Origin of the sequence: Streptomyces sp. NPDC058326 (genome assembly GCF_042879855.1) — a bacterium.
Lineage (GTDB): Bacteria > Actinomycetota > Actinomycetes > Streptomycetales > Streptomycetaceae > Streptomyces.
Window position 1 is genome coordinate 1 of sequence record NZ_JBHVZO010000009.1, and the last position, 56651, is coordinate 56651.

A 56651-nucleotide genomic window follows, 5' to 3' on the forward strand; every position below is an offset into this window, starting at 1 on the left:
CGCCCGGTTACATTCCGAACCCGGAAGCTAAGCCTTTCAGCGCCGATGGTACTGCAGGGGGGACCCTGTGGGAGAGTAGGACGCCGCCGAACAATTCTTCAGGACCCCTGGTCCCAGCGTTCACGCTGGGACCAGGGGTCCTTTTGTTTTTTGCTTGACTTTTTCCGATGCGCGGCAGAGTGCCGGCTGCGCGAGAATGACTGCAGTACCCGAAGACAGGAGTCACGCCGATGTCCACCAACTCTCCCGATGACCGTCCGGAGCGCGAACCGCGACGCAGGGACGGTGCCGGCGGTGACCGGGGCGGCTTCCGTGGACCGCGCCGGGACGACAACCGTGGTGACAACCGTGGCGGCGGTGGTTTCCGTCGTGATGACCGTGGCGGTGACAACCGCGGTGGTGGCTTTCGTCGCGATGACAACCGTGGCGGCGACAGCCGCGGTGGTGACACGCGTGGCGGTGGCGGTTTCCGTCGCGATGACAACCGTGGCGGCGACAGCCGCGGTGGTGACACGCGCGGTGGTGGCGGTTTCCGTCGCGATGACCGTGGTGGCGACAATCGCGGCGGTGGTGGCTTCCGTCGTGACGACCGTGGCGGCGACAACCGCGGCGGCGGGTTCCGCCGTGACGAGCGGCCTTCGTTCCCGCGTGATGATCGCGGTGGTGACAACCGTGGTGGTGGCTTCCGCCGTGATGATCGTGGTGGCGACAGCCGCGGCGGTGGCGGGTTCCGTCGTGACGACCGTGGTGGCGACAGCCGTGGTGGTGGCTTCCGTCGCGATGAGCGTCGCGATGAGCGGCCCTCGTCGTTCCGTCGCGACGACCGTCCCTCCTTCCCGCGTGATGATCGCGGCGGTGACAACCGTGGTGGTGGCTTCCGTCGCGATGACCGTGGTGGCGACAGCCGCGGTGGTGGTTTCCGTCGCGATGACCGTGGTGGCGACAGCCGCGGTGGTGGTGGCTTCCGTCGTGACGACCGTGGTGGTGACAACCGTGGCGGCGGCTTCCGCCGTGACGAGCGGCCTTCGTTCCCGCGTGACGACCGTGGCGGTGACAACCGTGGCGGCGGCTTCCGCCGTGACGAGCGGCCTTCGTTCCCGCGTGACGACCGCGGCGGCGACAACCGTGGTGGTGGCTTCCGCCGTGACGACCGTGGTGGTGACAACCGCGGTGGTGGTTTCCGTCGTGACGACCGTGGCGGCGACAGCCGTGGCGGTGGTGGCGGGTTCCGCCGCGATGACCGTGGTGGCGACAACCGTGGCGGCGGTGGCTTCCGTCGCGATGAGCGTCGTGACGAGCGGCCCTCGTCGTTCCGTCGTGACGACCGGCCTTCGTTCCCCCGTGACGACCGCAGCGGCGGATTCCGTCGCGACGAGCGTCGTGACGACCGTCCCTCCTTCCCGCGTGACGACCGTGGCGGCAGCGGGTTCCGCCGGGACGACCGTGGTGGCGACAGCCGTGGTGGTGGGTTCCGTCGTGACGACCGTGGCGGCGAGCGCGGTGGGTACCGGGGCAGGGACGACCGCGGTGGCTTCGGGCGCCGTGACGACCGTGGGGAGCGGGATCGGAGCGACCGCGCGCCCATCAAGCGGCTGCCGATCCCGCCGGAGGTCACCGGTGAGGAGATCGACCCGGATGTGCGCCAGGAGCTGATGAGCCTGCCCAAGGGGCTGGCCGAGGACGTCTCGCGCAACCTCGTCATGGTCGCCCAGCTGATCGACGAGGACCCGGAGAAGGCCTATGGGTACTCCAGGGTCGCCCTGCGGCTCGCGTCCCGTGTCGCCGCCGTGCGCGAGGCCGCCGGCTTCGCCGCGTACGCGACGCAGAAGTACTCCGAGGCGCTGGCCGAGTTCCGTGCCGCCCGCCGGATGAGCGGTGGCGTCGAGCTGTGGCCCGTCATGGCCGACTGCGAGCGCGGTCTCGGCCGCCCCGAGCGCGCGCTGGCGATGGCCGGTGAGGCCGAGGTGCAGAAGCTGGACAAGGCCGGGCAGGTCGAGATGCGGCTCGTGGCCGCCGGCGCCCGCCGGGACCTGGGGCAGCTCGACGCGGCCATCGTGACGCTCCAGAGCCCCGAGCTGGCCTCCAGTGCCGTTCACCCGTGGACCGCGCGCCTGCGGTACGCGTACGCCGACGCGCTGCTCGCCGCCGGCCGTGAGCGCGAGGCGCGGGAGTGGTTCGCCAAGGCTCTGGAGGCCGACAAGGACGGGGCCACGGACGCCTCGGACCGGCTGGCCGAGATGGACGGTGTCGAGTTCGTCGACGCGTTCGACGACACGGACGAGGAGCCGGACGTCGTCGTCGACGTCGAGGACGACCTTGACGACGACGAGGACGACGACCTCGACGAGGACGACAGTGACGACAGCGTCGGCGACAAGAGCTGACACGGTTGATGTGTGAGTGAGAAGGGCGGCACCCTCCGGGGTGCCGCCCTTCTTTCGTTCTCCGTGGTTCTCAGTCCAGCGCCAGGCTGCGCAGGACCAGGCCAGTCGCCGGCTTCGGGCCGAAGGAGGTCGACTTCCGGGGCATCGTGACCCCCTGCCGGGCGAGGTCCCGTACGACCTCCTCGCGCACCGGGTGCATGAGGACCGCCGTAGCGCCGCGGCGTTCCGCCTGTTCGACCGCCGCCTCCGTGTCGTGGATGTAGCTGATGTCCTCGGAGGCGTCCGGGATGTGCCAGACGTGCTCCAGGAGGGTGGAGTGCAGGACCGTCGCGTCCAGGGTGCGCCAGGCCTCGGGGCGGTCCGTGCGGACCGTGCGGTCGAGCAGGGCGGGGTCCGGCCGGTCGACGAGGTGGAATCCGCCGTCACCGGCCAGGAGGAAGGCGTTTCCCTCCGTCGTGGCGGTCGCGAGGGCTTCCATGGCAGTCGGGAGGGGGCCGTCGATCCGGCGTACCCGGAAGTGGCCGTCGAGGGCCGCCAGGGCGTCGGACAGCGGCAGACGGTTGAGGAGACGGTGGATCGCGCGGACCCGGAGGGGGTAGCGGGCGCTGTCGATGAGGAGGACCAGGCCGTAGTTCCACGGGCCGGGCGAGGGGTGCTCCTCGCGGAGACGGAGGTACGTCGCCCAGCGGTGGTGACCGTCGGCGATGAGGGCCTGGTGGGTGGAGAGGCCGCCCGCGATCGTGGCGAGCTCGGCGGGGTCGGTGACCGACCAGAGGCGGTGGTGGAAGCCGTCCTCCGTGGTGGTGGAGAGCAGCGGTGCGCGCTGGACGGTGCGCTCGATGACCGCGTTCGCGCCGTCCTCCTCCCCGTCCACGTATGTGAGGAGCAGGGGTTCCAGGTTCGCGGCGGTGGTGCGCATCAGGGCGGCGCGGTCCTCGACCACGTGCGGCATGACGTCCTCGTGGGGGAGGACGACTCCCTCCGCCGGGGTGGAGAGCTCCAGGGCGCCGATGATGCCGCGCTGGAGGATGCCGTCTCCGTGCTGCTCGTACACGTAGAGCGCGGGTTCCGGGTCCGGGGCGAGGACGCCGTCCGCGAGCCAGCGGTCGAGGGTGACGGCGGCCTTGCGGTGGCGGGTGCCGGCGGTGATGGCCTGGGGAAGGATCAACCGGACGATGTTGTGCGGATCGGCCGATTCCAGATGGAGCAGTCCGTCAGGTCGTACGACGACGTCGTAGGGCGGAGACGTCACCGCGGCGAGGCTGCCGACCCGTTCGGGGACGTAACGGAGTCCGCGGAACGGGGCCAGGCGCAGCCCGGCGGCGTCGTCGCGGACGTCAGCGGCCGCGTGACCTGAGGTGTTCATCTCGTCATCGTAAGTGGGCGGTGGTCATGAGCGATGATCGGGGGAGCGGGGGAATTTCCACTCGGTGATGCGAGGAGTGTGCGGTGACGGTGCGTAGTGGCCAGGGACAGCAGGGCGGCGGCAGGACGCGGCCGGGCGGGAGCGCGGTGCCGCTGAGCGAGGCGTACGACACGGCGCTCCTGGACCTGGACGGTGTCGTGTACGCGGGCGGGGTGGCCGTTCCGCATGCCGTGGAGGCGCTGGGGACGGCGCGGGCCGGCGGGATGCACCTGGCGTACGTCACCAACAACGCGCTGCGGACGCCCGATGCGGTGGCGGAGCACCTCACGGAGCTCGGGGTGCCGGCGGAGGCCGGGGACGTGGTCACCTCGGCCCAGGCGGTGGCCCGGCTGATCGCCGACGAGGTGCCGGGCGGGTCCCGGGTGCTGGTCATCGGCGGCGAGGGTCTGCGGGTGGCGCTGCGCGAGCGGGGTCTGGTGCCGGTGGAGTCGGCGGAGGACGAGCCGGCGGCGGTCGTGCAGGGGTACGGGGGGCCGGAGCTCCCGTGGGGGCGGTTCGCGGAGGCTGCCTACGCGGTGGCGCGCGGGGTGCCGTGGTACGCGTCGAACACGGACCTGACCATCCCCGGGGAGCGGGGGATCGGGCCGGGGAACGGGGCGGCGGTCGAGGTCGTTCGGATCGCCACGGGCGGCCGGGCGGAGCCGAAGGTCGCGGGGAAGCCGCTGCCGCCGATGCACCGGGAGACGGTGCTGCGAACGGGGGCGCGGCGGCCGCTCGTGGTCGGGGACCGGCTGGACACGGACATCGAGGGCGCGTTCAACGGCGGGGTGGACTCGTTGCTCGTCCTGACCGGGGTGGCCGATGTGGCGCAGCTGCTGGCGGCGGTGCCGGAGCACCGGCCGACGTATGTGGCGGCTGATCTGCGGGGGATGCTCGTGGGGCAGCCGGAGGTCGTCGCCGATGAGGACGGCTTCGTGTGCCGGGGCTGGAGGGCGTCGGTGAGTGGCGGCGCGCTGGTGCTCGACGGGCCGGAGGCGCGTGAGGGTGCGGAGGACGTGATGGACGGGGTGCGGGCCCTGTGCGGGGCGGCCTGGACGGCGGCGGATGCCGTCGGGGCCGTACCGGACGCGGGGAAGGCCCTCGCACGGCTCGGAATGTGAATTGGGTAGGCTAACCTAACTTCATTTGGGCTGAGGTACGGGAGTACGGGCATGGACGGTCGGCAGCAGCGGCTGAGCGCGGAATCGGTCACCCTGGCGTACGAGCAGCGGGTCATCGCCCGCGGGCTGTCCGTCCAGATCCCCGACAACTCCTTCACCGTCATCGTCGGGCCCAACGCCTGTGGCAAGTCCACCCTGCTCCGTGCGCTCTCGCGGATGCTGAAGCCCAGCGAGGGGCGCGTGCTGCTCGACGGGCAGTCGATCCACTCCCTGCCCGCCAAGAAGGTCGCCAGGACCCTCGGCCTGCTGCCCCAGACCTCCGTGGCGCCCGACGGCATCACCGTCGCCGACCTCGTCGCCCGTGGCCGCTACCCCCACCAGGGGCTGCTGCGCCAGTGGTCGCCCGAGGACGAGCGCGTCACACGGGAGTCCATGGAGGCGACCGGCGTCGCCGAGCTGGCCGAGCGGTACGTGGACGAGCTCTCGGGCGGTCAGCGCCAGCGCGTCTGGATCGCCATGGCGCTCGCCCAGCAGACCCCGCTGCTCCTGCTCGACGAGCCGACCACGTACCTCGACATCCAGCACCAGATCGACGTCCTCGACCTCTGTGCCGAGCTGCACGAGACCCAGGGGCGGACCCTTGTCGCGGTGCTGCACGACCTCAACCACGCGGCCCGGTACGCGACCCACCTCATCGCCGTCCGGGACGGCGAGGTGGTCGCCGAGGGCCCGCCGTCCGAGGTCGTGACCGCCGGTCTCGTGGAGCGGGTCTTCGGGCTGCGCTGCCAGGTCATCGACGACCCGGAGACGGGAACGCCGCTCGTCGTACCCGCGGGGCGCAAGGCCCGCGCCCCGCGGCCCGTGGCGTCGCCGGAGGCCGCCTCCCAGGAGCCCGCGCTACAGAAGTGACCGCAGCCGCAGCAGGTCGCGGAAGCCCGCCTCCAGCCTGACCCGGCCCGATGCCCAGGCCTTCGCGAAGTTCAGCCGCCCGTCCACCATCGCCAGCAGGTCGTCGCCGGTCATCGCGAGCCGGATCTGCGCCTTGGCCGGCGGGGGGCCGTCCGCCGTGGACTCCACCAGGATCCGGCCGTCCGCGAGACGGCCGGTGAACGTGGCGTCCAGGTCGGTGATGTGGCAGCTGAGGGTGCGGTCGAGCGCGGCGGCCCCGCGCACGTCGCCGTCCGCCCGCGCGAGGCTGTCCGAGAGTCTGTCCAGTGCCGTGCGGCACTCCGTGATCGTCGCCATCGCCGTCGACCGTACCCCAGGCGTTTCGCGGTAGCGTCGGGAGCATGAACGACGCGCTTCCCGAACCGGAGCCCGCGGCCCCTGCGGCTCCGGCCGATGCCCACGAACCCGCCGCGCCGGCGCCGCTCGGGGTCGGGCGGGAGCTCACCGGGCACCTCGGCGTCGACGCCCACCTGGAGCGTCTCGCCGAGGTGGACCACCTCCCGGCGGACGGACACCTGGAGGTGTACGAGGATGTACACCGGGGACTGCGCGCGGAGCTGACCTCGCTCGACGCGCACCCCGCCCCTCGTCCGTACGACAACAGGAGCTGAACCCACCGTGGCAGGAGTGGCACGCCGACGTCTCGACGCCGAGCTGGTCCGGCGCAAGCTCGCGCGCTCGCGCGAGCACGCCGGCCAGCTGATCGCCGCGGGCCGGGTGACCGTCGGCAAGACCGTCGCCACCAAGTCCGCCACCCAGGTCGAGACCGCCGCGGCCATCGTCGTCGTCCAGGACGACTCCGACCCCGACTACGTCTCGCGCGGCGGCCACAAGCTCGCCGGGGCCCTCGCCGCCTTCGTCCCCCTGGGGCTGCGGGTGGAGGGCCGGCGCGCCCTGGACGCCGGAGCCTCCACCGGCGGCTTCACCGACGTCCTGCTGCGCGCGGGCGCAGCCCACGTCATGGCCGTCGACGTCGGCTACGGACAGCTCGCCTGGTCACTGCAGAGCGACGAGCGCGTGACCGTGAAGGACCGCACGAACGTGCGAGAGTTGACACTCGACGCGATCGACGGCGTCCCGGTCGACCTCGTCGTCGGCGACCTCTCCTTCATCCCGCTCGGCCTCGTCCTGCCTGCCCTGGTCGCGTGCACGGCGCCCGGCGCGGACCTCGTGCTGATGGTGAAGCCGCAGTTCGAGGTGGGCAAGGAGCGGCTAGGCGCGGGCGGAGTCGTCCGCTCCGCCGAACTCCGCGCGGACGCCGTGAAGAACGTGGCCCGGCGGGCCGCCGAACTCGGGCTCGGTGTCCTGGGCGTCACCGCCAGCCCGCTGCCCGGCCCCTCGGGCAACGTCGAGTACTTTCTGTGGCTGCGGGCAGGCGCGCCCGCGCTGGATCCGGCGGATGTCGAACGCGCCGTGGCGGAAGGACCTCGTTGAGCTCAACGGCAGCAGCACCAGAGACAGCACCACGTACCGTCTTCCTGCTCGCGCACACCGGCCGGCCGGCCGCCGTGCGCAGCGCCGAACTGGTCGTACTCGGCCTGCTGCGCTGTGGCATCGGCGTCCGGGTCCTGGAGGCCGAGGCCGCCGACCTGCCGCTGCCGCCGTCCGTCGAGAAGGTCCCCGAGGCCTGCTCCGACGCCCTCGAGGGCTGTGAACTCCTCGTCGTCCTCGGCGGCGACGGCACCCTGCTGCGCGGTGCCGAGTTCTCCCGCGCCTCCGGCGTCCCGATGCTCGGGGTCAACCTGGGCCGTGTCGGCTTCCTCGCGGAGGCCGAGCGCGACGACCTCGACAAGGTCGTCGACCGGGTGGTGACGAAGGCGTACGAGGTCGAGGAGCGGATGACCCTCGACGTCGCCGTCTACGAGAACGGCGACGTCCTGTACCGCGACTGGGCCCTCAACGAGGCCGCCGTGCAGAAGGTCTCCCCGGAGCGGATGCTGGAGGTCGTCCTCGCGATCGACGGGCGTCCGGTGACCGGCTTCGGCTGCGACGGGGTGATCTGCGCGACACCCACGGGATCCACCGCGTACGCCTTCTCGGCCGGCGGGCCCGTGGTGTGGCCGGAGGTCGAGGCGCTCCTCATGGTCCCGATCGGCGCCCACGCACTCTTCGCCAAGCCGCTGATCACCACCCCCCAGTCGGTTCTCGCCGTCGAGGTCGAGCCGCACACCCCGCACGGCGTGCTGTGGTGCGACGGGCGGCGGACGGTGGAACTCCCGGCGGGGGCGCGGGTCGAGGTGCGACGGGGCGCCGTGCCGGTCCGGCTCGCCCGGCTCCACCACGCCTCCTTCACGGACCGGCTCGTCGCCAAGTTCGCCCTCCCCGTCTCCGGCTGGCGCGGCGCCCCGCACTGACCCCGGCCGGGACGGGACGCCGTCAACGATCGGCGCGCCGGAGGGTGACGTCCGGGGGCGATGTCGCGTCGCGGCAGGGAAACCTCGTATGGTCTGGGGCGTGCTGGAGGAGATGCGGATACGGTCGCTCGGGGTCATCGACGACGCGGTGGTCGAGCTGTCGCCCGGCTTCACCGCGGTGACCGGTGAGACCGGTGCGGGCAAGACCATGGTGGTGACCAGCCTCGGGCTGCTGCTCGGTGGCCGGGCCGACCCGGCCCTGGTGCGGATCGGCGCGGCCTCGGCCGTCGTCGAGGGGCGGATCAGCGTGCCCGCGGGCGCGCCCGCCGCCGTGCGCGCCGTGGAGGCCGGGGCGGAGCTCGACGACGGCGTCCTGCTCGTCAGCCGTACCGTCTCGGCCGAGGGACGCTCTCGGGCCCACCTGGGCGGGCGCTCCGTGCCCGTCGGGCTGCTCGCCGAGCTCGCCGACGAACTCGTCGCCGTCCACGGCCAGACCGACCAGCAGGGGCTGCTCAAGCCCGCCCGGCAGCGCGGCGCGCTCGACCGGTACGCGGGCGAGGCCGTCTCCGTACCGCTCGCCGCCTACGGCGAGGCGTACCGGCGGCTGCGCGCCGTCACCGGAGAACTGGACGAGATCACCACCCGGGCCCGGGAGCGGGCCCAGGAGGCCGATCTGCTGCGGTTCGGGCTCGGCGAGATCGAGGCCGTCGCCCCGCGCGCCGGGGAGGACATCGAACTCGCCGCCGAGGCGGAGCGGCTCGGGCACGCCGAGGCGCTCGCCTCCGCCGCCGCGCTCGCGCACGCCGCGCTCGCGGGCGTGCCCGAGGACCCCGAGTCCGTCGACGCCACGACCCTGGTCGCGGGCGCGGGCCGGGCCCTGGAGGGCGTACGGTCGCACGACCCGGCGCTCGCCGCACTCGCCGACCGGATGGGGGAGATCTCCATCCTGCTCGGCGACGTGGCCACCGAGCTCGCCGGATACGCCGACGACCTGGACGCCGATCCGCTGCGGCTCGCCGCCGTCGAGGAGCGGCGCGCGGCGCTGACGCAGCTCACCCGGAAGTACGGCGAGGACATCGCGGCGGTCCTGGCGTGGGCCGAGGAGAGCGCGGGCCGGCTCGGCGAGCTGGACAGCGACGACGACCGCATCGAGGAACTCACCGCAGAGCGGGACCGGCTGCGCGACGACCTGTCGGTGCTCGCGCGGCGGCTCACCGACGCCCGTACGGAGGCGGCCGACCGGTTCGCCGACGCGGTCACCGCCGAACTGGCCTCGCTCGCCATGCCTCACGCGCGCGTGTCCTTCGACATCCGGCAGACCGAGGACGCGGAAGGCGTCGAGGTCGGCGGCCGCCGGGTCGCGTACGGCCCGTCCGGGGCCGACGAGGTCGAGCTGCTGCTCGCCCCGCACCCCGGTGCCCCGCCGCGGCCCATCGCGAAGGGCGCGTCCGGCGGTGAGCTGTCCCGGGTGATGCTGGCGGTCGAGGTCGTCTTCGCCGGGGTGGATCCCGTGCCGACGTACCTCTTCGACGAGGTCGACGCCGGTGTCGGCGGCAAGGCGGCCGTGGAGATCGGCCGCCGGCTCGCGAAGCTCGCCAGGACCGCTCAGGTCGTGGTCGTCACCCACCTCCCGCAGGTCGCGGCCTTCGCCGACCGCCAGCTGCTCGTCGAGAAGACCAACGACGGGTCCGTGACCCGGTCCGGCGTCACCGTCCTTGAGGGTGAGGAACGGGTACGGGAACTGTCCCGGATGCTCGCCGGCCAGGAGGACTCCGAGACGGCCAGGGCGCATGCGGAGGAGCTGCTCGCGACGGCGCGGGCGGACGGATGACCTGAGGAGCCGGGAACTCGCAGGGCCGGTCTCGGTGGGGCGCCTGCGGGGCCGCGTAGGTCGGACCTCGCGGGATCAGGGGGTGGGCAGGTGTGCCGCCACTCCCTGACCCGGACCCGCTGCGCCGGCGACCCGGCGGCGCGCCACGTCGTACGCCCACGCGTATGTCGAGACCTTCTTCTCCACCGCGAAATGGCGGCCGGTCGCGGAGTCGAGGACGGCGTGGAACTCCTCCATGAGCTCCTCCCAGGCCACGGAGCCGAAGTCCTCCTCGCCCCAGCCGTACAGGGACTTCAGTTCACGCTTCACCGCCGAGAAGAAGGACTGCTCCTCCCGAGGGGGCGAGCCGATGCGCACGCCCTGCTGGCGCAACCACTCCTGAAGCTCCTCCGGCGCGTCCCGCCACTTGTCCGGACTGTCCCGCAGCTCCGCGTAGTCGACCCAGGCCCAGAAGCTCTCCGCGTCGGCCACGTCCGGGGCCTCGGCGTGATGGGCGGGGCACAGAAGGGCGAAGTTTCGCACGTCCAGCGAACCACCGAGCTTCTCCGGGACCACATGCGCCCGCTCGACCTTCTTCCCCCAGCACACCAGACAGGCGGGCTCGTCCATGCCCAGGTACGCGGTGATGGCCTTGAGCGTCGGCTTGGACCTGCGGTCCGCAGGGTTCTTCTCGCGCGGTCGCAGGCCCAGCTTCGCTGCGTCGTAGCCGTACTCGCTGCCGTCGTCCGGATAGCCGATGGTGAGGGCGTCAGGCAGATCGTTGCGCTGCCGGCCGTTGTTGCGGACCCGGATCAGAGGGGTGCTGAGTTCCGTCAGGAACTGCAGCAGGAAGCCCACGCCGAACTCCTTCATCAGCTCCAGGGCGTCGCGGTCGTACCCACCGACCGAGTTCCGGTGACCCTGGATGTCCAGAAACAGCGTGCGGGGCGCCCCGGGCGACCGCTGCTGCGCCATGCGCACGCACTCGAAGATCCGTTGGGCGCAACGCTCGAAGTTCTCGTACACCTTCATGTCGTGGTAGATCGCCACGCCCTTGGGCGCCTTGGACGCCCCTTTGCGGGCCTGCTGCCGTGGCCTCTTCGCCATATCCCCTCCCCTGGTGGTCCGTTGTGGACCCCTCCGGACAGCAGCCTCGCAGAGGGCACTGACAGCGCGGTGAGGCTCGGTGAGCGCACCATGCTCGGCGACACGGGCGCGCACGCGCTCGGCTTCGCCGTCGGCAGTGCCGTCGCCGTCGGGAACGGGCGGCTCGGACTCGCCGCGCACGCGGCCGCGTTGGTCGCCGCCGCGGCCTGGGGGGAGTGCGAGGTCGTCTCGCGCGCTCACCCGAGTGAGTGAACCCGTGGGGTGAGTCCCGGAGCCGTACGCCTCCCGTACAGGGGAACGACGCCGTTTCGGTGCCGGAACGTGCGTACGGTCAGGGTTCCGGGCTGGCATCCTAGGGCGCGTGACACAGCTCCGTACGGTCCAAGTGCTGGGCGGCGACAGCGCGGGCAGCAGCGCTCACGTCCGATCACTTGCCTCGGGGCTCGTGGCGAGGGGCGTGCGGGTGACCGTGTGCGCCCCGGCCGAACTCGACCGCGTCTACGACTATCTGGGCGCCGGCGCGCACTTCGTGCCCCTGCCACGCCTCGGTGACCCCGCGACCGTCACCGCGCTCCGCAATGCCTGCATCGGCGCCGACGTCGTCCACGCGCACGGGCTTCCGGCGTCCGTACGGGCCGCGCTCGCGCTGTCCGGCGGGGGCGGCGGCGGTGGCCGTGCGCCGCTCGTCACGACCTGGGACAGCCGGATCCATGTGGACGGGGCGCGCGGCGGGATGCTGCGACTCCTGGAACGAAGGACCGTTCGGGCCGCGACCGTCGTCCTCGCCACCTCCTCCGAACTCGTCGACCGGGCCCGGCGGCGCGGGGCCCGGGACGCCCGGCTCGCACCCGTCACCGTGCCCGCCGCGCGAGGGCCCGTCTGCCTTCACGACGGCAAGGCCCGCGCCGAACTCGGCGCTGTCGACCGGCCGTTGCTGATGGCGGTCGGCGCGCTCGAACGGGGTCGGGGCTACCGGACGCTGCTCGACGCGGCCCGCGAATGGCGGGAGCTCGACCCGCAGCCGCTTCTCGTCATCGCGGGCGAGGGGTCCGCACGGGCCGTCCTCCAGCGGCGGGTCGCCGAGGAGGATCTGCCGGTGAGGCTGATCGGGCGGCGTGACGACGTGGCGGAGCTGCTCGCCGCGGCGGACGTGGCCGTGCTTCCGTCCCGGTGGGAGGCGCGGTCCCTCCTCGCGCAGGAGGCGCTGCGGCTCGGTGTGCCGCTCGTCGCCACGGCGGTCGGAGGTGTACCGGAACTCGTCGGGGACGCGGCGGAGCTGGTGCCGTACGGGGACGCGCGGGCGCTCGCGGGGGCGGTACGAGGGCTGCTCGAGGACGTGGAGCGGCGTATGGATCTGGCGGCGGCGGGGCGGGTGCAGGCGGGGACCTGGCCCACGGAGGACGAGACCGTGGCGCATGTGCTGAGCGTGTACGACGAGTTGGTGGGGCGGTGAGAACGCCGGGGGCCTGAGCCGCCGCCGGGTGGTTCGTCGGCATTCGTTCCGCCGGGGCGGAACCGGGCGGGGACGAACCGGCCACCGGCCCGTGCGCGGCCTCGGTCCTCGGGGGGCACTGGAGACCGGCCCGTGTGCGGGCTCGGTCCTCGGGGGGACTGGAGACCGGTCCGTCCGAGGGTTCGGTCCTCGGGGCACCGGAGCGCACGGGCGGCGGCGCCCGCCGGGGGCGCTGTCCCGTTGTGCCCCTCCGTCCCTGCCCCCTGGCCCCGCGGTGTCAGGGCGTGTGGCGGCGGGCTCTCAGGGCCAGGGAGAGGGCCAGGACCGTCTGGGGGTCGTCCAGGTCCGTGCCCAGGAGGTCGGAGATGCGGGCCAGGCGGTTGTAGAGGGTCTGACGGTTCAGGTGGAGTTCGCGGGCCGTCTCCGCCTTGCGGCCCGCGTGCGCCAGATACGTCTCCAGGGTCGGCAGGAGCGGCGGGCGGGACGTCCGGTCGTGGTCCCGCAGGGGGCCGATCGCGCGGTCCACGAACGCCGCCAGGTCCGGATGCTCCCGCAGCCGCCACAGCAGCAGGTCGATGTCGAGGCGCCGGGCGTCGTACCAGGGAAGCTCCGAGAGGCCCTGCGCCGCCGTCGCCGTCTCCGCCGCGTGCCGCAGGCCCGCCGATGCCGCCGCCCAGCTGCCCGCGACGCCCACCACGACGACCGGCGGGTGCACCCCGGCGCGTTCCAGGCCGGCCCGCTCCACGCCCGCCCGCAGCGCCGCCGCGACCCGGTCGGCGACCGCCGTGCGCTCCGACTCCGAGCGCAGACCGAGGAGCAACGGCACCCGGCCTTCCACCGGGCGGACGCCCAGGAGGGCCGGGACGCCGACGGAAGCCAGTTCCTCCAGGACCGCCCGGGCGAGCAGCGCCCAGTTGCCCGAGGGGGAGAGCTCCGACGCCAGCCGCATCACCACCGGCAGGAGCGGGCCGTCGCCCGGCTTGAAGCCGAGGACCCGGGCCTGTGCCGGGGCGTCCTCGGCCGTGATCCTGCCCTCGGCCAGGTCGGTGAGGAAGTCGCCCCGGCCGCGCGCGGCCAGTTCCTCCTCCTGGCGCGCCTGCATGAGGACGACCGCGAGGAGACCGGCCGCGCGTTCGGCCGCCATCCGGTGCACGGGGGAGAGGGGGCCGGAGACCGAGAGGAGCACGAGGCGGGCCCGCACCGAGCCCGTACCCGGGCCGCCGCCGGGCACGTCGACGAGGACCGCGCCGGTGGGCGGGCCGGACTCGCGGGCCGCCCGCTGACCGCGCAGCCCGTCCCACACCTGGAGCGGGTCGGCGGGAGCGGACTCGGTGCCCGCCGCGTAGAGCAGCTGTCCGTCGGCGGTCTCAAGGAAGACCGGGTTGGCGGCGAAGTCGGAGAGGATGCGCAGCACCTGCGGGACCCCACCGCCGCCGAGCAGCGCCTCGGTGCACAGCCGGTGGACCTCCTCGGCCTGCCGCTGCAGGGCGTAGTGGCCGTTGACGATCTCGGTGTGGATCTCCTCCGTGACGGCCACGAACGGCACCTCGCGGTGCAGCTGCACCAGGGGCAGTCCGGCCGCCCGCGCGGTCTCCACTATCGTCGCCGGGAGCCGCGCGAACCGGGGGCCCAGTTCGACGACGAGCGCCGCGATGCCCCGGTCCGCGAGCCGGCGGACGAAAGCGCGTTGCTCGGCCGGGCGGGTGCCCAGACCGAGCCCTGTCGTGAGCAGCAGTTCGCCGCCCTTGAGCAGCGACGCGATGTTCGGCACCTCGCCCGCGTGCACCCAGCGCACCGTGCGGTGCAGCCGGTCGGCGCCGGTGACGACCTCCGGGAGCCCGCCGCGAAGCCCCGGGAGTTCGAGCGCTCGCTGCACGGTGATCCCGCCCTGACTGTCCATGGGGCCGGACGCTACCCGCGTCCGTGTTGCGGTGACATCACCCCACGGTCACGGGACCGGACAGTTCGTACACCAGGGCGACAACTCGTCGTGCCCTGGCGTGAATTGCGCGACCGCCTGTCGATTGTGGCCTGCGTCACTCGCGAGGATGCTCTCGCGCCATGGCAGAGAACTCCACCCCAGAGGTCCACCGGCTGAAGGCCAACTCGGTCGGGCTCGTCGGCGTCGTCTTCATGGCCGTGGCCACCGCGGCCCCGATCACCGCGATGACCGGCAACCTCCCCATCGCCGTCGGCTTCGGCAACGGCACCGGCGCACCCGCCGGCTATCTCTTCGCGACGCTCGTCCTGACCGTCTTCTCGGTCGGCTACGTCGCCATGGCCAAGCGGATCACGGCCGCCGGCGCCTTCTACGGCTACATCTCGCACGGCCTCGGCCGGATCGCCGGCATGGCGTCCGGCATGCTCGCGGTCCTCGCGTACATCGTCTTCGAGGCCTCCATCGTCGGCGTCTTCGCGTACTTCGCCCAGACGACGGTCGCCGACCAGCTCGGCGTCGACGTGCCGTGGATCCTGTACGCGGCCGTCATGCTCGCCGTGACGGCCGTCCTGTCGTACTTCGACATCAACCTCACGGCCAAGGCGCTGGGCGTGATGCTCGTGGCCGAGATCGCGGTCCTCTTCGCCGTCGCCACCGCCGTCCTCATCGCCGGCGGCGGCCCCGAGGGCATACCCGTCGAGCCGATCAACCCGGTGAACGCCTTCACCGGCACCTCCGCGGGCCTCGGACTCTTCTTCGCCTTCTGGTCCTGGGTCGGCTTCGAGTCGACCGCCATGTACGGGGAGGAGTCGCGCGACCCCAAGAAGGTCATCCCGCGCGCCACCCTCATCTCCGTCATCGGCGTCGGCGTCTTCTACATCTACGTCTCGTGGATGACGATCGCCGGCAACGGTCTCGCCGGATCGGTGAAGCTGTCCGCCTCCTCCTCGCCCCTCGACCTGTTCTTCGCGCCCACCCAGAGCTTCATCGGCGCCTGGGCCGTCGACGCCTTCCAGTGGCTGCTGCTCACCGGCTCCTTCGCCTGCGGGATGGCCTTCCACCAGTGCGCCTCGCGCTATCTGTACGCCATCGGCCGCGAGGGCTTCCTCCACCCGGCGCTCGGCCGGACGCACGCCAGGCACGGCTCGCCGTACATCGCCTCGTACGTGCAGAGCGCGATCGCCGTCGGCCTCGTCGCCGCCTTCTGGCTCACCGGCCAGGACCCGTACATCCATCTCTACACGCTGCTCGCGATCCTCGGCACGATGGCGATCCTCATCGTCCAGACCCTCTGCTCCTTCGCCGTCATCGGCTACTTCCGCAAGAACCACCCCGAGGACCGGCACTGGTTCAAGACCCTCACCGCCCCGCTCCTCGGCGGCGTCGGCATGATCGCGGTCGTCGTCCTGCTGATCATGAACATGGAGACCGCGGCCGGTCTCGCCGCCGACTCCCTCTTCTTCAAGGCGATCCCCTGGATCGTCGGCCTCGTCTTCTTCGGCGGTCTCGGCCTCGGCTTCTACCTCAAGGCCAAGCGGCCCGAGCGGTACGAGATCATCGGCCGGATCGTCCTGGAGGACGCCGCCGAGCGCGACGACGAACCCCGCACGGAACCCGCCCCCGTACCCCAGGTCTGAATCCCCCCTTCTCCTCCAGGAGCGCCCCATGGCACGCACCAACCCGATGCACCTCCTGAAGCGCCTCGCCGCCGAGCACGCCGACGCCCGACGGCTGAACCTTCCCGTCGACGAGCTCCGGGGCATGAGAGCCGACGCCCCCGGGCGCCGCACCCTCCTCAAGTACGCCGCCGCGGCCGGTGTCGCCGTCGGCGTCGGCGCCGGCACGGCCGTCCCCGCCCGTGCCGCCGTCGCCGACCCGCCTGTCAAGAGCACCGCCCGGGTCGCCGTCGTCGGCGCCGGGATCTCGGGCCTCACCGCCGCCCTCACCCTCCAGGACGCCGGCCTCAGCCCCGTGCTCTACGAGGCGAACCCGTCCAGGGTCGGCGGCCGCATGTGGACGCAGCGCGCCCACTGGGCGTACGGGCAGACCTCCGAGATCGGCGGCGAGCTGATCGACACCAGCCACAAGAAGATCCTGGAACTCTGCCGCCGCTTCGGCCTCGGCGTCGAGGACTTCCTCGGCGGCGGGCCCCAAGGAGCCGAGGAAGTCCTCTGGTTCGACGGCGCCTACTACCCGCGCCACCAGGCCGACGAGGACTTCAAGGCCGTCTACCAGGCCCTGCGCCGCGACCTCTCCGAGGCGGGGGAGGTCCTCTGGAACCAGACCACCCCCACCGGCACCGCACTCGACAACATGTCGATATACGAATGGATCGAGACCCGGGTCCCCGGCGGCCACACCTCCCCGCTCGGTCAGTTCATCGACGTCGCCTACAACGTCGAGTACGGCGCCGACACCACCGAACAGTCCTCGCTCGCCCTCGTCCTGCTCATGGGCTACCAGACCAATCCCGGCAACTTCAACATCTGGGGCCTGTCCAACGAGCGCTACCACATCGTCGGCGGCAACGACCGGCTGCCCCACGCCATCGCCGGGGTGCTCACCCCCGGCACCCTGCGCCTGGGCTGGTCCCTGACCGCCGTGCGGGCCAACGCCGACGGCACCCAGACGCTGACCTTCACCGAGGCCGGCGCCACCAGGACCGTCACCGCCGACCACACCGTCCTCTGCCTCCCGCTGCCGATCCTCAAGCAGCTCGACCTCTCGCTCGCCGGCTTCGACCCGCTCATGAAGAACCTGCTCCGCGACGCGCGGATGGGGTACTGCACCAAGCTGAACATGCAGTTCGGCACCCGCCCCTGGCGCGGCACAGGAGCCTGGCCCGGGGTCTCCGCGGGCGACTGCTTCACCGACACCGAGGTCCAGCAGACCTGGGACACCACCAAGATCCAGGGCGGCACCGGCGGCATCCTCATCCAGTACGGCGGAGGCAGCCTGGCCAAGGCGCTGAACCCGGCCGGGCCGTTCTCCACCGAGTCCGACCCGTACGTGCGGAGCCTCGTCACCCGCTACCTGGCGGGCATCGACGCCTTCTTCCCCGGCACCTCCAAGGCGTACACGGGCCGGGCCCAGCTCTCCGCCTGGCACAAGAACCCGTACTCGCTCGGCGCGTACTCCTGCTGGCCCGTCGGCTACCTCCACCGATACGCCGGCTACGAGGGCACCGCTCAGGGCAACGTGCACATCGGCGGCGAACACTGCTCGTACGACTTCCAGGGCTTCATGGAAGGCGGGGCGACGGAGGGCGAGCGGGCCGCGCGGGAGGTGATCGACGCGCTGAGGTGACCGGCTGACGGGTCGGGCCCTCAGGCGGCCGGTGCGATGTTGTGGTTGAAGCGGAAGACGTTGTCGGGGTCGTAGGCGGCCTTGACGGCGGCGAGCCTGCGGTAGTTCTCGGCACCGAAGCCGGCGACGACCCGCTCCTCCCCCTCGGAGCCGATGAAGTTGAGATAGACGGCTCCGGTCGACCACGGCCTCGCATCGGCCCGCACGTCCCGCACCCACCGCACGGCGCGCTCGTCATCGGCCGGGTCCACCCAGGTCGCGAAGGGGTGGACGACCCAGGGGGCGGAGCGCCACGGGACCGGGTACTCGGCAGGGCCCGACGCCACCGCGCCGCCCATCATGAACAGCACGTGCTGGGTGGCGGTCGGCATCGGGATCCGCTCCCCGCGAGCGCAGAAGAGGTCCACGGCCTCGTCGGGGAAGCCGGTCAGATACTCCGCCGACCAGTAGTTCCGCAGTCCCGGTGGGTCGTCGATCATGCACTGCAGATCCGCGTACGCCACGTCCGCGACCATCTCGATCACGGGCTTCAGCGCGAGCAGCGGCTCCGCGAGCCCACGCACCTCGGCGACCGGACCGGCGCAGGTGAACATGGTGGCGCAGAGCAGCTCGCCCACGAGGTGCTCCGGGACGAACGGCTCGGGCGGGGCGGGGAGGTAGATGACGCCACCGCCCACCTCGTCGGGGGCCGACTCGGCCAGGTCACGGAAGAGGCGGACCACCTGGGGGGCCTGCTCGGGCAGGAAGAACAGCATCGCCATGCTCATCGCCGGCAGTTCGTGCAGACGCAGTGTGAGCGACGTGGCCACCCCGAAGTTCCCGCCGCCACCGTGCAGCGCCCAGAACAGCTCGGGGTTCGTCTCCGCGTCGGTGTGGACGTGCTTCCCCTCGGCGGTGATCAGTTCCGCCGCCACCAGGTTGTCGCAGGCGAGCCCGAACTTCCGCTCCAGCCAGCCCGAACCGCCGCCCAGCGTGAAACCCCCGACGCCCGTGGTCGACACCCGGCCGCCGGTCGTCGCCAGACGGAACGGCTGGCAGGCGCGGTCGAGGTGGCTCATGGTCGCGCCGCCCTCGACCCGTACCGTCATGTGCTCGGGATCGGCCACGACCGCGTGCATCCGGCGCAGGTCGACGACGAGTCCGTCGTCGACGACGGACGTGCCGGCGACACTGTGTCCGCCGCCGCGCACCGCGATCGGCAGCCCGGTCTCCCTGCCGAAGACGATCGCGTTGGAGACGTCCTCCTGGTTCGCGCACTGCGCGATGACCGCAGGGCGCCGGTCGATCATGCCGTTGTGGACCGTCCGGGCCTCCTCGTAACCCGGATCGCCGGGTACGAGCACCGCACCGGCCAGATCCTCACGAAGTCCGGCGAGAGCTGCCTGCGGGACGCTGATCCGGGGAGCCATGAGGAGCCCCCCTTTCCGAGGGGGGACAGGACTCTCCCAGGGTATTCCCGTCGGCGGCTCCCGTCGCCTGTAGGGTCTCGCGGCTCGTGCCGTACGCCGGTCCGCGAGCAGCGGGTCCGGCCGCTGTCCCGCTCACCGCGGCGGCGCCGACTTCGTGCGTCGCCGTCGCGAGCGACGCCGGCTCACACCGGCGGCCGTGGCCCATCGGAGCCCGGGTGGCCGGTCGCGGACGGGCAGGTGGCGTTCCACGCCGCCTCGATCATGTGGAAGATCTCGTCCAGGGCGGCCTGCGGGTCGGCCGCTTCGCGGGCCAGCGCGTAGGCGTCGATCACGAACCTCGCGATGGCGCGGGCGGCGGTTTCGCCCCGGGCCAGGCCGGGCTCGGCGGCGATGGCCGCGGCCAGGGCGTCCGCGTGACGCAGGCGGAGCGACTCGTCGTACTTCCGCAGGGCGGGAGACGCGTCGATCATGTGCCGGATCGGGGCGGCGCTGTCCGCCGTGCAGTGCCGCACCAGGGCCAGGACTTCGCGGCGCAGCGCGGGGATGAGCGGCTCGTGCGGCGCCCGGCCGGTGACCGTGCTCGTGAGGCGCTGCTCGAAGTCCTCGCCCTGCTCGAACACCAGGGCCTCTTTCGAGGCGAAGTGGGAGAAGAGCGTGGTGACGGCCACGTCGGCCTCGGCGGCCACGTCACGGATGCCCACCGCGTCGTAACCGCGTTCCAGGAAGAGCCGCAGCGCGGTGTCGGCGATCTTCTGGCGGGTCGCGGCCTTCTTGCGCTCACGGCGTCCGGACTGCACGGTCATGCCCGCAGACTAGCAGGTATGAAAAGCTAACAGTTATGAAACCCTATCCGTTAGTGCTACGTTCCGCGGCATGAGAAAAGTGAGCTTCGCCGAGTTCGGCGGTCCGGACGTTCTGCAACTCATCGATGCCGAGGCCCCCCACGCGGGCCCCGGCCGGATACGCGTCGCCGTGCGGGCGGCGGGCGTGAACCCCGTCGACTGGAGGATTCGTGAGGGCCAGGTTCTTGGGGCCCATCCGATCGAGTTGCCCTCCGGCGTGGGGCTGGACGCAGCCGGGGTGGTGGACGAGGTCGGCGAGGGAGTCGTCGGGGTCGAGATCGGTGATCGGGTGTTCGGTGAGGGCTCCAGCACATACGCCGAGTTCGCCGTACTGTCGGCCTGGGCCCGGATGCCCGAGGGGCTCACGTTCGAGGAGGCGGCCGGGTACCCCTCCGTGGTGGAGACCGCGCTGCGCGTCCTCCGCGAGGTCGGTGTGCGGCCCGGGCAGACGCTCCTGGTCAGCGGCGCGTCCGGGGGAGTCGGATCGGCGGTGCTGCAGATCGCCCGTGAACGCGGCATCACGGTGATCGGCACGGCCGGTGCCGCGAACCAGGAGTACCTACGCGGCCTCGGTGCCGTCGCCACGACGTACGGCGAGGGCTGGGTCGAGAGGGTCCGGCGGCTCGGCGGCGTCGACGCGGCTCTCGATCTGGCCGGTTCGGGCGTGATCCGCGAGCTGGTCGAACTGACCGGGAGCCCGGAGAAGGTCGTCTCCATCGCCGATCTCGGTGCGCCGGAGTTCGGTGTCCGGTTCTCCGGCGCGGCCGGAAGCGTGCCGGCGGCGCTCGCCGAGGCCGTCGACCTGATCTCGCGGGGCCGGCTCCACATCCCGGTCGAGAAGTCGTACCCGCTGGCCGAGGCCGCGGCGGCCCACATCGACAGCTACGCCGGTCACGCGCGCGGGCGCCGAGTCCTCGTCATCTGAGCGGCTTCCGGCGCGGTCACACGGCACCTCGCGTTCCTCGCGGCACTTCTGCCGGGGTCCACCCGGAAGGCGCGCAGCACCCAAGGGCCCCGTGCCGACCTGTGCGGAACTCACGGCCGATGCCGGATCGGGCCCGTCCGGCATCGGCCGTGAGATTCCGACCCGAGATCCGAGAACCTCCGTCGCCTCAGCCGCCGTACGCCCCGCTCGCCGTCAGCCGCAGCGCCGTGTCGATCAGCGGGACGTGGCTGAAGGCCTGCGGGAAGTTGCCCACCTGCCGCTGGAGCCTCGGGTCCCACTCCTCGGCGAGCAGCCCCAGGTCGTTGCGGAGCGCGAGCAGCTTCTCGAAGAGGGTGCGGGCCTCGTCCACCCGGCCGATCATCGCCAGGTCGTCCGCCAGCCAGAACGAGCACGCGAGGAACGCGCCCTCGTCGCCCTCCAGACCGTCGACGCCGGCCTCCTCGCCCGCCGTCGGATAGCGCAGCACGAACCCGTCCTCCGTGGACAGCTCCCGCTGGATCGCCTCGATCGTGCCGATGACCCGCTTGTCGTCCGGCGGCAGGAAGCCCATCTGCGGGATCAGCAGCAGCGAGGCGTCCAGCTCCCGCGAGCCGTACGACTGGGTGAAGGTGTTCCGCTCGGGGTCGTAGCCCTTCTCGCAGACGTCCCGGTGGATCTCGTCGCGCAGCGCGTGCCAGCGCTCCAGGGGGCCGTCGGCGTCCCCGGACTCGATCAGCTTGATCGTGCGGTCGACGGCCACCCAGGCCATCACCTTCGAGTGGACGAAGTGCCGGCGCGGACCGCGGACCTCCCAGATGCCCTCGTCGGGCTGGTCCCAGTGCTTCTCCAGGTAGTTGATCAGCTTGATCTGGAGGAGCGAGGCGTAGTCGTTGCGGGAGAGCCCCGTCATGTGCGCGAGGTGGAGGGCCTCGGTGACCTCGCCGTAGACGTCCAGCTGGAGCTGGTTGGCGGCGCCGTTGCCGACCCGGACCGGGCCGGAGTTCTCGTACCCCGGCAGCCAGTCGAGCTCCGCCTCGCCGAGCTCCCGCTCGCCCGCGATGCCGTACATGATCTGGAGGTTCTCCGGGTCGCCGGCGACCGCGCGGAGCAGCCAGTCCCGCCAGGCGCGGGCCTCCTCGCGGTAGCCGGTGCGCAGCATCGACGAGAGGGTGATCGCCGCGTCCCGTAGCCACGTGTAGCGGTAGTCCCAGTTGCGGACGCCGCCGATCTCCTCGGGCAGCGAGGTGGTCGGCGCGGCCACGATCCCGCCGGTCGGCGCGTACGTCAGCGCCTTCAGGGTGATCAGGGAGCGGATCACCGCCTCCCGGTAGGGGCCGTGGTACGTGCAGTGCTCGACCCACTCGCGCCAGAAGTCGGCGGTGGCCTCCAGGGCGCCCTCGGGGTCGGGCAGCGCCGGCGGCTCGCGGTGGGACGGCTGCCAGGAGAGCGTGAACGCGATCCGCTCACCGGGATTGACGGTGAACTCGGAGTACGTCGTGAGGTCCTTGCCGTGGGTCTCGGCCTCGGTGTCCAGCCAGACGGAGTCGGGTCCCGCGACGGCGACCGTGCGGTCGCCGACCTTGTGGACCCACGGCACGATCCGGCCGTAGCTGAACCGCATCCGCAGCGCGGAACGCATCCGCACCCGGCCGGAGACGCCCTCCACGATCCGGATGAGCTGGGGCGCGCCGTCGCGCGGGGGCATGAAGTCGGTGACCCGGACCGTGCCGCGCGGGGTGTCCCACTCGGATTCCAGGATCAGTGAGTCGCCGCGGTAGCGACGCCGGTCGGCCGCGGGCGGTTCGGCGTCGGTGGGCCCGGCGGGGCCCACCCGCCAGAATCCGTGTTCCTCGGTGCCGAGCAGTCCGGCGAAGATCGCGTGCGAGTCGAAGCGGGGGAGACACAGCCAGTCGACGCTGCCGTCGCGGCAGACCAGTGCGGCGGTCTGCATGTCTCCGATGAGTGCGTAATCCTCGATGCGCCCGGCCACGTGCTTCACTCCAGTCGAACGGCCACGTCCGCCCCGCAGGGCGCTTGCTCCAGATGCTCCGGCTGGTGTCAGCCGGGTCCGCGTGTGTCAGCGGTCAAGGTCTTCGACGAGCTCTTGGTCCGGATGACGGGCGGGATGGTGCCGCTGGCCGGCCGGCTCGGCGGGCTGTGTCCGAGCAGGATACGTCGCGCCCCGGCGGTGCGGTGATCACGCCGGTGACGGCAATGCTCCATTCGGGTGAACGGGGCCTCGTTCCCGTCCCCCGCGCCGGTGGCAGGCCCGTTCCGTCCCTGATGAGAGCTCCTCCCCTTCACGGTGGGAGTGTCCGCCCCCGCCCGCGCGTCGCCGTACGTGAACACCCGACTGCCGCGTGTGGCCGGAAGCGGTCTCCCGATGTCGCTGATACCCTGGTACCCCGTGGACCGGTGGGAAACGGCGACAGCCGAGGACCCCGAAACCGCAGCGACGGCACCCCCCGATTCTTCCGGAGGGGACGCCGGTACGCACCTCCAGAACGCGACCACGGGAGCCCCCTCTTGGCGATGCCGCCCAAAACCACGACGACCAAGCACATCTTCGTCACCGGGGGTGTCGCCTCCTCCCTCGGCAAGGGCCTGACCGCCTCCAGCCTGGGTGCGCTCCTCAAGGCCCGGGGCCTGCGGGTCACGATGCAGAAGCTCGACCCGTACCTCAACGTCGACCCGGGCACGATGAACCCCTTCCAGCACGGCGAGGTGTTCGTCACCAACGACGGCGCCGAGACCGACCTGGACATCGGCCACTACGAGCGCTTCCTCGACGTCGACCTCGACGGCTCGGCCAACGTCACCACCGGCCAGGTCTACTCGCAGGTCATCGCCAAGGAGCGGCGCGGCGAGTACCTCGGTGACACCGTGCAGGTCATCCCGCACATCACCAACGAGATCAAGTCCCGCATCCGCCGCATGGCCACCGACGACGTGGACGTCGTCATCACCGAGGTCGGCGGCACCGTCGGCGACATCGAGTCCCTGCCGTTCCTGGAGACCGTCCGCCAGGTCCGCCACGAGGTCGGCCGCGACAACGTCTTCGTCGTGCACATCTCGCTGCTGCCCTACATCGGCCCCTCCGGCGAGCTGAAGACCAAGCCGACCCAGCACTCGGTCGCCGCCCTCCGGAACATCGGTATCCAGCCCGACGCGATCGTGCTGCGCGCCGACCGCGAGGTCCCGACCGCCATCAAGCGCAAGATCTCGCTGATGTGCGACGTCGACGAGGCCGCGGTGGTCGCCGCGATCGACGCCAAGTCGATCTACGACATCCCGAAGGTGCTGCACACCGAGGGCCTCGACGCCTACGTCGTCCGCAAGCTCGACCTGCCCTTCCGCGACGTGGACTGGACCGTCTGGGAGGACCTCCTGGACCGCGTCCACAACCCGGAGCACGAGGTCACCGTCGCGCTCGTCGGCAAGTACATCGACCTGCCCGACGCCTACCTCTCGGTCACCGAGGCCATGCGGGCCGGCGGCTTCGCCAACAAGGCCCGCGTCAAGGTCAAGTGGGTCACCTCCGACGACTGCAAGACCCCGGCCGACGCCGAGAAGCAGCTCGGCGACGTCGACGCGATCCTCGTCCCCGGCGGCTTCGGCGACCGCGGTGTGAGCGGCAAGGTCGGCGCCATCCGGTACGCCCGCGAGAACAAGGTGCCGCTGCTCGGCATCTGCCTCGGCCTCCAGTGCATCGTCATCGAGGCCGCCCGGAACCTGGCCGACATCCCCGAGGCCAACTCCACCGAGTTCGACCCCGCCACCGCGCACCCCGTCGTCTCCACGATGGAGGAGCAGCTCGCGTACGTCGAGGGCGCCGGCGACCTGGGCGGAACGATGCGCCTCGGTCTCTACCCGGCGAAGCTCGCCGAGGGCTCGATCGTCCGCGAGGTCTACGACGACCAGCCGTACGTGGAGGAGCGCCACCGTCACCGCTACGAGGTGAACAACGCCTACCGCGCGGAGCTGGAGAAGAAGGCCGGTCTGGTCTTCTCCGGCACCTCCCCGGACAACAAGCTCGTCGAGTACGTCGAGTACCCGCGCGAGATCCACCCCTACCTGGTCGCCACCCAGGCGCACCCGGAGCTGAAGTCCCGCCCCACCCGCCCCCACCCGCTCTTCGCGGGCCTGGTCAAGGCGGCCGTGGAGCGCAAGACGGCGAAGTAGTACGGCGCGTTAACGTTGCCGGGGTACGGGTCCCTTTCCGGGGCGCGTACCCCGGCTTTCGCATGTGGGAGGACGTAGATGGAGCTGCAGGACACCCCGGAGGAGTGGCGGATCGTCGCCACGACGACCCCGTTCCAGGGAAACAAGACGAGTGTCCGCACGGACGACGTGGTCATGCCGGACGGCACGGTCGCGCGCCGCGACTACCAGGTCCACCCCGGCTCGGTGGCCGTCGTCGCCCTCGACGAGCAGGACCGGGTCCTGCTGGTCAAGCAGTACCGGCACCCGGTGCGGCAGAAGCTCTGGGAGATCCCGGCGGGGCTCCTCGACGTGCCCGGTGAGAACCCGCTGCACGCGGCGCAGCGCGAGCTGTACGAGGAGGCGCACGTCAAGGCCGAGGACTGGCGGGTCCTCGCCGACGTCTACACGACGCCCGGCGGCTGCGACGAGGCGGTACGGATCTTCCTGGCGCGGGACCTGTCTGAGGCGGAGAACGAACGCTTCGAGGTCGCGGACGAGGAGGCCGACATGGAGCTGGCGCGGGTGCCGGTCGCGGAGCTGGTGCGCGGGGTGCTCGCGGGCGAGCTGCACAACAACTGCCTGGTGGTGGGGGTGCTGTCGCTGGCGGCGGCGCGGGCGGGGGAGGGGGTGGAGTCGCTGCGGCCGGCGGACGCGGCGTGGCCGGCCCGCCCGTTCGAGTCATAGCCCCAGCCCACGCGCGGGCCCGGCCCCGCTCTCCCGGGTGAGCCTCTGACTGCTGCCCGTGCGGGCCCCGCACGGGCAGTCGTCCCGCCGCCCGCCGCCCGCGTGGCGATTCCTCCCGCCGGGACGGCGCCCGCCCGCGGGGCCGGCCACCCGCCCGTGTGGGCAGCCGCCCGCGCGCCCACCCCACCGCCTGTGTGGGCAGCCGCCCGCGCGCCCACCCCACCGCCTGTGTGGGCAGCCGCCCGCGCGCCCACCCTCACTCCCGTGGGGGTGGTCGTCCCGCAGCACGGTGCCCACCCGCCCGGCCCGGCGACGCCTCGCCCACCGCCGTGTGGGCAATCGTCCCGCAGGGCGGGACGGGTGGGCACACGGGACGGCGCCCTTCGGCGGGCGCCTCCGCCCTGTGCCTGGACCCGCACCCAGCGATGCGGCGCACAAAGGGTGCGGGTTCAGGCGCGGAAGCCTCGGCCCGGCAAGGGGCGCCGTCCGTTGTGCCCACCCGTTCCGCCCCAGCGGAACAGATGCCCACAACGCGGGTGGGCGGACGGCAGGGGTGAACGCCCCAGCGGGGAGATGCCCGCCACGCGGGGCGGTTGGGACGGCAAGGGGGTGCCGCCCCGGCGGAACAGATGGCCACAACGCCGGGGCGACGGTAGGGGCGGGCACCGCCCCAGCTGGGAGATGCCCGCAACGAGGGTGGGCGGCGGCAGGGGGCACCGCCTCAGCTGGGAGATGCCCGCAACGCGGGGTGGCGGGGACCGCAAGTGGGTGCCGCGTCGGCGGGGCGGAGGCTCGCGGCGAGGGGGGCGTCGCGGGTCTGGCGGGGCAGGTGGCCGTCGTGGGGTGGTGTGACGATCTGTTGATCCGATCGGGGGACGTGTCCGTCGTGCTCCGACGGGTCCGTGTCGTGCCCTGAACTACGCTCGGGAACGCCCGTGCGGAGACCCCCGCGGGATCGGCTCGTGCGCAGGTGGACGGGAGCGTGGCCCGTGACGGATCAGGCGGTGGCGGCGGCCGGCAGCCGCCAGTTCTTCGGGCGGCAGCGGGAGTTGAAGGCCCTGCGCGCCGACATCGAGCGGACCGGCCTCGACACCCTCACCGGCCGCAAGGCCCCCCGCGCCCGGGTCCTCCTGATCGCCGGCAAGCCCGGCTCCGGACGTACCGCGCTCGCCGAGGAACTGGCCGCGGGCCTCGCCGACCGCTACCCCGACGGGACCTTCCGGGCCCGGCTCACCGAGCCCGACGGCGCCCAGGTGCCGACCGCCCGGGTCGCCCAGGAGCTCCTCGCCCAGCTCGGCGTCGCCGAACCGCCCGGCGCCGGGGAGGACGAGCTGACCGAACTGGTCAGGAACGCCCTGGGCGAGCGCCGGGCCCTCCTCGTCCTGGACGACGCCGTCGACGCCGAGCAGGCCGACCCCCTGATCCCCGACAACCCCGCCGTCCTGGTGGTGGGCGTCGCCCGCGGACCGCTCACCGGCATCCCCGACGTACGGCCGTGCACGCTCGGCGGGCTCGACCCCAAGTCGGCCATCGAGCTGCTCACCACCTTCACCGGCTCCGTACGCATCACCGTCGATCCGCAGGCGGCCGAGACCCTCGTCGAGGAGTGCGGCGGGCTGCCCGGCGCGGTCGTCCTCGCCGGCGGCTGGCTCTCCACCCACCCCAAGGCCTCCGTCGCCGATCTCGCCAAACGGCTGCGCGGGCTCTCCGGCGACCCCCTCACCCGGGCCTTCCTGCTGGCCCACGAGGCGCTGCCCGCCACCGCCGCCCGGATACTGCGATTCCTCGCGCTCGCCCCGCTCGGCCGGGCCGACGCCCACACCGCCTCCGCCCTGGCCGGCTGCTCGGTGTCGGCGGCCGCCACCACCCTCGCCGACTTCGCCGCCCTGGGGCTCGTCTCCGCCGGTGACGACGGGCAGTACGAGGTCCCCGGTCATCTCGTCCCCCTCCTGCGCGACCGGCTCGAGGAGAGCGACCGGCCCGCCGAGGTGCAGCTCGCGCGGGCCCGGATGCTGGAGCGGACCGTACGGCTCCTCCAGTCCTGCCGTGCGGTCACCGAGCCCGAGGGCTCGGCGGCGCGCCGGAAACTGGCCGGCCTGCCGCGCGCCCTGCGCTTCCCCAGCGCGGCCGCCGGGGCCGTCTGGCTCCGCTCCCGGCAGCCCGTCCTCCTCGCCTCCGCCCGGCTCGCCGTCGCCGACGGGGAGCTCGACACCCTCGCACGGCGCCTTGTCGCCTCCCTGGTGAGGGCGCTCGCCGCGCACCGGGGGGCGGAGGCCGCGGCGCCCGAGCTGTACGGCCTGCATCAGCTGGTCCTGAACGTGGCCGAGCGGCGCGGACTGCACCGTGAGCGGGCCGCCGCCCTGCTCAACCTGGCCGATCTCGACGCCCGCACCGGGCGGACCAAGGACGCTCTGCTGCGATATCGGTCGGCTTTGGATGCCGGACGCGCAGCAAATGATCCGTACGCGACGGGTCGCGCGATGGAATCCGTAGGAGGGGCGTATCAAGAGCTGGGGGACTGGCAGCGGGCCGGTGACTGGTACGGACGGGCGCTCGCTCAGCGCCTCGCCCGCGACGAGCGAGCCGACCAGGCCCGGCTGTACACCCGCCTCGGCGCCGTACAGACCTACGCGGGCCGGTACGGCGAGGCCCTGCGGAACTGGCGCGCCGCCGCGGCCGGCTATCGACGGCTCGCCGATCTCCCGGGCTACGCGCGGTCGTTGAGCGAGGCGGCCCGGGTCCAGGAGTACGCCGGACGGCCCGAGGAGTCCCTGCGGACCTGCGAGGAGGCGGTGGAGTGGGCGCGTCGGGCGCAGGACACCCGGCTCCAGGCCGCGCTCCAGCTGCGGCTCGCCGACACCCTCGACCGGCTCGGCGACCCGGCGGCGGCCCGGCTGCACCGGGCCGCCGCGGAAAGACTGCTGGAAACGGAAAGATCCGCCTACGAAATCCGCAGTGTGTCTGCCGAAGATTAGTACTTTGAAAGGCTAGACAGAGGGAACTCCTTCATTAGACTGGGTTGCGCCGCGTTCGAACGTGGTCTGTCCCGGTGCGCCTACGTGCATCCGGGTGTGTATCGCATTGCCCCATGTATCCCTCCCTGATTCAAGGACCGTGATCGACGATGAAGGTCGGCATCCCCCGCGAGGTCAAGAACAACGAGTTCCGCGTGGCCATCACCCCCGCCGGTGTCCACGAGCTCGTCCGCCACGGCCACCAGGTCTTCGTCGAGCAGAACGCCGGTGTCGGCTCCTCGATCACGGACGAGGAGTACGTCGCCGCCGGCGCCGAGATCCTCCCCACCGCCGACGAGGTCTGGGCCACCGCCGACCTGCTGCTCAAGGTCAAGGAGCCGATCGCGGAGGAGTACCACCGCCTCCGCAAGGACCAGACGCTCTTCACCTACCTGCACCTCGCCGCCTCCAAGGAGTGCACGGACGCGCTCCTGGCCTCCGGCACCACCGCCATCGCCTACGAGACGGTCGAGACCGCGAACCGCGCGCTCCCGCTGCTCGCCCCGATGTCCGAGGTCGCGGGCCGCCTGGCCCCGCAGGTCGGCGCGTACCACCTGATGCGCTCGGTCGGCGGCCGTGGTGTCCTCCCCGGCGGTGTCCCCGGTACCCACGCCGGCGAGTGCGTCGTCATCGGTGGCGGCGTCTCCGGCTGGAACGCCACCCAGATCGCCGTCGGCATGGGCTTCCACGTGACCCTGCTCGACCGTGACATCAACAAGCTCCGCGAGGCCGACAAGATCTTCGGCACCAAGGTGAAGACGATCGTCTCCAACGCCTACGAGCTGGAGAAGGCCGTCGTCGAGGCCGACCTCGTCATCGGTGCCGTCCTCATCCCGGGCGCCAAGGCCCCGAAGCTGGTCACCAACGAGCTCGTCGCGAAGATGAAGCCCGGAAGTGTCCTTGTCGACATCGCGATCGACCAGGGCGGTTGCTTCGAGGACTCGCACCCGACCACCCACGCGGAGCCGACCTTCCAGGTCCACGACTCGGTCTTCTACTGCGTCGCCAACATGCCGGGCGCGGTCCCGAACACCTCCACCTACGCCCTCACCAACGCCACGCTGCCCTACATCGTGTCGCTGGCGAACAACGGCTGGGTCGAGGCGCTGCGCCGCGACGCCGCGCTCGGTCTCGGCCTCAACACCCATGACGGCAAGGTGGTTTACAAGGAGGTCGCCGAGGCGCACGGCCTCGAGCACATCGAGCTGAGCACCCTCCTGGGCTGACCCTCACGGCACCGCCGTCAACGCGTGCCGTCAATCCGCGCACCGGCCGGACCTTGTTCGACAAGGTCCGGCCGGACGTGTGTCCGGACCCGGCGGAACGTTCGGCCAACTCGCCTCGAACGTAACTGTTTAACCGTTTCGCACACCCCTGAAACGTGTGGATGCATGCCTGCGCACCCTTGACAGAGAGGTGTTCGGTTGCCGACACATCGGGCCGGGTCCGGCGGATTGTGTTGCTGCGGAGCGGTGACACGCCATAGAGTCGCCAACCGTCGGCATGGTGCCACGCTGACCTATCGATAAATGTTCCTGGTGACATCCAAGGAGGTAAGACGACTTGTGAATGAGTCGACAATTACTCCCGGGAGCGGTGCGCCAGGTGCTCCGATCGGCTCCGTCGCGGTGCGGACCTTCGCGACGCACCAGCCCATGACGACAGCCCACACGATGAAGACGATGGACGGCCTACACGTGAACGCCACGGCCGGCAACGAGATGGGCCGAGAGTCCACCCACTTCGCCGCCTTTGACGAGGTGCCCGAGGGGCACTTCTACGACCCCGACGCCGAGTACGAGCCCGACCCGGAGTACGCGGCCACCCTCGCACCCGACGCTGCCCGCCAGCGCCGCGAGCGGATCGGCCCCACCGGACGGCCCCTGCCGTACTTCCCGATCCCCGGTCCCCTGACCGACCACGGACCGGCGAAGATCATCGCGATGTGCAACCAGAAGGGCGGCGTCGGCAAGACCACGTCGACCATCAACCTGGGTGCCGCGCTCGCGGAGTACGGACGGCGGGTGCTGCTCGTCGACTTCGACCCGCAGGGAGCCCTGTCGGTCGGCCTCGGCGTGAACCCGATGGAGCTCGACCTCACCGTCTACAACCTGCTCATGGAGCGGGGCATGTCGGCCGACGAGGTCCTCCTCAAGACCGCCGTGCCCAACATGGACCTGCTGCCGAGCAACATCGACCTCTCGGCCGCCGAAGTCCAGCTCGTCAGCGAGGTCGCGCGCGAGTCCACGCTCCAGCGCGCCCTGAAGCCGCTGATGAACGACTACGACTACATCGTGATCGACTGTCAGCCCTCGCTCGGCCTGCTGACCGTGAACGCCCTGACGGCGGCTCACAAGGTCATCGTGCCGCTGGAGTGCGAGTTCTTCGCGCTGCGCGGCGTGGCCCTGCTGACCGAGACCATCGAGAAGGTCCAGGAGCGGCTCAACCCCGAGCTCGAACTCGACGGCATCCTCGCCACGATGTACGACTCGCGGACCGTGCACAGCCGTGAGGTCCTCGCGCGCGTCGTCGAGGCCTTCGACGACCACGTGTACCACACCGTCATCGGGCGGACCGTGCGCTTCCCGGAGACCACGGTCGCCGGCGAGCCCATCACCACCTACGCCTCCAACTCCGTGGGCGCCGCCGCCTACCGCCAGCTCGCCAGGGAGGTGCTCGCCCGGTGTCACGCCGAGTGAGTCTGCCCGGCGCCGACGAACTCTTCCGTACGACCGGGGGGACGGCGCTCCAGGCGTCCGCACCCCGCCGGGCCGTTCCGGCACCCGCGGGCGAGCGCGACCCGGCGGCGGCCGAGAGCTCCGCGGAGCACACGGCGGCGGACTCCGAGGCGGCGGAACCCCGGGCCAGGACGGCGGAGCCGGAGGGCGCCCCCAAGGCCGCGCCGTCCACCGCGGTGCCCGCCCCGGCGGCGCGCCGGCGCGGTGGCCGCACCCCGAACCGGCGGCCCAGCGGCCGTGAGCGCCACGACGAGAAGATCACGGTCTACGTCTCCGCCGAGGAGCTGATGGACCTGGAGCACGCCCGGCTCGTCCTGCGCGGCGAGCACGGCCTCGCCGTCGACCGGGGCCGAATCGTCCGGGAGGCCGTCGCGGTCGTCCTGGCGGACCTGGAATCCCGCGGCGACGCGAGCATCCTCGTCCGCCGCCTGCGGGGCCGCTGACGGTAGCCTGCGGGCTGCCACGCTCCTCGTTCCCCTGGACCACCATGCACCACACGCCCGACGAAACGTCCCGCCCGCCGCGGCGCCGCGTCCTGGGCCGCGGGCCGGGCGACGGGGAGGCGGAGGCGCCGCCGTCCGCCGCCGGGTCCGGGGCGCCGGTGGAGGCCGCCGGGTCCGGGGTGTCCGTGGAGGCCGCCGGGCCCGCGGAGGCCGGAGAAGCCGGGGTGACCTGCCCCGGGGCCGCTGCGGAGCGTGAGACGGGACGCGGGGCCGCGGCCCGGGCCGACGTCGCGGCGGAGCCGGTGGCCGTGGCCGTGGCCGGTTCCGGGGCCGCCGAGGGCGGTGACGGGCGGTTCACCGTGCGGCTCGCCAACTTCGAAGGACCCTTCGATCTGCTGCTCCAGCTGATCACCAAGCACCGGCTCGACGTCACCGAGGTCGCCCTCTCCCGGGTCACCGACGAGTTCATGGCCCACCTGCGCGCCCTCGGTCCCGACGGCGACCTCGACCAGACCACCGAGTTCCTCGTCGTCGCCGCCACCCTGCTCGACCTCAAGGCCGCCCGGCTGCTGCCGGCCGCCGAGGTGGAGGACGAGGCCGACCTCGCGCTCCTGGAGGCGCGCGACCTGCTCTTCGCCCGGCTCCTCCAGTACCGGGCGTACAAACGCGTCGCGGCGATCTTCGAGGAGCGCTGGGAGGCCGAGGGCCGCCGTCATCCCCGTACCGTCGGACTCGAACCGCACCACGCCGCCCTGCTCCCCGAGGTCGTCATCTCCCTCGGCGCCGAGGGATTCGCCCGGCTGGCCGCCAAGGCGATGCAGCCGAAGGCCGAGCCGCAGGTGTACGTCGACCACATCCACGCCCCGCTCGTCAGCGTCCGCGAGCAGGCCGCCGTGGTCGTCGCGCTGCTGCGGGGGCGCGGGACGGCGCTCTTCCGGGAGCTGATCGAGGACGCCGGCGACGACACCCTCACGGTCGTGGCCCGTTTCCTCGCCCTCCTGGAGCTCTACCGGGAGAAGGCCGTCGCCCTCGACCAGGAGACCGCCCTGGGGGACCTCACGGTCTCCTGGACCGGCGGGGAGGCGGACCCGTCCGCGGCCGTGACCGACGAATTCGACCAGGAGGCCACCGCGTGAGCGACCTCAAGCCCGCACTCGAAGCCGTCCTCATGGTCGTCGACGAGCCCGCCACCGAGGCCCATCTCGCCAAGGTCCTCGAGCGCCCGCCCCACGAGGTGGCCGATGCCCTGCGCGAGCTGGCCGACGAGTACACCGCCCAGGGCCGCGGATTCGAGCTGCGTCACGTGGCCGGCGGCTGGCGGTACTACACCCGCCCCGCGTACGCCCCGGCCGTCGAGGCCTTCGTCCTGGAGGGGCAGCAGGCCCGCCTCACCCAGGCGGCCCTGGAGACCCTGGCGGTCGTCGCGTACCGCCAGCCGGTCAGCCGTTCCCGGGTCTCCGCAGTCCGCGGGGTCAACTGCGACGGGGTGATGCGGACCCTCCTGCAGCGGGGTCTGGTGGAGGAGACGGGCGCGGAACCCGAAACAGGTGCGATCCTGTACAGGACGACGAACTATTTCCTGGAGCGGATGGGCCTGCGCGGCCTGGACGAGCTCCCCGAGCTCGCGCCCTTCCTCCCCGAGGCGGAGGCGGTCGAGCCGGACTCGCTCGAAGGGGTTCCGTCGTTCGATCCGGATGCACCGGATCGTGAGGACGACGACGACAAGACGGAAGTTTGATGCGAAGCAGCAGCGGCAGGAACAGCAGCGGAAACAACGGCGGGAGCCGTGGTGGCAACAGCGGCGGCCGCGGCGGCAGCAGCGGTGGCGGCCGTGGTGGCAGCGGCAGCGGCGGCGGTGGCGGCTACCGGGGCTCCGGTGGCGGCAGCGGCTCCGGTGGCGGTGGCTACCGGGGCGGCAGCGGCTCCGGTGGCGGCGGTGGCTACCGCGGTGGCAGCGGCTCCGGCGGCAGTGGCGGCGGCGGTGGCTACCGGGGTGCCGGTGGCGGCGGCCGGGACGACCAGCGCCCGAGCAACCCGCGCCGGCCTCGCCCCGAGGAGCGCTCCTACGACGTGAGCCCTCCCGCCGAGGCCCCCAAGAAGGGGCGCGGCTCCGCGGCCCGCGGCGGCGCCAAGGGTGGCCCCAAGGCCCCCCAGGGCGGTACGCCGCCCCGTCGCGGCCCGCACGGGCAGCGGCAGGCCCCGGCCCGTTCGCGCGAGCTCGACGCCAAGATCGAGCAGCGCAACCGGGAGCGGTACGAGGGCCGGCCGGAGATCAAGACCCCGAAGACCTTCCCCGGCGCCGAGCAGGAGGGCGAGCGGCTGCAGAAGGTCCTCGCGCGTGCCGGCATGGGCTCGCGGCGTGCCTGCGAGGAACTCATCGAGCAGGCCAGGGTCGAGGTCAACGGCGAGATCGTCCTGGAGCAGGGCAAGCGCGTCGACCCGGAGAAGGACGAGATCAAGGTGGACGGCCTGACCGTCGCCACCCAGTCGTACCTGTTCTTCGCGCTGAACAAGCCGGCCGGTGTCGTCTCCACCATGGAGGACCCGGACGGCCGCCAGTCGCTCGGTGACTACGTCAACAACCGTGAGACCCGGCTCTTCCACGTCGGCAGGCTCGACACGGAGACCGAGGGCATCATCCTGCTCACCAACCACGGTGAGCTGGCCCACCGCCTCACGCACCCGAAGTACGGCGTGAAGAAGACCTACCTGGCGGCCATCACCGGCCCGCTGCCCCGCGAGGTCGGCAAGCGGCTCAAGGACGGCATCCAGCTGGAGGACGGCTACGCCCGCGCCGACCACTTCCGCGTGGTCGAGCAGACCGGCAAGAACTACCTGGTCGAGGTCACGCTGCACGAGGGCCGCAAGCACATCGTGCGCCGCATGCTGGCCGAGGCGGGCTTCCCGGTCGAGAAGCTGGTCCGGACCGCGTTCGGCCCGATCGCGCTCGGCGACCAGAAGTCGGGCTGGCTGCGCCGGCTCACCAACACGGAGGTCGGCATGCTGATGAAGGAAGTCGGCATGTAAGGCCCCCGCTCCACGCGGCGAAGCCCGTGACCGTCCGGCGGTCACGGGCTTCGCCGTGTCCGGTCTCGCCGTGTTCGTGCCTCGCCGTGTTCCGGTCACGTTCCTTTCGGTCTTGTGGCCGAAGGTCGTCCCGCTTTATAGTCAGGGTGACTCTTAAGGAGGCGGGCGTGAGCCTCGCAGACGTACTCGCACCGTTGCAACAGCCCCTCTTCACCGTCCTGGACACCCCGGTCAGCTGGACCGAGGTCCTGGGATTCGGCAGCGGAGCGCTCTGCGTCTGGCTCGTCGCCCGCCAGCACCTCGCCAACTGGCCGATCGGCATCGCCAACAACCTGTTCTTCGTCCTGCTCTTCTCGCAGGCGGGGCTCTACGCCGACGCCGGCCTCCAGATCGTCTTCATCACCCTCGCCGTGTACGGCTGGTGGACCTGGACCCACGGGGGTGGACCAGGCTCCGACGCCCTCCCGGTGCGCCGCACCACGCGCACCGAGTGGACGTGGCTGCTCACCGCGGGGGTGGTGGGGACCCTCGCCCTCACCCTGCTGCTCGACCGCGCCACCGACTCCACCGTCCCCTTCTGGGACGCCCTGACCACCGCGCTCTCTCTCATGGCGACCTATGGCCAGTGCCGCAAGCGCGTCGAGTCCTGGTGGCTGTGGATCGCCGCCGACGTGGTCTACATACCGCTGTACGCCCACAAGGAGCTGTACCTCACCTCCCTGCTGTACGTCGGCTTCCTGACGCTCTGCGTCCTCGGCCTGCGCGGCTGGACCAAGGACCTCGGCGCCCGGCGCGCCCTCCCGGTGGAGGCGACGGCATGAAGCACGACGACACGGCGGGCGGCGGCACGAAGCACGACGACACGGCGGGCGGCGGCGTGAAGCGCTACGGACACGGGCTGGTCCTCGGCAAGTTCTATCCGCCGCACGCCGGCCACCACCACCTCGTCACCACCGCCCTCGACCGCTGCGAACGCCTCACCGTGCTCGTCTGCGCCTCCTCCGTGGAGTCCGTCCCGCTCGACGAACGCGTCGCCTGGATGCGCGAGATCCACCCCGAAGCCCTCGTCGTCGGCGCCGTCGACGACATCCCCGTCGACCTCCACGACCCGGACGTGTGGGACGCCCACATGGCCGTCTTCCGGGCCGCCGTGCCCGAGCCCGTCGACGCGGTCTTCACCTCGGAGCCGTACGGGGAGGAGCTCGCCCGCCGCTTCGGCGCCGACTCCGTGTGCGTCGACCCCGACCGCACCCGCTTCCCCGTCTCCGGCACAGCCGTCCGCGCCGACCCCGCCGGCTGCTGGGACTTCCTGGCACCGCCCGTGCGGGCCGCGCTCACCCGGCGGATCGTCGTCCTCGGCGCCGAGTCCACCGGCACCACCACCATGGCCCTCGCCCTCGCCGACCACTACCGGCGGCGCGGCGGAGTCTGGGCCCGCACCCGGTGCGTACCGGAGTACGGCCGCGAGTACAGCGAGCTCAAGCTCGCCGAACTCCGCGCCGAACGCCCCGAAGCGACCTGGGCCGACGTCACCTTCCACTCCTCCGACTTCCCCGTCATCGCCCAGCGGCAGGCCGAACTGGAGGAGGAGGCGGCCCGCGACGGCTCACCCGTGCTGTTCTGCGACACCGACGCCTTCGCCACCACCATCTGGCACGAGCGGTACATGGGCACCACCAGCGCCGCCACCGGTGAGATCGCCGCCCGAGGGCGGCAGCACCTCTGGCTCCTCACCGACCACCGGGGCGTCGACTTCGAGGACGACGGACTGCGCGACGGGGAACACCTCCGGCCCTGGATGACCGCCCGCTTCCTCACCCAGCTCGCCCACAGCGGCCGCCGTACGGCCGTTCTCAGCGGCCCCCACGAGGAACGGCTCGCGGCCGCCGTCGCCGCCGTGGACGCGCTGCTCGCCGAGGGGTGGCACCTCACCGACCCCCTGCCGGAGCGCCGATGACCGGACACCGCGTGCCCGAGGGCTACGACCCGCGCGCCTTCGAGCCCTTCGCCGTCACCGCCGACCTCGCCGTCCTCACCCTCCGCGAGGAGCGCCTCCACGTCCTGCTCGTCGAGCGCGGCCAGGAGCCGTACGCCGGATCCTGGGCGCTCCCCGGCGGATTCGTGCTGCCGCGCGAGTCCGCCGAGCGGGCAGCCCGCCGCGAACTCGCCGAGGAGACCGGCCTCTCCGAGGCCACCGTCGCCGGACTCCACCTCGAACAGCTCCGCACCTACAGCGAGCCGGACCGCGACCCCAGGATGCGGGTCGTCTCCGTCGCCTTCACCGCGCTCGTCCCCGACCCTCCCGAGCCCCGGGGCGGCGGCGACGCGGCCCAGGCGCGGTGGCTGCCGTACGACACCGTCCGGGGTCTCGCCTTCGACCACGACCGGATCCTCGCCGACGCCCATGAACGGGTCGGCGCCAAGCTGGAGTACACCTGCCTCGCGACCGCCTTCTGCCCGCCCGAGTTCACCCTCGGCGAGCTGCGGCAGGTCTACGAGACGGTCTGGGGCGTCGAACTCGACCGCCCCAACTTCCGGCGCAAGGTCCTCACCACGCCCGGCTTCGTCCAGGCCGTGGCAGGACCTCCGCGCCTCACCGGCGGACGGGGGAAACCGGCCGCTCTCTACCGGGCGGGCGGGGCCACCACCCTCCACCCGCCCCTCCTGCGACCGGAAGGACGCCCCGTATGAACCTCACACGCACCGCGACCAAGCAGGCCGCGACCGGCTCCCTGATCGGGCTGGCGCTCGGCGACGCGCTGGGCTTCCCGACCGAGTTCAACGACGTCCCGTCGATCCTCGCGAAGACCGGCCCCTGGCGTGAGATGGCGCTGCCCGTCCGTGACGGCACGGCGTACGTCACCGACGACACCCAGATGGCCCTCGCCTTCGCCCGGGGCATCCGTACCGCCATGGACCGCGGAGTGCTCGCCCCGGAGCGACTCGCCGGGCCCGTACGGGAGGAGTTCATCGACTGGTACCGCTCCCCGGAGAACAACCGCGCCCCCGGCAACACCTGCCTCAGCGCCTGCCGGCTCCTGATGCTCGACACGCCCTGGCAGGACGCCAGCCAGATCGGCTCCAAGGGCTGCGGCGCCAACATGCGCGTCACCCCCATCGGGCTCGTCCCCGGTCTGAGCGAGGAGCAGCGGGCGGGCGCCGCGCAGCTCCAGGCCGCCCTCACCCACGGCCACCCCACCGCGCTCGCCGCCTCCGACCTCACCGCCCGCGCCGTGTACCTCCTCGCCCAGGGCGTGGAGCCCGCCGGACTCGTCGGGCAGCTGCGCTCGTACGCGTACGACAACCGTTCCCGCTACCACGAGCACTGGCTCGGCGACCTCTGGACCCGCTCCCAGGACCCCTCCGCCCTCTCGTTCGTCCAGCGAGGCTGGGACGAGTGCCTGGCGATCCTGGAGCGCCTGGACGCCGTCCAGCGCACCGCCGACCCGGAGCTCGACCCCTGCACGTACACCGGTGACGGCTGGATCGCCGAGGAAGCCCTTGCGACCGGGCTCCTCTGCTTCCTCCTCTTCCCCGAGCAGCCCCTCACCGTGCTGCGCCGCGCCGCCTGCACCCGTGGTGACTCCGACTCCATCGCCGCCCTCGCGGGAGCGTTCGCCGGCGCCCACCTCGGCGCCGACGCCTGGCCGAAGGAGTGGGCGGAGCGCGTCGAGTACCGGAGCGACCTGCTGACCCTCGGCGCGCTCTGGGACGCTTGATCCATGACGCTCTCCCCGGATTCCGCGCTCGACGCCGACCTCGCCGCCGTCGGGCGCTGCTCACGGGCATCCACCTGATGCGTTCGGGCGAGGTGCAGGCGCATCTGCCGGCCCTGGTCGTGGAGGTGGCCGAGGCGTCCGCCCGGCTGCCCGACCTCGTCGTACGGGCCCGGCGGGACGTTCTCTAGAGCGGGTGGAGGGCGGAGGCGCGGCGCGCGCGGATCAGGAAGTCCTGCACGCGCGCGTGGTCCGGCACGGCCGGGAGCGGGGTCGTGTCGTGGGCGCGGTCCGCCTCCTCCTGGAGGCGGTCCATCCAGGACTCGACCTCCTTCCAGGAGACCTCGCCGCGCTTGACCGTGAGGAGACGCTCGCGCTCCTCGCCGACGTCGATCCGGAGCTCGCCCGTGCGCAGCAGGTCGCGGCAGCTGGTCAGCAGCCGCAGCAGGTGCATGGCGTGCTTCCAGCGCGGATGGCCGTACTGGCGCACGTCCGCGTCGAGCTTGCGGCGCTGGCCCCCGGCGTAACGGACGAAGGTCTGATGGGCCTGCCGGGAGAGGAAGGCCCCGCGCAGTGCGAGGAGTTCACGGCCGAGCTCGTCGACGTGCGTGACCAGGGGGGAGTGGAGGCACTCCAGGACGTTCGGGTTGTTGCGCAGGGCCAGCTCGCAGAATCGTTCCAGCTCCCAGCTGAACTGCTCCTCGCCGGGCCCCTCCACATGCGCGGGGGGCTTCTCGAAATGCCAGAACAGCGGCGTCGGGGCGAGATAGACGCCCCGGACGTCCGTGTCGCTGTCCTCGGTCGCGAGACCGAAGGCACGCGAGCCCATGACGCAGGAGTAGATCGTGTGTTGGCGCACCAGGTCGTCCGGAGTCATGCGGGTCATGCGGGTCAGGCTACGCGAGAGTGATCGTGTCCCCGGATACGGTGATCCGCTCGGCCGGGAGCGGGCGGGTGGCGGGCCCGTTCGCCACCGCACCGTCGGCGATACGGAACTTGGAACCGTGGCAGGGACAGTCGATGGTGCCGTCCGCGACCTTGTTCACCGTGCAGCCCTGATGGGTACAGATCGCGGAGAAGGCCTTGAACTCCCCAGCCGCGGGCTGCGTGACGACCACCTTCTCCTTCGCGAAGACCATGCCCCCGCCGACCGGGATCTCGGAGGTGCCGGCAAGCCGGGCGCCGGCGGCGGGAGAGGAGGCCGCGGCCGAGGGGGACCCGGGGGAGGGTGACGCCGGCGAGGCGGACGTGGCGGGCGGGGCGCTCGGCGTGGCCGGGGTGTCGGTGCTCGTACCGCCGTCACCCCCACCGTCCGAGCCGCAGCCCGTCGTCAGGGCCGCGGCGGCGAACAGGACGGTACGGCGAGGGGTGGCGCGTGAAGTCATGCCGCCAGCTTGGCCGCGCGGCGCACCAGGGTCCCGCAACACGCCTGCACCCGGCGCCCGGCTCCCCCACACGGCCGTCCCGGCCGCCCCCTACGCCGAGTGGCGGAACACCCCGGTTCGGGTGACATTGAGCCTGTCTCGAACCGGACGAAAGGCAGGACCATGGCGGGAAACGACCTCGGCAGTCTCCTCGGCGGCCTCCTCGGCGGCACCGGCGGACAGAGCGGCGGTGCCGGCAGCCTCCTCGGCTCCCTGCTCGGTGCCCTCGCCGGCGGCAAGAGCACGGGCGCCGGCGGCGCGAACCCGCTCGGCGGGCTCCTCGACATGCTCACGAAGTCGGGCCTCACCGACCAGACGCAGTCCTGGGTCGGCACCGGTGAGAACAAGCCCGTCAGCGGCGCACAGATCGCCGAGGCCCTCTCCGACGGCACCCTCCAGAAGGTCGCGGCCGACGCCGGCGTCAGCCCGCAGGAGGCGGCCGACCGGATCGCGCAGACGCTGCCGGAGGCCGTCGACAAGCTGACCCCGAACGGCTCGGTGCCCCAGGGCTCCCTCGAGGACATCATCCGCGAGCAGCGGCTCTGACCGCCCCAGGGGGCATGTCCGGCCGTCCGTCCTCCGTCTCGGAGGGCGGGCGCCGCCGCGCGCGGCCCCCGCCCCTGACTAGGCTGAACGGAGCACTGAACGCAGGCGAAGGAGCACGACGTGGCGGTACGAGCGGTCCGAGGAGCCGTCCAGCTGGAGCGGGACGAGGCCGGACACATGCGCGAGCAGGTCGAGGAGCTGCTCACCGCCGTCCTCGCGCGCAACGACCTCACCGCCGACGACCTCATCAGCATCTGGTTCACGGCCACGCCCGACCTCCACAGCGACTTCCCCGCCGCCGCGGCCCGGGACATCGGGATCGTGGACGTCCCCCTGATCTGCGCACAGGAGCTCGACATCGAAGGGGCGATGCCGAGAGTCGTCCGGCTCCTCGCCCACGTCGAGACCGATCTTCCCAAGTCCCGCATCGCGCACGTCTACCTCGGCGCCGCGGCCGCCCTCCGCAAGGACATCGCCCAGTGAGAACAGCGCTCGTCATCGGCACCGGACTGATCGGCACCTCCGCCGCGATCGCCCTCGCGGGCCGGGGCGTCACCGTCCACCTGCGCGACCACGACCCGGAGCGCGCCCGCACGGCCGCCGCGCTCGGCGCGGGCACCGACGAGGCGCCCGAGGGGCCTGTGGACCTCGCGATCGTCGCCGTCCCCCCGGCCCACGTGGCCGCCACACTCGCCGAGGCCATGACCGCCGGGCTCGCCCGCGGCTACCTGGACGTGGCCAGCGTCAAGGGCGGCCCCAAGCGGGAGCTGGAGGCACTGGGCCTCGACCTCACGGCGTACATCGGTACGCATCCGATGTCCGGCAAGGAACGCTCCGGCCCGCTCGCGGCGACCGCCGACCTCTTCGAGGGACGTCCCTGGGTCCTCACCCCCACGCGGGACACCGACACCGAGGTCCTGAACCTCGCGCTCGAGCTCGTCGCCCTCTGCCGGGCCGTGCCCGTTGTCATGGACGCCGACGCCCACGACCGGGCGGTCGCCCTCGTCTCGCACACTCCGCAGCTGGTGTCGTCGATGGTCGCCGCGCGCCTTGAGGACGCCGACGAGTCGGCCGTACGCCTCTGCGGGCAGGGCATCCGGGACGTCACCCGGATCGCCGCCTCCGACCCGCGCATGTGGGTCGAGATCCTCTCCGCCAATCCCGGCCCCGTCGCCGACGTCCTCTCCGGCGTGGCCGCCGACCTCGACGAGACCGTCCGCGCCCTGCGCTCCCTGCAGTCCGCCGACGAGGACAAGCGCCGGGACGGCGCCTCGGGCGTCGAGGACGTCCTGCGGCGCGGCAACGCCGGACGGTCGCGCGTCCCGGGCAAGCACGGTGCGGCCCCCACGGTGTACGAGACCGTCGCCGTCCTCATCAGCGACCGGCCGGGCGAGCTCGCCCGCATCTTCGCCGACGCGGGCCGGGCGGGGGTCAACATCGAGGACGTCCGCATCGAGCACGCGACCGGGCAGCAGGCGGGCCTTGTCCAGCTGATGGTGGAACCGTCGGCGGCGCCGGGGCTGGGGGCGGCCCTCCAGGAACGAGGCTGGTCCCTCCGCACGAGCTGACTCCGCCCACGGCGGTCCCCCCACCGCACGGCGGGTGCCGCCGCCCTGCGGCGGTGCCTCCGTCCCACGGTGGGGCCTCCGTCCCACGGTGGGGCCTCCGTCCCACGGTGGGGCCTCCGTCCCACGGTGGGGCCTCCGTCCCGCCGGGGCGGTGCCCCCGCCACCCCGCGTTGTGGCCATCTGCCCCGCCGGGGCGGCACCCACCCTTGGCGTCCCCGCTGCCCCTCGTTGTGGGCATCTGTTCCGCTGGGGCGGAACGGGTGGGCACAACGGACGGCGCCCCTTGCCGGGCCCAGGCTTCCGCGCCTGAACCCGCACCCCGAGCGCGGCGCACCTGGTGGTGCGGGTCCAGGTACAAGGGGCGGAGGCGCCCGCCGAAGGGCGCCGTCCCGTGTGCCCACCCGTCCCGCCCTGCGGGACGATTGCCCACACGGCGGTGGGGGTGGGCGGAGTGCGGTTGCCCACGCGGGGGTGGGGTGGGTGGATGCGCGGGCGTTGCCCACACGGGGGCGGGTGCGTGGGCGGTTGAGCCCACGAGGGGGTGAGCCGTGGGCGGCTGCCCACACGGGTGGCGGGCCGGGCGGCCGGCGCCGCTGGGCGGGCACCGCCCCAGCGGGACAGGCAGGGTGGCCGGCCCCGTGCAAGGCACGCCGGTGGCGGCGTTCCGGGGCCGCACCGGGTGGGTGGCCGGGCCGTGGGACGGGCGGCTCGGGGGCGCTGGGCCGAACGGGTGCCGGGGACTCGGTAACCTTGTGGTGGCCCCCCGCATCTCCGCCGGGTCCCGCCACTCACCCAGGAAGGTGTTCCCACCGTGGAATCCGTGATCGTCGCCATTGACGGGCCCTCCGGCACGGGCAAGTCCAGCACCTCCAAGGCGGTCGCCGCCAAGCTGGGGCTGAGCTACCTCGACACCGGCGCCCAGTACCGGGCGATCACCTGGTGGATGATCAGCAACGGCGTGGACGTGGCCGACGCCGAGGCCGTCGCCAACGCCGCCTCCAAGCCGGTCATCGTCTCCGGCACCGACCCGTCCCGCCCCACCATCACCGTCGACGGAGCGGACGCCGCGGGCCCCATCCGTACGGAGGAGGTCACCTCCAAGGTCAGCGCCGTCAGCGCCGTCCCCGAGGTGCGGGCGCTCATCACCGACCTCCAGCGGACCATCGCCAAGGGCGCGGAGCAGGGCATCGTCGTCGAGGGCCGGGACATCGGCACCACCGTCCTGCCCGACGCCGACCTGAAGATCTTCCTCACCGCCTCGCCCGAGGCCCGCGCCGCCCGCCGCTCCGGTGAGCTCAAGGGCGTCGACGTGCGCGCGACGCAGGAGGCCCTGATCAAGCGGGACGCGGCCGACTCCAGCCGCAAGACCTCCCCGCTGGCCAAGGCCGGCGACGCCGTGGAGGTCGACACCACCGAGCTGACCCTCGACCAGGTCATCGAGTGCGTCGTCACCCTCGTGGAGGAGAAGCGGGCGGGCGCCAAGTGACCCTGCCCTCCGAGAAGGGCGCCGCCGTCGGCCGACGCATCGGCATCGGGCTGATGTACGGCTTCTGGAAGCCGCGCGTCCTCGGCGCCTGGCGGGTGCCGGCCTCCGGCCCCGTCATCCTCGCCGTCAACCACGCGCACAACATCGACGGCCCCATGCTCATGGGCACCGCCCCCCGCCCCGTGCACTTCCTCATCAAGAAGGAAGCCTTCGTCGGGCCCCTCGGGCCCTTCCTGGAAGGCATCGGGCAGGTCAAGGTCGACCGCGACAGCACCGACCGGAACGCGATAGGCAACGCCCTGGGCGTCCTGGAGCAGGGCGGCGTCCTCGGGATCTTCCCCGAGGGCACCCGGGGCGACGGAGACTTCGCCTCGCTCCGCGCGGGTCTGGCGTACTTCGCCGTCCGCAGCGGCGCGCCGATCGTCCCGGTCGCCGTCCTGGGAAGCACCGAGCGCCGGGGACGGTTGGTCAAGGCACTGCCTCCGTTGCGCGGTCGTGTCGACGTCGTCTTCGGGGACGCCTTCGAGGCGGGCGACGGCTCCGGCCGCCGCACCCGCAAGGCGCTGGACGAGGCCACCGTACGGATCCAGGGGAATCTCACCGACCACCTGGAAAACGCCAGGCGCCTCACCGGGCGCTGAGCGAGACTTTCAGTAGTGGGCCCCGCGGCCCGGGGACCCACCGACCACGAATGATCAAGGAACGGACTTCATGAACGACCAGCACGACCACGGAGCACTTGGCGACGCCGAGTACGCGGAGTTCATGGAGCTCGCCTCGGAAGAGGGCTTCGACGTCGAAGAGGTCGAGGGCGCGATCGAGGAGGCCGGCCACGGCCCGCTCCCCGTCCTCGCCGTCGTCGGCCGCCCGAACGTCGGCAAGTCGACCCTGGTGAACCGCATCATCGGCCGCCGTGAGGCCGTCGTCGAGGACAAGCCGGGCGTCACCCGCGACCGCGTCACCTACGAGGCCGAATGGGCCGGGCGCCGCTTCAAGGTCGTCGACACCGGCGGCTGGGAGCAGGACGTCCTCGGCATCGACGCCTCCGTCGCCGCCCAGGCCGAGTACGCCATCGAGGCCGCCGACGCCTGCCTCTTCGTCGTGGACGCCACCGTCGGTGCCACCGACACCGACGAGGCCGTCGTCAAGCTGCTCCGCCGTGCGGGGAAGCCGGTTGTCCTCGCCGCCAACAAGGTCGACGGCCAGTCCGGCGAGGCCGACGCCGCCATGCTCTGGTCCCTGGGCCTCGGTGAGCCGTTCCCCGTCTCCTCGCTGCACGGCCGCGGCACCGGCGACCTCCTCGACGAGGTCCTGAAGAAGCTGCCCGAGGCCCCCGAGCAGCGCTTCGGCAACGCGGTGGGCGGCCCGCGCCGCATCGCCCTCATCGGCCGCCCGAACGTGGGCAAGTCCTCCCTGCTCAACAAGGTGGCGAACGAGGACCGCGTCGTCGTCAACGAGCTGGCCGGCACCACCCGCGACCCGGTCGACGAGCTGATCGAGCTCGGCGGCGTGACGTGGAAGTTCGTCGACACCGCCGGTATCCGCAAGAAGGTCCACCTCCAGGAGGGCGCCGACTACTACGCCTCCCTGCGGACGGCAGCCGCCGTCGAGAAGGCCGAGGTGGCCGTCATCCTCATCGACACCACCGACAACATCTCGGTCCAGGACCAGCGCATCATCACGATGGCGGTCGAGTCGGGCCGCGCCATCGTCATCGCCTACAACAAGTGGGACGAGCTCGACGAGGAGCGCCGCTACTACCTCGAGCGCGAGATCGAGACCGAGATGCAGCAGGTCGCCTGGGCGCCCCGGGTCAACGTCTCCGCCAAGACCGGCCGCCACATGGAGAAGCTGGTCCCGGCCATCGAGACCGCGCTCGCCGGCTGGGAGACCCGCGTCCCCACCGGCCGGCTCAACGCCTTCCTCGGTGAGATCGTCGCGGCCCACCCGCACCCGATCCGCGGCGGCAAGCAGCCCCGCATCCTCTTCGGTACGCAGGCGGGCACCAAGCCGCCCCGGTTCGTGCTCTTCGCCTCGGGCTTCCTCGAGGCCGGCTACCGGCGCTTCATCGAGCGCCGTCTCCGTGAGGAGTTCGGCTTCGAGGGCACGCCGATCCACATCTCGGTGCGGGTGCGCGAGAAGCGCGGCCGCAAGAAGTAGCAGCCACGAGGTGGCACACGGCTGAGGGCCGGAGCGTTCAGCTCCGGCCCTCAGCCGTGTCCCCCCGTACCGCCTAGAAGCCCCTGCGGGGCCCCGGCGGCAGCGCCGCCTGCGTCTGCGTCGGGGGGTGCTGCGACGCAGACCACGCCGTCGGATACGCCGACGCGTAGCGGTGTCCCTGCCCGTGTCCGTAGACGCCCGTGCTCACCGTCGTACCGAAGGCCCGGAAGGTCAGTTCCTCCTCGCCGCTGCGGTCACCCGGCAGCGTGCGGAACGACCTGCGGTACTCCGAGTACAGGGCGTCGTAGATCGGCGTGGGCGAAGCGCCCGCCGTGACGTCCTGCGCGGGGCGCATCGAAGGGATCTGACTCGGATACGGCTGGGGGAGGGAGTCGTATGGGTGCACGTAGGTGCCAACGACCCCGCCGCCCGTCGGATGCGGGCGGCTGTCCGAATGGGCTGCCCGCCGGGGACGCGGCACGGTCGGGGCCACCGGCCCCGCAGGACCCGCCGGCACGCCGGTGACCCGCGCCCACCCTATGCCCGGCCGGGAGGCGTCCATCAGGTACCGGCCAGCGGCATCGCGGCGGCGACCAGGCGCCCGTTCGCCGCGGCCTTCTCCAGCGCGTCGCGCAGCAGGTCCTCACGCGGCTGCTGACCGATCGAGCCCACCGGGGCCGCGAAGACCAGCACCGTGTGCGACTTGTTGGCCGCCGCGCGCCAGCCCTCCGTGACCTGGAGCGGCTGGTGCGCCTGCCACCAGGCGGCCTGACCGGCGCCGTTCGGGCCCGGCTGGAGGACGGAGTGCAGCTGGCCCATGGCGACCAGGACCGACCAGCCCGGCAGCGCAGCCGGACGCTCGTTCAGGTTCATGACCTGCTGGAATCCCTGCTCGGTCAGGAGCGAGAGGAACTCGTCGGTGAGACCGTCGGAACCCGGCCGGGCGACCGGGGCGGTCGGCTCCACGACGAGCGCCGGGTGCAGCTCGCCGTCGATCAGGACGAGACCGCTGGTGACGCCGAGCACGGCCTGCTCGGGGTGGGCGGCGGAGAGGGCGTCGGCGGCGTCCGACGCGGTGATCGAGGCGACGGCGCCCTGGAGCTGCTCCTCCGCGACCCGGACGACCTGCGACGGGATGCAGCTGGCGTGGGCGAACGCGAGGACCGCCGTCTCCTCGCCGACGAACAGCACCGTGCTGGTGCGCTCCTGCTCGGAGTCGCCCGGCGTGCGGCAGGAGGTGCAGTCGTAGCTGCCCGGGGCGTTGTCGCCGGCGAGCAGCCGGTCCGCTTCTTCGTCGCCGATCTCGGCGCGTACGTCCTCGCTGACGTCGAGCATGCGCGGCACGGGGGGCTCCCTGGACTCGGTACGGGCGGACGCCGGGCCGTTCCCGGTCGTCTCATGCCGAGTTCAACGGGTCAGGCTCGGCCGGGGTCACGCGCGGAAGCGAGGCAAGTTGCCACCGGCTCGTGCGGCGGGGCCGGTGACTCCGACCGGGTGGGATGTGAACAGCGTTCCGCGCGGCACGGACCGGGGGCGCCGGGTGGCTGCCTAGCCTGCCCCGATGTCGAAGATCCGATTTTGGACGACCGGTTCCCTCGTGGCGGCGTCCGCCGCCGCGCTGCTGACTCTCGCCCCGGCGCCCGCCTCGGCGCGGGACGTGCCGGTGGGGGCCCGGGACGCGTCCGCCGTGCTGCGGGACGTGTCCGACGGGCTGCGCACGGCCGCCGCCGTGCCCACGTACGCCTGTGCGAAGGACCAGTGGCCGTGGGGCTGCGTCGCCGAGTGCGAGAGCAGCGGCCGCTGGCACATCAACACCGGGAACGGCTTCTACGGCGGACTCCAGTTCTGGCACCCGACCTGGGTCGAGCACGGCGGACTGAAGTACGCCCCCCGCGCCGACCTGGCGACCCGCCCGCAGCAGATCGCCGTCGCGGAGGAGGTCCTCCGCACCCAGGGGTGGGGGGCCTGGCCGGTCTGCTCCAAGCGGTACGGGCTGAGCGGTCGCGTCCACACCGTCCAGCCCGGTGACACGCTCAGCTCGATCGCCCGCCGCTTCGGCGTCAAGGGCGGCTGGCAGGCGCTGTACGCGGCGAACCGCGACCTGATCGGGGCCGATCCGAACCGGATCGTCGTCGGGACCATGCTGCGGTTCCACCCGCTCTGAGGCGTCCTCAGCCGGGCGCGGCCGGTCCGGCGCGCTCGGCCGCCTCCCCGCTGAACGCGAGGGAGCCGCGCCGCAGCTCGTGCACCAGCGAGCCGGGCGGCAGCCCGTCCGGTACGCGCTGCTCCGCCAGGACCACCGCGGCCCCGCCCTCCAGGGCGAGCGCCGCGAGCCTCCGGTACGTACGGGCCGCGACCGGCGCGGCCAGGCCGAGCGACGGCTCGTCGACCAGCACCACGCGCGCGGGTGCCGCGAGGAGGGCGCGGGAGAGGGCCAGCATGCGGCGCTCGCCGCCGGAGAGCGTTCCGGCTGTCCGGGACAGCAGGGGGACGAGTTCCGGGTACGGGGGAGCGGCCCGGGATGTGCTCGGGGGCCCGGTAGCGGCCACGGCCAGCGCGAGGTTCTCGGCGACGGTGAGGTGCGCGTACACCGCCTCCAGATCCGGTACGTAGCACAACCCCCGGCGCGCCCGGTCGTGGGCCGGCAGACGGGTCACGTCGGCGCCGCGCCACACGACCCGGCCCGCGGAGAGGCACACGGTGCCCGCGAGGGCGCGCAGGACCGTCGTACGTCCCGAGCCGTTGCGGCCCAGGAGGACGGTGACCGTACCGGCCGGCACGGGCAGGTCCAGGCCGTGCAAGGCCTCCAGGGGGCCGTAGCGGACCCGGGCGGCGCTCAGGGCGATCTCGACGCTCATGACACGATCCGGCCGCCTTCCATGGTGTGCACCGTGTCGGCGATCCCCGCGACGAGGTCCAGGTCGTGCTCGACGACCAGGACCGTCAGGCCGTCGGCGGCAAGGGCGGCGAGGATCCGGGCCAGCGCGGCCGTCTCGGCGGCGTCCAGACCGGCGGCGGGCTCGTCGAGCAGCAGCGTGTGCGGCTGCCCGGCGAGCGCGCGGGCCAGCTCGACCCGGCGCAGCGTCCCGGTGGGCAGCTCCGCCGCCGTCTCGTGCCGTACGGGCCCGGCGAGCCCGAGCAGCCGCAGGCTGCGCTCGACGGCGGCCGGGTCGTTGCGGACATGGCCCTGCTCCTCGCCGAGGCGGACGTTCTCCTCGACGGTGAGCGAGGGGAAGACGGCGAGTCGCTGGAAGGTCCGCGCGATGCCGAGGCGGGTTCTGGCGTGGGCCGTGCGGGAGGTGATGTCGGTTCCGCCGAGCGTGATCCGCCCCCGGTGGGGGCGGAGGGCGCCGGCGAGACAGTCGAAGAGGGTGGACTTGCCGGCGCCGTTGGGGCCGATGAGGGCGGTGATGCGGGAGGGGGCGAGGTCGAGGGTGACGTCGTCGAGGGCGGTGAGCCCTCCGGGGTAGGTGAGGGTGAGATGGTGGGCGCGGAGGGTCGGGACCGGTGGGGGCACGTCGCCGGGTGCGGGCCGGCGGAGGCGCGTCCGTCCTCCGGCCGGATGGGCCCCGGCCGCACCACCCGAACCACTGGTCGAAAGAGGTGCGGGCTCTCCCGTGGGCGGCGCGGCGCCGCCGGCGGCCGGCGGCGGGCCGGACGGACGACGGTCGACCGTCCGGACCGGCCGGATCCCCCTCGGCCCCGTCGGACCCGGCGCGGCCGGCCGGCTTGTCCCCGGTGCTCTCGTGTCCGGCCGTCCTCCCTGCGGCAGCAGGTTCGTCAGGGGCGGGACACGGCCCGTGAAGGCGGCCAGGAGACCGAGCAGAGCGGCCGCCGTGCCCGCGTACGGGCCCGCGTCCAGGGTGACCAGGAGGGCGGCCGCGGCCATCGGGGTGAGGAGGCTGTCGGCGCCGAGGACCAGGACCGCCGCACACCAGAGCAGGCCGCGCACCGGGTCGTACGCCTCCGGGTCGAAGGCGCGCAGGCCCATGCCGAGGAGTCCGCCGCCGAGGGCGGCGAGGGCCGCGCCCAGGACGAAGGCGAGGAGCTTGAGACGGGGGACGGCGACGCCCGCCGCCTCCGCGCCCGGCTCGTGGTCCCGCAGCGCGGCGAGCGCGCGGCCCGTGCGGCCCCGACGGAGCGCCGCCACCAGGGCCAGGCAGCCCGCGAGGACGAGGAGTTCGAGGGCGTAGAAGGCGCGGTCGTCGGAGAAGCCCGCCGGACGGCCGAGGGAGAGGCCCGCCGTCGCGTACGGCTGGGTGAGGACGAAGCGGCTCACCGCCACCCCGGTCGCCAGGGTCACGAGCGCCAGGGCGAGGCCGTGCCGCCGGATCGCCGGCCGGCCGGTCAGCAGGCCCACGACGGCCACCAGCGGCACCGCGAGGCCGAGCGCCACAAGGCCGGGCACCCCGCGTGCCGTCAGGAGCGCAGTGAACAGGGCGCCCAGGCCCGCGTACGCCGCCTGCCCCAGCGCGATCTGGCCTCCCCGCCCCGCGACCACCACGAGGGACAGCAGGACCACCGACAGCGCGGGCACCTGGATCGCCGTGCGCAGGTCCGATCCGGCGAAGCCGAGCGGGAGGAGGAACAGGACACCGACGACGACCCACACTCCTCCCGGCACCCGCCCGGAGCGCACCGGGGGTGGCAGCGCGTCCACGCCCTTGCCACCGATCCCCGGCAGCACGAGTGCCGCGACCAGGAGCGCCACCACGAACAGGTTCGCCCCCACGGCCTGGAGCAGCGGGCCCGCCCAGCCCTCCGGATGCAGCCGGGTCAGCTGGGCCTGGGCCACGCCGATGACGAGCGCGGCCGCCACCGCGACCGGCAGCGACCGCATCCGGGCGATGACCGCGACCGCGATCACCTCGATGACAAGCAGCGGCATCCCGTACGGGTCGAGCCGCACGTACGGGGTGAGCAGGACCCCGGTGAGGCCGGCGGTGAACGAGCCGAACGCCCAGCCGGCCGCCGCGACCCGGTCCGCGTCGATCCCGGAGAGCACCGCGAGCGGCCGGTTGTCGACGACGGCCCGCAGTTCCCGCCCGAACCGCGTCCACCGGGTCACCGCCCCCACCAGACACGCGAGCGCGACCACCGCTCCGAGCTGCGCCCAGGGGTCGTCGCCGAGGAGGACCGGCGCGTCGTCCCGGGCTCCCGGTCCCCAGAGCAGCACCGCCGCGCCGACGAGCAGGACGAAGACGCCGACGGAGGCCACCAGCGACTGCGCCGGGTTCGCCCCGCGCCGGGCGAGGGGCCGGAACACCGCGCGGTCCAGGACGAGACCGATGCCGGGGGCGACCACCAGGAGGGTCAGGAGGGCGGCGGGGAGCAGCGGCCAGCCGCCGTCGACCACCAGCTGGCGCAGCACGTACGCGCAGAACATGGCCACGGCGCCGTGCGCCAGGTTCAGCACGCCGGTCGTCCGGTGGGTGACGATCAGGCCGATCCCGGTGAGCGCGGCGGCGCTGCCGACCGCGAGGCCGGCGAGCGTCAGCTCGTACGTCAGGGAGGCCACGGCTCACACACCGGACAGGGCCTCAGGGACGGGTCTCCGGCCGCCTCCACGGCCGTCTCCCTGCCCGCGACGAGCGGGCAGTCAGGCCGGTGCGCGAGGGCCCCGCCCGGGACGCGGAGCGGCGGGCCGTCGGAGGAGGGGGCCGGGGACGGCGGGGAGGGTTCCTCCGCCACGCGCGGCTCGGCAGGGCGTACGGGAAGCGCGTACGCCGCGACGACGAGCACCGCTCCCGCCACGATCAGCGCCGCCCCCGGCACCGTGCACGAGGCCAGATAGGGCAGCTGCCGCTCCGCGAACCGCTCGCCGGAGATCCCGTACCAGCCGAGTACGCACAGGACGGCGCCCCCGACGGCCGCCACGAGACCGCTCCACAGCAGGATCCGGGATGTCGGCACGGAGCCTCCCTCGCCTCTTCCTCGCACTATGCCCGATCTTGCGCCATGCCCCCATTCGTCCCACTCTGGAAGCATCCGGCCGTACGGCCCCGAGGGACACCCGGTGGTGAGCCAGATGATTTCCGAACGACCCGGCCGACGTCCCCGCCTGGCGGCCCTCGCGGCCGCCGCCGTCCTCGGCCTGACACCCGCCCTCGCGAGCTGCGCCGACGACGGCGAGGGCCGCTCCGAGCAGACGATCGAAACCTCGGCACCGCCCGGGATGACGGCGGAGCCCCCGGGCGCCGACGAGCCCGACGACCCCGCCGCGGCCGAGGCGGAGATCACCAGGAACTGGACGGCGTTCTTCGACCCGAAGACCCCCGAGGCCGAGAAGGTGGGGCTCCTGGAGGACGGGGAGCGGATGCGGGGAGTCCTCGGGGCCTTCGCCGGTGACAAGAACGCGGCCATGACCTCCGCGAAGGTCACGGGCGTCGAGTTCACCTCCGCCACCGGGGCGAACGTGACCTACGACCTGCTGGTCGGCGGAAACCCGGCCCTGCCCGGCGCGCAGGGCACCTCCGTGCTCCAGGACGACACCTGGAAGGTCTCCGTGAAGACCCTGTGCGGCCTGGTCGAGCTGAGCGGTGTCACCGTCCAGGGCTGCTGAGGCGGGAGCGGCGCTGCTCCTGGCGCTCGCCCTCCTCCTCACGGCCTGCGGCAGCCGGCTCCCCGAGCGCGCCTTCGAGACGCGGCCCACCGCGCACCCCTCCGGCGGTGAGCCGCTCCGCGTCGGGATCATCACCAGCGCCACCAGCCCGGTCGGCGGGCAGGCGCTCACCGGCCCCCGCGACGGGGCCCGCGCCTGGTTCGACGCCCTCAACGCCCGCGGCGGCCTCGACGGGCGCCGGATCGAGCTCGAGACCTGCGACGACGGCGGCAGCGGCGTCGGCAACAACGCGTGCGTGCACCGGCTCGTCGACGAACGCCGGGTCTTCGCCCTCGTCGCCACCACCGCCCTCGACTACGCGGGCGCGCCGCTCGTCTCCCGCGCCGGCGTCCCCGACATCGGCGGTCAGCCGCTCACCCCCGCGTACGACACGTATCCGCACCTCTACGGGATCTACGGCAGCTCCGCCCCGCGCACCGGCGGCGAACCCGGCTGGGGCGGGGTCCTGTACGGCGGGACCGAGGTCTACCGCTGGTTCGCGAAGGAGCGGGGCGCGAGGACCGCCGCCGTCGTCTCCTACAACCAGGCCGCGTCCGCCGCCTACGCCCGGCTCGTCACCCGGGGGCTGCGCGCCGAGGGCTACCGGGTCGTCGAGGAACAGGTGGACTTCGCCCTGCCCAACTTCCGCGCGGTCGCCGCCGATCTGCGGGCCCAGCACGTCGACGTCCTCTTCGACGCCATGGACACCCACGGCAACGTGCGCCTCTGCGAGGCGATGGAGACCCTCGGGGTACGGGTCGCCGCCAAGGTCACCCACGCGCAGAACTGGTCCTCGTCCGTCGCCCGCGACTACGCCCGCGCCCCCGGCTGCCGGGACGCCCTGTGGGCGACCGGATCCAGCCGCAACCACCAGGACACCGGGCACCCGGCGGTCCGCGAGTTCCGCGCGGCGATGGGAGGGCGGCCGCTGTCCCAGTGGCAGCTGGAGGGATGGGCCGCTGCGATGTGGTTCACCGACGCGGCCCGCTCCTGCCTCGCCGGAGGCGGACTCACCCGGGAGTGCGTGGAGGGGTTCATGAACCGTCCGGAGCCGTACACCGCGCGGGGACTCCTGCTCCCCGTCCGCTACGAGCACCTGGCGCGGCCGCCCGCGACCCGGAACACCTGCCTGTCCGTGGCCCGTTGGCAGGACGGCCGGGGCTGGGTGAGCCAGGGCGAGATGACGCAGAACTGCGCGACCGTGCCCCAGCTCGGCTACCGGCCGTGACCCCCGCCGGGCCGCGCCCGTGAACGGCGGCCCGTCACCGGCAGTACAGTCGGGCGACCGATCAACTGACCGGGGGGAACCGGCAGCGCGATGCGTATCTCCTTTCTGCTCCACAACGGCTACCACTACGGCGGCACGATCCGCACGACCTTCACCCTCGCCGAGGAACTGGCGGAACGTCACGAGGTCGAGATCGTCTCCGTGTTCCGCCACCGCGACCGTCCGCGCCTCGGCCTGCCCTCGGGGGTGACCCTGCGCCACCTCGTCGACCTGCGCGAGGACAGCCCCGGGTACGACGGCGACCACCCCGACTTCCACCGGCCCGCCGAGGTCTTTCCGCGCGGCGACGGACGCTGGAAGCAGTACAGCGCGCTCACCGACGCCCGGATCGGGGAGCACCTGCGCGGCGTCGAGGCCGACGTCCTCGTCGGCACCCGCCCCGGGCTCAACGTCCACCTCGCCCGGCAGGCCCGGCGGGGGCCGGTCCTCGTCGGGCAGGAGCATCTGATCCTGGAGGGCCACAGCTTCCGGCTCCGCCGGGACATCGGCCACGAGTACCCGCTCCTCGACGCCGTCACGACCGTCACCGAGGCGGACGCCCGCACCTACCGGCGCCTCGGCCTGCCCGGCGTACGGATCGAGGCCGTGCCGAACAGCGTGCCGGCACCCTCCGTGCCGGCCGCCGACCCCGCGGCGAAGACCGTCGTCGCGGCGGGCAGGCTGACCCGCGTCAAGCGGTACGACCTGCTGATCGACGCCTTCGCCGAGGTGGCGGCCGACCACCCCGACTGGAAGCTGCGGATCTACGGAGCCGGCGACGCGGTCCAGGACGTCAAGGGCGCCCTCGCCCGGCAGATCAAGGACCGGGGCCTCGACGGGCAGGCCTTCCTCATGGGCTCCGTGACTCCGATGGAACCGGCGTGGGCCAAGGGCTCGATCGCGGCCGTCACCTCGCAGCGCGAGTCCTTCGGCATGAGCATCGTCGAGGCGATGCGCTGCGGACTCCCGGTCGTCTCCACCGACTGCCCGCACGGACCGCGCGAGATCATCGAGGACGGTGTCGACGGGCTCCTGGTGCCGGTCGACGACGTCGCCTCGTTCGCGCGGGCGCTGCGCCGGCTCGTGGAGGACGACGAGCTGCGCGCCAAGACGGCGCGGGCGGCGCTCGCCGCCTCCGAACGCTTCGACCCGGCCCGGATCGCCGCCCGGCACGAGGCGCTCTGGACGGAGCTCGTCGAACGGGGTGCCGGCCGGCGCACCCACCCCCCGGCCAAGGCGTCGCTCCACCGGGAGGTCGGCCGGGCCGTGGACGCGGTCTACACCCTGAAGGCGAAGGTGGGCCGGCTGGTCCGCCGCCTCCGCTGACCCGCGCTTCGAGTATCGCGGCCACGGCGGGACGGCCACCCGCAGGACCGTCCGGCCGGCCGGGTGCGGCGCTCAGGGACCTGTTGTCCCGCGCTCCCGACCGGCGGGCCGGCGCTCCGGCGGCGGACTCGTGAGCCGCATCCGGTCGTACTCCGCGAAATCCGGGTGGTGCAGGTCGAAGGCCGGGGCCTCCGAGCGGATCTTGGGCACGCTCGTGAAGTTGTGCCGGGGCGGCGGGCACGAGGTCGCCCACTCCAGGGAGCGCCCGAAGCCCCACGGGTCGTCCACGTCGACCTTCGCCCCGTACCGCCATGTCCGCCACACGTTGTAGAGGAACGGCAGCGTGGACACGCCGAGCAGGAAGGCGCCGATGGTGGAGACGGTGTTGAGGGCGGTGAAGCCGTCCGCGTCCAGGTAGTCGGCGTACCGCCGGGGCATGCCTTCCGCGCCGAGCCAGTGCTGCACGAGGAAGGTCAGGTGGAAGCCGGTGAAGAGGGTCCAGAAGTGGATCTTCCCGAGCCGCTCGTCGAGCATCCGGCCGGTGAACTTCGGCCACCAGAAGGAGAAGCCGGCGAAGGTCGCGAAGACGACCGTGCCGAAGACCGTGTAGTGGAAGTGGGCCACCACGAAGTACGAGTCGGTGACGTGGAAGTCCATCGGCGGCGAGGCCAGGATCACTCCGGTGAGGCCGCCGAAGAGGAACGAGACCAGGAAGCCGACGGACCACAGCATCGGGGTCTCGAAGGAGAGCGAGCCCCGGAGCATCGTTCCGGTCCAGTTGAAGAACTTCACCCCGGTGGGCACCGCGATGAGGAACGAGAGCATCGAGAAGAACGGCAGCAGCACCGCGCCCGTCGCGAACATGTGATGGGCCCAGACGACCACCGAGAGACCGGTGATCGCCATGGTGGCGCCGATCAGCGTCGTGTACCCGAAGATCGGCTTGCGGGCGAAGACCGGGATGATTTCGCTGACGATCCCGAAGAACGGCAGCGCGATGATGTAGACCTCGGGGTGGCCGAAGAACCAGAAGAGGTGCTGCCAGAGCAGCGCGCCCCCGCTCGAAGGCTGGAAGACCACGGAGCCGAGGCGCCGGTCCGATTCGAGGACAAGCAGCGCCGCGGCGAGGACCGGGAAGGCCATGAGCACCAGGACCGCGGTGAAGAGCACGTTCCAGGTGAAGATCGGCATGCGGAACATGGTCATGCCGGGCGCCCGCATCCCGATGATCGTCGCCAGGAAGTTCACCGAGGTGAGGATCGTGCCGAAGCCGGAGAGCGCGAGCCCGGTGATCCACAGGTCGGCTCCGATGCCGGGGGAGCGTTCGAGGCCGCTCAGGGGTGTGTACGCGGTCCAGCCGAAGGCGGGCGGCCCGCTGGGCACGAGCAGCGAGCCGAGGACCATCAGGCCGCCGAGGAGGAACAGCCAGTACGAGAGCATGTTCA

51 protein-coding genes, 1 rRNA gene and 1 pseudogene (1 of these 53 running past the window's edge) are annotated in these 56651 nt (G+C 72.8%); 38 read left to right on the forward strand and 15 right to left on the reverse strand.

Translation table 11 applies throughout. The features are described from left to right. The 3 genes from rrf to ACFVYX_RS18085 all read left to right on the forward strand — a co-directional run. Positions 1 to 92 (forward strand): 5S ribosomal RNA (gene rrf, locus ACFVYX_RS18075); the annotation flags it as partial. Between the two features lie 157 nt (positions 93 to 249). Beyond that, positions 250 to 1653, forward strand: coding sequence for a hypothetical protein (locus ACFVYX_RS18080; protein WP_389682609.1), 1404 nt, complete (start codon positions 250 to 252; stop codon positions 1651 to 1653). Next, on the forward strand, positions 1593 to 2384 hold the full coding sequence (locus ACFVYX_RS18085) for a hypothetical protein (RefSeq protein WP_389682595.1): 792 nt from the start codon (positions 1593 to 1595) through the stop codon (positions 2382 to 2384). The genes ACFVYX_RS18080 and ACFVYX_RS18085 overlap by 61 nt, the downstream gene beginning before the upstream one ends. Before the next feature lie 70 nt (positions 2385 to 2454). Here the strand turns inward: ACFVYX_RS18085 and ACFVYX_RS18090 are convergent, their stop codons facing one another. After that, entirely contained in the window at positions 2455 to 3750 is a 1296-nt protein-coding gene (locus ACFVYX_RS18090) for a DUF1015 domain-containing protein (protein ID WP_389682361.1), read from the reverse strand. Positions 3751 to 3833: 83 nt separating this feature from the next. Between ACFVYX_RS18090 and ACFVYX_RS18095 the strand changes: the two genes are divergently transcribed. Continuing rightward, positions 3834 to 4910, forward strand: a complete 1077-nt coding sequence (locus tag ACFVYX_RS18095) for an HAD-IIA family hydrolase (protein WP_389682362.1) — start codon at positions 3834 to 3836, stop codon at positions 4908 to 4910. 51 nt (positions 4911 to 4961) lie between these two features. After that, the gene (locus tag ACFVYX_RS18100) at positions 4962 to 5819 is read left to right on the forward strand and encodes an ABC transporter ATP-binding protein (RefSeq protein WP_389682363.1); all 858 of its coding nucleotides are present in this window, start codon (positions 4962 to 4964) and stop codon (positions 5817 to 5819) included. On the opposite strand, the gene ACFVYX_RS18105 is transcribed toward ACFVYX_RS18100, so the two are convergent. Further along, a complete protein-coding gene (locus ACFVYX_RS18105; protein ID WP_389682364.1) occupies positions 5808 to 6155 on the reverse strand; it encodes an SCP2 sterol-binding domain-containing protein in 348 nt (115 codons plus the stop codon). The genes ACFVYX_RS18100 and ACFVYX_RS18105 overlap by 12 nt on opposite strands. A 44-nt stretch (positions 6156 to 6199) precedes the next feature. On the opposite strand from ACFVYX_RS18105, the gene ACFVYX_RS18110 reads away from it, so the two are divergent. The 4 genes from ACFVYX_RS18110 to recN all read left to right on the forward strand — a co-directional run bounded on the left by ACFVYX_RS18110 (position 6200) and on the right by recN (position 10043). Then, a complete protein-coding gene (locus ACFVYX_RS18110) occupies positions 6200 to 6469 on the forward strand; it encodes a hypothetical protein (protein ID WP_389682365.1) in 270 nt (89 codons plus the stop codon). Between the two features lie 7 nt (positions 6470 to 6476). Continuing rightward, on the forward strand, positions 6477 to 7292 hold the full coding sequence (locus ACFVYX_RS18115) for a TlyA family RNA methyltransferase (RefSeq protein ID WP_389682366.1): 816 nt from the start codon (positions 6477 to 6479) through the stop codon (positions 7290 to 7292). Further along, entirely contained in the window at positions 7289 to 8212 is a 924-nt protein-coding gene (locus ACFVYX_RS18120) for an NAD kinase (RefSeq protein ID WP_389682367.1), read from the forward strand. The genes ACFVYX_RS18115 and ACFVYX_RS18120 overlap by 4 nt, the downstream gene beginning before the upstream one ends. Before the next feature lie 88 nt (positions 8213 to 8300). Next, the gene (gene recN, locus ACFVYX_RS18125; RefSeq protein ID WP_389682368.1) at positions 8301 to 10043 is read left to right on the forward strand and encodes a DNA repair protein RecN; all 1743 of its coding nucleotides are present in this window, start codon (positions 8301 to 8303) and stop codon (positions 10041 to 10043) included. 75 nt (positions 10044 to 10118) lie between these two features. Here recN and ACFVYX_RS18130 read toward each other — a convergent pair whose 3' ends face one another. Next, positions 10119 to 11129, reverse strand: a complete 1011-nt coding sequence (locus tag ACFVYX_RS18130; protein ID WP_389682369.1) for an HNH endonuclease — start codon at positions 11127 to 11129, stop codon at positions 10119 to 10121. A gap of 69 nt (positions 11130 to 11198) precedes the next feature. Between ACFVYX_RS18130 and ACFVYX_RS18135 the strand changes: the two genes are divergently transcribed. After that, positions 11199 to 11381: a hypothetical protein gene (locus ACFVYX_RS18135; RefSeq protein ID WP_389682370.1), complete on the forward strand. Its 183-nt coding sequence runs from the start codon at positions 11199 to 11201 to the stop codon at positions 11379 to 11381. 109 nt (positions 11382 to 11490) lie between these two features. After that, a complete protein-coding gene (locus tag ACFVYX_RS18140) occupies positions 11491 to 12582 on the forward strand; it encodes a glycosyltransferase family 4 protein (protein WP_389682371.1) in 1092 nt (363 codons plus the stop codon). A 277-nt stretch (positions 12583 to 12859) separates the two neighbouring features. On the opposite strand, the gene ACFVYX_RS18145 is transcribed toward ACFVYX_RS18140, so the two are convergent. Next, positions 12860 to 14482 (reverse strand): PucR family transcriptional regulator, encoded by a 1623-nt coding sequence (locus ACFVYX_RS18145; RefSeq protein ID WP_389682372.1) that lies wholly within the window; start codon positions 14480 to 14482, stop codon positions 12860 to 12862. A gap of 161 nt (positions 14483 to 14643) precedes the next feature. Here ACFVYX_RS18145 and ACFVYX_RS18150 point away from each other — a divergent pair, with 161 nt between their 5' ends. Continuing rightward, positions 14644 to 16158 (forward strand): APC family permease, encoded by a 1515-nt coding sequence (locus tag ACFVYX_RS18150; RefSeq protein WP_389682373.1) that lies wholly within the window; start codon positions 14644 to 14646, stop codon positions 16156 to 16158. A gap of 28 nt (positions 16159 to 16186) precedes the next feature. Beyond that, positions 16187 to 17827, forward strand: coding sequence for a flavin monoamine oxidase family protein (locus ACFVYX_RS18155; RefSeq protein ID WP_389682374.1), 1641 nt, complete (start codon positions 16187 to 16189; stop codon positions 17825 to 17827). A 20-nt stretch (positions 17828 to 17847) separates the two neighbouring features. On the opposite strand, the gene ACFVYX_RS18160 is transcribed toward ACFVYX_RS18155, so the two are convergent. Continuing rightward, the gene (locus tag ACFVYX_RS18160; RefSeq protein ID WP_389682375.1) at positions 17848 to 19236 is read right to left on the reverse strand and encodes an FAD-binding oxidoreductase; all 1389 of its coding nucleotides are present in this window, start codon (positions 19234 to 19236) and stop codon (positions 17848 to 17850) included. A gap of 182 nt (positions 19237 to 19418) precedes the next feature. Continuing rightward, the gene (locus ACFVYX_RS18165; protein WP_389682376.1) at positions 19419 to 20039 is read right to left on the reverse strand and encodes a TetR/AcrR family transcriptional regulator; all 621 of its coding nucleotides are present in this window, start codon (positions 20037 to 20039) and stop codon (positions 19419 to 19421) included. 70 nt (positions 20040 to 20109) lie between these two features. Between ACFVYX_RS18165 and ACFVYX_RS18170 the strand changes: the two genes are divergently transcribed. Beyond that, the gene (locus ACFVYX_RS18170; protein ID WP_389682377.1) at positions 20110 to 21003 is read left to right on the forward strand and encodes an NADP-dependent oxidoreductase; all 894 of its coding nucleotides are present in this window, start codon (positions 20110 to 20112) and stop codon (positions 21001 to 21003) included. Positions 21004 to 21190: 187 nt separating this feature from the next. On the opposite strand, the gene ACFVYX_RS18175 is transcribed toward ACFVYX_RS18170, so the two are convergent. Beyond that, complete coding sequence (locus ACFVYX_RS18175) at positions 21191 to 22993, reverse strand: glycoside hydrolase family 15 protein (protein WP_389682378.1); 1803 nt, start codon at positions 22991 to 22993, stop codon at positions 21191 to 21193. Between the two features lie 542 nt (positions 22994 to 23535). On the opposite strand from ACFVYX_RS18175, the gene ACFVYX_RS18180 reads away from it, so the two are divergent. The 14 genes and pseudogenes from ACFVYX_RS18180 to ACFVYX_RS18245 all read left to right on the forward strand — a co-directional run. Then, a complete protein-coding gene (locus ACFVYX_RS18180; protein ID WP_389682379.1) occupies positions 23536 to 25185 on the forward strand; it encodes a CTP synthase in 1650 nt (549 codons plus the stop codon). 78 nt (positions 25186 to 25263) lie between these two features. Beyond that, a complete protein-coding gene (locus ACFVYX_RS18185; protein WP_389682380.1) occupies positions 25264 to 25890 on the forward strand; it encodes an NUDIX domain-containing protein in 627 nt (208 codons plus the stop codon). Between the two features lie 989 nt (positions 25891 to 26879). Continuing rightward, positions 26880 to 28865, forward strand: a complete 1986-nt coding sequence (locus ACFVYX_RS18190; protein WP_389682381.1) for a tetratricopeptide repeat protein — start codon at positions 26880 to 26882, stop codon at positions 28863 to 28865. Between the two features lie 149 nt (positions 28866 to 29014). Further along, positions 29015 to 30130 (forward strand): alanine dehydrogenase, encoded by a 1116-nt coding sequence (ald, locus tag ACFVYX_RS18195; protein ID WP_389682382.1) that lies wholly within the window; start codon positions 29015 to 29017, stop codon positions 30128 to 30130. 447 nt (positions 30131 to 30577) lie between these two features. Beyond that, on the forward strand, positions 30578 to 31603 hold the full coding sequence (locus ACFVYX_RS18200; RefSeq protein ID WP_037637819.1) for a ParA family protein: 1026 nt from the start codon (positions 30578 to 30580) through the stop codon (positions 31601 to 31603). Next, positions 31588 to 32085, forward strand: a complete 498-nt coding sequence (locus ACFVYX_RS18205) for a hypothetical protein (RefSeq protein ID WP_389682383.1) — start codon at positions 31588 to 31590, stop codon at positions 32083 to 32085. Before ACFVYX_RS18200 ends, ACFVYX_RS18205 begins: the two co-directional genes overlap by 16 nt. A gap of 44 nt (positions 32086 to 32129) precedes the next feature. Continuing rightward, positions 32130 to 33221, forward strand: coding sequence for a segregation and condensation protein A (locus tag ACFVYX_RS18210; protein WP_389682384.1), 1092 nt, complete (start codon positions 32130 to 32132; stop codon positions 33219 to 33221). 32 nt (positions 33222 to 33253) lie between these two features. Continuing rightward, positions 33254 to 33823, forward strand: a complete 570-nt coding sequence (scpB, locus tag ACFVYX_RS18215; RefSeq protein ID WP_389682596.1) for an SMC-Scp complex subunit ScpB — start codon at positions 33254 to 33256, stop codon at positions 33821 to 33823. Then, a complete protein-coding gene (locus ACFVYX_RS18220; protein WP_389682385.1) occupies positions 33823 to 35112 on the forward strand; it encodes a pseudouridine synthase in 1290 nt (429 codons plus the stop codon). The genes scpB and ACFVYX_RS18220 overlap by 1 nt, the downstream gene beginning before the upstream one ends. Before the next feature lie 167 nt (positions 35113 to 35279). After that, positions 35280 to 35933, forward strand: coding sequence for a nicotinamide riboside transporter PnuC (pnuC, locus tag ACFVYX_RS18225; protein WP_389682386.1), 654 nt, complete (start codon positions 35280 to 35282; stop codon positions 35931 to 35933). Positions 35934 to 35989: 56 nt separating this feature from the next. Then, complete coding sequence (locus ACFVYX_RS18230) at positions 35990 to 37069, forward strand: AAA family ATPase (RefSeq protein WP_389682597.1); 1080 nt, start codon at positions 35990 to 35992, stop codon at positions 37067 to 37069. Next, on the forward strand, positions 37066 to 37803 hold the full coding sequence (locus tag ACFVYX_RS18235; protein ID WP_389682387.1) for an NUDIX domain-containing protein: 738 nt from the start codon (positions 37066 to 37068) through the stop codon (positions 37801 to 37803). The genes ACFVYX_RS18230 and ACFVYX_RS18235 overlap by 4 nt, the downstream gene beginning before the upstream one ends. Next, positions 37800 to 38831: an ADP-ribosylglycohydrolase family protein gene (locus ACFVYX_RS18240; protein WP_389682388.1), complete on the forward strand. Its 1032-nt coding sequence runs from the start codon at positions 37800 to 37802 to the stop codon at positions 38829 to 38831. Before ACFVYX_RS18235 ends, ACFVYX_RS18240 begins: the two co-directional genes overlap by 4 nt. 50 nt (positions 38832 to 38881) lie before the next feature. Next, a pseudogene (locus ACFVYX_RS18245) lies at positions 38882 to 38992 on the forward strand (nucleotidyltransferase domain-containing protein); the annotation flags it as partial. A gap of 23 nt (positions 38993 to 39015) precedes the next feature. Here ACFVYX_RS18245 and ACFVYX_RS18250 read toward each other — a convergent pair. Then, the gene (locus ACFVYX_RS18250) at positions 39016 to 39705 is read right to left on the reverse strand and encodes a DNA polymerase beta superfamily protein (RefSeq protein WP_389682598.1); all 690 of its coding nucleotides are present in this window, start codon (positions 39703 to 39705) and stop codon (positions 39016 to 39018) included. Positions 39706 to 39724: 19 nt separating this feature from the next. Next, positions 39725 to 40213, reverse strand: coding sequence for a Rieske (2Fe-2S) protein (locus ACFVYX_RS18255; RefSeq protein WP_389682389.1), 489 nt, complete (start codon positions 40211 to 40213; stop codon positions 39725 to 39727). A gap of 162 nt (positions 40214 to 40375) precedes the next feature. On the opposite strand from ACFVYX_RS18255, the gene ACFVYX_RS18260 reads away from it, so the two are divergent. The 6 genes from ACFVYX_RS18260 to der all read left to right on the forward strand — a co-directional run bounded on the left by ACFVYX_RS18260 (position 40376) and on the right by der (position 46012). After that, on the forward strand, positions 40376 to 40798 hold the full coding sequence (locus ACFVYX_RS18260; RefSeq protein WP_389682390.1) for a YidB family protein: 423 nt from the start codon (positions 40376 to 40378) through the stop codon (positions 40796 to 40798). A 120-nt stretch (positions 40799 to 40918) separates the two neighbouring features. Next, a complete protein-coding gene (gene aroH, locus ACFVYX_RS18265; protein ID WP_389682391.1) occupies positions 40919 to 41281 on the forward strand; it encodes a chorismate mutase in 363 nt (120 codons plus the stop codon). Then, positions 41278 to 42366, forward strand: a complete 1089-nt coding sequence (locus ACFVYX_RS18270) for a prephenate dehydrogenase (protein ID WP_389682392.1) — start codon at positions 41278 to 41280, stop codon at positions 42364 to 42366. Before aroH ends, ACFVYX_RS18270 begins: the two co-directional genes overlap by 4 nt. A gap of 811 nt (positions 42367 to 43177) precedes the next feature. Beyond that, positions 43178 to 43852 (forward strand): (d)CMP kinase, encoded by a 675-nt coding sequence (cmk, locus tag ACFVYX_RS18275; RefSeq protein WP_389682393.1) that lies wholly within the window; start codon positions 43178 to 43180, stop codon positions 43850 to 43852. Continuing rightward, complete coding sequence (locus ACFVYX_RS18280) at positions 43807 to 44493, forward strand: lysophospholipid acyltransferase family protein (RefSeq protein WP_389682394.1); 687 nt, start codon at positions 43807 to 43809, stop codon at positions 44491 to 44493. Before cmk ends, ACFVYX_RS18280 begins: the two co-directional genes overlap by 46 nt. A 70-nt stretch (positions 44494 to 44563) precedes the next feature. Next, entirely contained in the window at positions 44564 to 46012 is a 1449-nt protein-coding gene (gene der / locus ACFVYX_RS18285; RefSeq protein ID WP_389682395.1) for a ribosome biogenesis GTPase Der, read from the forward strand. 73 nt (positions 46013 to 46085) lie between these two features. Here der and ACFVYX_RS18290 read toward each other — a convergent pair whose 3' ends face one another. Next, entirely contained in the window at positions 46086 to 46418 is a 333-nt protein-coding gene (locus tag ACFVYX_RS18290; RefSeq protein WP_389682396.1) for a hypothetical protein, read from the reverse strand. 155 nt (positions 46419 to 46573) lie between these two features. Then, positions 46574 to 47356 carry a hypothetical protein gene (locus ACFVYX_RS18295; protein ID WP_389682397.1) on the reverse strand — a complete coding sequence of 261 codons (783 nt, stop codon included), beginning with the start codon at positions 47354 to 47356 and terminating at the stop codon, positions 46574 to 46576. A 217-nt stretch (positions 47357 to 47573) separates the two neighbouring features. Between ACFVYX_RS18295 and ACFVYX_RS18300 the strand changes: the two genes are divergently transcribed. Further along, complete coding sequence (locus ACFVYX_RS18300; RefSeq protein ID WP_389682398.1) at positions 47574 to 48176, forward strand: transglycosylase family protein; 603 nt, start codon at positions 47574 to 47576, stop codon at positions 48174 to 48176. Between the two features lie 7 nt (positions 48177 to 48183). Here ACFVYX_RS18300 and ACFVYX_RS18305 read toward each other — a convergent pair whose 3' ends face one another. The 3 genes from ACFVYX_RS18305 to ACFVYX_RS18315 are packed head-to-tail and all read right to left on the reverse strand — an operon-like array spanning position 48184 to position 51925. Further along, positions 48184 to 48870 carry an ATP-binding cassette domain-containing protein gene (locus ACFVYX_RS18305; RefSeq protein WP_389682399.1) on the reverse strand — a complete coding sequence of 229 codons (687 nt, stop codon included), beginning with the start codon at positions 48868 to 48870 and terminating at the stop codon, positions 48184 to 48186. Then, positions 48867 to 51530 (reverse strand): ATP-binding cassette domain-containing protein, encoded by a 2664-nt coding sequence (locus ACFVYX_RS18310; protein ID WP_389682400.1) that lies wholly within the window; start codon positions 51528 to 51530, stop codon positions 48867 to 48869. Before ACFVYX_RS18310 ends, ACFVYX_RS18305 begins: the two co-directional genes overlap by 4 nt. Continuing rightward, on the reverse strand, positions 51518 to 51925 hold the full coding sequence (locus ACFVYX_RS18315) for a hypothetical protein (RefSeq protein ID WP_389682401.1): 408 nt from the start codon (positions 51923 to 51925) through the stop codon (positions 51518 to 51520). Before ACFVYX_RS18315 ends, ACFVYX_RS18310 begins: the two co-directional genes overlap by 13 nt. A gap of 115 nt (positions 51926 to 52040) precedes the next feature. Between ACFVYX_RS18315 and ACFVYX_RS18320 the strand changes: the two genes are divergently transcribed. From ACFVYX_RS18320 to ACFVYX_RS18330, 3 genes are all read left to right on the forward strand, one after another. Next, positions 52041 to 52574: a hypothetical protein gene (locus ACFVYX_RS18320; protein ID WP_389682402.1), complete on the forward strand. Its 534-nt coding sequence runs from the start codon at positions 52041 to 52043 to the stop codon at positions 52572 to 52574. Next, complete coding sequence (locus tag ACFVYX_RS18325; RefSeq protein WP_389682403.1) at positions 52552 to 53841, forward strand: ABC transporter substrate-binding protein; 1290 nt, start codon at positions 52552 to 52554, stop codon at positions 53839 to 53841. Before ACFVYX_RS18320 ends, ACFVYX_RS18325 begins: the two co-directional genes overlap by 23 nt. A 90-nt stretch (positions 53842 to 53931) precedes the next feature. Further along, on the forward strand, positions 53932 to 55206 hold the full coding sequence (locus tag ACFVYX_RS18330) for a glycosyltransferase family 4 protein (RefSeq protein WP_389682404.1): 1275 nt from the start codon (positions 53932 to 53934) through the stop codon (positions 55204 to 55206). A 72-nt stretch (positions 55207 to 55278) separates the two neighbouring features. On the opposite strand, the gene ctaD is transcribed toward ACFVYX_RS18330, so the two are convergent. Then, a protein-coding gene (ctaD, locus tag ACFVYX_RS18335; RefSeq protein ID WP_389682599.1) for a cytochrome c oxidase subunit I crosses the window boundary here: on the reverse strand, positions 55279 to 56651 show its 3' portion. The gene runs 340 nt beyond the window's last position; 1373 of the gene's 1713 nt are visible here — the last part of the coding sequence; its start codon lies off the right edge, out of view; its stop codon occupies positions 55279 to 55281.

Excerpts from the sequence above, each read along its gene's own strand:
- ACFVYX_RS18080 (WP_389682609.1), top strand. The coding sequence starts at position 250 with ATGACCGTCCGGAGCGCGAACCGCGACGCAGGGACGGTGCCGGCGGTG.
- ACFVYX_RS18090 (WP_389682361.1), bottom strand. The coding sequence starts at position 3,750 with ATGAACACCTCAGGTCACGCGGCCGCTGACGTCCGCGACGACGCCGCC.
- ACFVYX_RS18100 (WP_389682363.1), top strand. The coding sequence starts at position 4,962 with ATGGACGGTCGGCAGCAGCGGCTGAGCGCGGAATCGGTCACCCTGGCG.
- ACFVYX_RS18105 (WP_389682364.1), bottom strand. The coding sequence starts at position 6,155 with ATGGCGACGATCACGGAGTGCCGCACGGCACTGGACAGACTCTCGGAC.
- ACFVYX_RS18110 (WP_389682365.1), top strand. The coding sequence starts at position 6,200 with ATGAACGACGCGCTTCCCGAACCGGAGCCCGCGGCCCCTGCGGCTCCG.
- recN (WP_389682368.1), top strand. The coding sequence starts at position 8,301 with ATGGTCTGGGGCGTGCTGGAGGAGATGCGGATACGGTCGCTCGGGGTC.
- ACFVYX_RS18130 (WP_389682369.1), bottom strand. The coding sequence starts at position 11,129 with ATGGCGAAGAGGCCACGGCAGCAGGCCCGCAAAGGGGCGTCCAAGGCG.
- ACFVYX_RS18145 (WP_389682372.1), bottom strand. The coding sequence starts at position 14,482 with ATGGACAGTCAGGGCGGGATCACCGTGCAGCGAGCGCTCGAACTCCCG.
- ACFVYX_RS18150 (WP_389682373.1), top strand. The coding sequence starts at position 14,644 with ATGGCAGAGAACTCCACCCCAGAGGTCCACCGGCTGAAGGCCAACTCG.
- ACFVYX_RS18155 (WP_389682374.1), top strand. The coding sequence starts at position 16,187 with ATGGCACGCACCAACCCGATGCACCTCCTGAAGCGCCTCGCCGCCGAG.
- ACFVYX_RS18160 (WP_389682375.1), bottom strand. The coding sequence starts at position 19,236 with ATGGCTCCCCGGATCAGCGTCCCGCAGGCAGCTCTCGCCGGACTTCGT.
- ACFVYX_RS18165 (WP_389682376.1), bottom strand. The coding sequence starts at position 20,039 with ATGACCGTGCAGTCCGGACGCCGTGAGCGCAAGAAGGCCGCGACCCGC.
- ACFVYX_RS18170 (WP_389682377.1), top strand. The coding sequence starts at position 20,110 with ATGAGAAAAGTGAGCTTCGCCGAGTTCGGCGGTCCGGACGTTCTGCAA.
- ACFVYX_RS18180 (WP_389682379.1), top strand. The coding sequence starts at position 23,536 with ATGCCGCCCAAAACCACGACGACCAAGCACATCTTCGTCACCGGGGGT.
- ACFVYX_RS18185 (WP_389682380.1), top strand. The coding sequence starts at position 25,264 with ATGGAGCTGCAGGACACCCCGGAGGAGTGGCGGATCGTCGCCACGACG.
- ald (WP_389682382.1), top strand. The coding sequence starts at position 29,015 with ATGAAGGTCGGCATCCCCCGCGAGGTCAAGAACAACGAGTTCCGCGTG.
- ACFVYX_RS18200 (WP_037637819.1), top strand. The coding sequence starts at position 30,578 with ATGAAGACGATGGACGGCCTACACGTGAACGCCACGGCCGGCAACGAG.
- ACFVYX_RS18210 (WP_389682384.1), top strand. The coding sequence starts at position 32,130 with ATGCACCACACGCCCGACGAAACGTCCCGCCCGCCGCGGCGCCGCGTC.
- scpB (WP_389682596.1), top strand. The coding sequence starts at position 33,254 with ATGGTCGTCGACGAGCCCGCCACCGAGGCCCATCTCGCCAAGGTCCTC.
- ACFVYX_RS18220 (WP_389682385.1), top strand. The coding sequence starts at position 33,823 with ATGCGAAGCAGCAGCGGCAGGAACAGCAGCGGAAACAACGGCGGGAGC.
- ACFVYX_RS18235 (WP_389682387.1), top strand. The coding sequence starts at position 37,066 with ATGACCGGACACCGCGTGCCCGAGGGCTACGACCCGCGCGCCTTCGAG.
- ACFVYX_RS18240 (WP_389682388.1), top strand. The coding sequence starts at position 37,800 with ATGAACCTCACACGCACCGCGACCAAGCAGGCCGCGACCGGCTCCCTG.
- ACFVYX_RS18250 (WP_389682598.1), bottom strand. The coding sequence starts at position 39,705 with ATGACTCCGGACGACCTGGTGCGCCAACACACGATCTACTCCTGCGTC.
- ACFVYX_RS18255 (WP_389682389.1), bottom strand. The coding sequence starts at position 40,213 with ATGACTTCACGCGCCACCCCTCGCCGTACCGTCCTGTTCGCCGCCGCG.
- ACFVYX_RS18260 (WP_389682390.1), top strand. The coding sequence starts at position 40,376 with ATGGCGGGAAACGACCTCGGCAGTCTCCTCGGCGGCCTCCTCGGCGGC.
- der (WP_389682395.1), top strand. The coding sequence starts at position 44,564 with ATGAACGACCAGCACGACCACGGAGCACTTGGCGACGCCGAGTACGCG.
- ACFVYX_RS18300 (WP_389682398.1), top strand. The coding sequence starts at position 47,574 with ATGTCGAAGATCCGATTTTGGACGACCGGTTCCCTCGTGGCGGCGTCC.
- ACFVYX_RS18305 (WP_389682399.1), bottom strand. The coding sequence starts at position 48,870 with ATGAGCGTCGAGATCGCCCTGAGCGCCGCCCGGGTCCGCTACGGCCCC.
- ACFVYX_RS18320 (WP_389682402.1), top strand. The coding sequence starts at position 52,041 with ATGATTTCCGAACGACCCGGCCGACGTCCCCGCCTGGCGGCCCTCGCG.
- ACFVYX_RS18330 (WP_389682404.1), top strand. The coding sequence starts at position 53,932 with ATGCGTATCTCCTTTCTGCTCCACAACGGCTACCACTACGGCGGCACG.